General features: G+C 65.8%; 56 protein-coding genes and 1 pseudogene (1 of these 57 only partly in view). 23 read left to right on the top strand and 34 right to left on the bottom strand.

Going from position 1 to position 56256, the window contains the following annotated elements; all coding sequences use genetic code 11:
* Positions 1-224: 224 nt before the first annotated feature.
* Positions 225-371 (bottom strand): chlorophyll a/b-binding protein, encoded by a 147-nt coding sequence (locus tag VB777_RS01975; RefSeq protein ID WP_197158638.1) that lies wholly within the window; start codon positions 369-371, stop codon positions 225-227.
* A gap of 208 nt (positions 372-579) precedes the next feature.
* Between VB777_RS01975 and VB777_RS01980 the strand changes: the two genes are divergently transcribed.
* The gene (locus VB777_RS01980) at positions 580-1329 is read left to right on the top strand and encodes an HAD family hydrolase (protein WP_323246755.1); all 750 of its coding nucleotides are present in this window, start codon (positions 580-582) and stop codon (positions 1327-1329) included.
* Between the two features lie 14 nt (positions 1330-1343).
* Here the strand turns inward: VB777_RS01980 and hrpB are convergent, their stop codons facing one another.
* The 3 genes from hrpB to VB777_RS01995 are packed head-to-tail and all read right to left on the bottom strand — an operon-like array spanning position 1344 to position 4627.
* Positions 1344-3923 (bottom strand): ATP-dependent helicase HrpB, encoded by a 2580-nt coding sequence (gene hrpB / locus VB777_RS01985; RefSeq protein ID WP_323246757.1) that lies wholly within the window; start codon positions 3921-3923, stop codon positions 1344-1346.
* Positions 3924-3927: 4 nt separating this feature from the next.
* Positions 3928-4311, bottom strand: a complete 384-nt coding sequence (locus VB777_RS01990; protein WP_197158641.1) for a hypothetical protein — start codon at positions 4309-4311, stop codon at positions 3928-3930.
* A gap of 43 nt (positions 4312-4354) precedes the next feature.
* Positions 4355-4627 carry a DUF2973 domain-containing protein gene (locus tag VB777_RS01995; protein WP_197158642.1) on the bottom strand — a complete coding sequence of 91 codons (273 nt, stop codon included), beginning with the start codon at positions 4625-4627 and terminating at the stop codon, positions 4355-4357.
* Between the two features lie 275 nt (positions 4628-4902).
* Between VB777_RS01995 and VB777_RS02000 the strand changes: the two genes are divergently transcribed.
* On the top strand, positions 4903-6036 hold the full coding sequence (locus VB777_RS02000; protein WP_416238295.1) for a trypsin-like peptidase domain-containing protein: 1134 nt from the start codon (positions 4903-4905) through the stop codon (positions 6034-6036).
* Positions 6037-6186: 150 nt separating this feature from the next.
* On the opposite strand, the gene VB777_RS02005 is transcribed toward VB777_RS02000, so the two are convergent.
* The 3 genes from VB777_RS02005 to VB777_RS02015 form a co-directional block, all read right to left on the bottom strand.
* A complete protein-coding gene (locus VB777_RS02005) occupies positions 6187-6435 on the bottom strand; it encodes a hypothetical protein (protein ID WP_197158644.1) in 249 nt (82 codons plus the stop codon).
* A 201-nt stretch (positions 6436-6636) separates the two neighbouring features.
* Positions 6637-6858 carry a hypothetical protein gene (locus VB777_RS02010; protein WP_197159387.1) on the bottom strand — a complete coding sequence of 74 codons (222 nt, stop codon included), beginning with the start codon at positions 6856-6858 and terminating at the stop codon, positions 6637-6639.
* A gap of 173 nt (positions 6859-7031) precedes the next feature.
* Positions 7032-8789, bottom strand: coding sequence for an ATP-binding cassette domain-containing protein (locus VB777_RS02015; protein ID WP_322758276.1), 1758 nt, complete (start codon positions 8787-8789; stop codon positions 7032-7034).
* Positions 8790-8948: 159 nt separating this feature from the next.
* Between VB777_RS02015 and VB777_RS02020 the strand changes: the two genes are divergently transcribed.
* Positions 8949-9173: a hypothetical protein gene (locus tag VB777_RS02020; RefSeq protein WP_197158646.1), complete on the top strand. Its 225-nt coding sequence runs from the start codon at positions 8949-8951 to the stop codon at positions 9171-9173.
* On the opposite strand, the gene VB777_RS02025 is transcribed toward VB777_RS02020, so the two are convergent.
* Entirely contained in the window at positions 9151-9378 is a 228-nt protein-coding gene (locus tag VB777_RS02025) for a hypothetical protein (protein ID WP_197158647.1), read from the bottom strand. The genes VB777_RS02020 and VB777_RS02025 overlap by 23 nt on opposite strands.
* 92 nt (positions 9379-9470) lie before the next feature.
* A complete protein-coding gene (locus VB777_RS02030) occupies positions 9471-9716 on the bottom strand; it encodes a hypothetical protein (RefSeq protein WP_231598199.1) in 246 nt (81 codons plus the stop codon).
* A 140-nt stretch (positions 9717-9856) separates the two neighbouring features.
* Here VB777_RS02030 and VB777_RS02035 point away from each other — a divergent pair, with 140 nt between their 5' ends.
* Positions 9857-10174: a ribbon-helix-helix domain-containing protein gene (locus tag VB777_RS02035; protein WP_323246761.1), complete on the top strand. Its 318-nt coding sequence runs from the start codon at positions 9857-9859 to the stop codon at positions 10172-10174.
* A 7-nt stretch (positions 10175-10181) separates the two neighbouring features.
* Here VB777_RS02035 and VB777_RS02040 read toward each other — a convergent pair whose 3' ends face one another.
* From VB777_RS02040 to VB777_RS02075, 8 genes are all read right to left on the bottom strand, one after another.
* A complete protein-coding gene (locus tag VB777_RS02040; RefSeq protein ID WP_323246763.1) occupies positions 10182-11357 on the bottom strand; it encodes an anhydro-N-acetylmuramic acid kinase in 1176 nt (391 codons plus the stop codon).
* 5 nt (positions 11358-11362) lie between these two features.
* Complete coding sequence (locus tag VB777_RS02045) at positions 11363-12067, bottom strand: potassium channel family protein (protein WP_197158650.1); 705 nt, start codon at positions 12065-12067, stop codon at positions 11363-11365.
* 248 nt (positions 12068-12315) lie between these two features.
* Positions 12316-13725 carry a TrkH family potassium uptake protein gene (locus tag VB777_RS02050; RefSeq protein WP_197158651.1) on the bottom strand — a complete coding sequence of 470 codons (1410 nt, stop codon included), beginning with the start codon at positions 13723-13725 and terminating at the stop codon, positions 12316-12318.
* Between the two features lie 34 nt (positions 13726-13759).
* Positions 13760-14395, bottom strand: a complete 636-nt coding sequence (locus VB777_RS02055) for a peroxiredoxin (RefSeq protein ID WP_197158652.1) — start codon at positions 14393-14395, stop codon at positions 13760-13762.
* 68 nt (positions 14396-14463) lie between these two features.
* Positions 14464-16275 carry an SLC13 family permease gene (locus VB777_RS02060; protein ID WP_197158653.1) on the bottom strand — a complete coding sequence of 604 codons (1812 nt, stop codon included), beginning with the start codon at positions 16273-16275 and terminating at the stop codon, positions 14464-14466.
* Positions 16272-17954: a GTPase HflX gene (gene hflX / locus VB777_RS02065; RefSeq protein ID WP_323246767.1), complete on the bottom strand. Its 1683-nt coding sequence runs from the start codon at positions 17952-17954 to the stop codon at positions 16272-16274. Before hflX ends, VB777_RS02060 begins: the two co-directional genes overlap by 4 nt.
* Entirely contained in the window at positions 17951-18613 is a 663-nt protein-coding gene (locus tag VB777_RS02070) for an HAD-IA family hydrolase (protein WP_197158655.1), read from the bottom strand. The genes hflX and VB777_RS02070 overlap by 4 nt, the downstream gene beginning before the upstream one ends.
* A 5-nt stretch (positions 18614-18618) precedes the next feature.
* Positions 18619-19839 (bottom strand): NAD(P)/FAD-dependent oxidoreductase, encoded by a 1221-nt coding sequence (locus tag VB777_RS02075; RefSeq protein WP_231598200.1) that lies wholly within the window; start codon positions 19837-19839, stop codon positions 18619-18621.
* A gap of 178 nt (positions 19840-20017) precedes the next feature.
* Here VB777_RS02075 and VB777_RS02080 point away from each other — a divergent pair, with 178 nt between their 5' ends.
* Positions 20018-20779, top strand: a complete 762-nt coding sequence (locus VB777_RS02080) for a phosphoadenylyl-sulfate reductase (protein ID WP_197171821.1) — start codon at positions 20018-20020, stop codon at positions 20777-20779.
* Positions 20766-21536 (top strand): type III pantothenate kinase, encoded by a 771-nt coding sequence (locus tag VB777_RS02085; RefSeq protein ID WP_197158658.1) that lies wholly within the window; start codon positions 20766-20768, stop codon positions 21534-21536. Before VB777_RS02080 ends, VB777_RS02085 begins: the two co-directional genes overlap by 14 nt.
* On the opposite strand, the gene bcp is transcribed toward VB777_RS02085, so the two are convergent.
* Entirely contained in the window at positions 21506-21973 is a 468-nt protein-coding gene (gene bcp, locus VB777_RS02090) for a thioredoxin-dependent thiol peroxidase (protein ID WP_197158659.1), read from the bottom strand. The two genes, VB777_RS02085 and bcp, sit on opposite strands and share 31 nt — an antisense overlap.
* 61 nt (positions 21974-22034) lie before the next feature.
* Between bcp and VB777_RS02095 the strand changes: the two genes are divergently transcribed.
* Both VB777_RS02095 and VB777_RS02100 read left to right on the top strand, forming a co-directional pair.
* The gene (locus tag VB777_RS02095) at positions 22035-22655 is read left to right on the top strand and encodes a 4'-phosphopantetheinyl transferase family protein (protein WP_323246770.1); all 621 of its coding nucleotides are present in this window, start codon (positions 22035-22037) and stop codon (positions 22653-22655) included.
* A 435-nt stretch (positions 22656-23090) separates the two neighbouring features.
* Positions 23091-23756, top strand: a complete 666-nt coding sequence (locus VB777_RS02100) for an alpha/beta hydrolase (protein ID WP_197158661.1) — start codon at positions 23091-23093, stop codon at positions 23754-23756.
* A gap of 83 nt (positions 23757-23839) precedes the next feature.
* Here the strand turns inward: VB777_RS02100 and VB777_RS02105 are convergent, their stop codons facing one another.
* Entirely contained in the window at positions 23840-26080 is a 2241-nt protein-coding gene (locus VB777_RS02105) for an AAA family ATPase (protein WP_323246772.1), read from the bottom strand.
* Between the two features lie 192 nt (positions 26081-26272).
* Between VB777_RS02105 and VB777_RS02110 the strand changes: the two genes are divergently transcribed.
* Genes VB777_RS02110 through VB777_RS02135 form a run of 6 tightly spaced genes read left to right on the top strand, consistent with a single transcriptional unit; the run spans position 26273 to position 35948 of the window.
* On the top strand, positions 26273-27337 hold the full coding sequence (locus VB777_RS02110; RefSeq protein ID WP_323246775.1) for an efflux RND transporter periplasmic adaptor subunit: 1065 nt from the start codon (positions 26273-26275) through the stop codon (positions 27335-27337).
* A gap of 53 nt (positions 27338-27390) precedes the next feature.
* Positions 27391-30816 carry an efflux RND transporter permease subunit gene (locus VB777_RS02115; protein ID WP_323246776.1) on the top strand — a complete coding sequence of 1142 codons (3426 nt, stop codon included), beginning with the start codon at positions 27391-27393 and terminating at the stop codon, positions 30814-30816.
* Positions 30806-31147 (top strand): hypothetical protein, encoded by a 342-nt coding sequence (locus VB777_RS02120; protein ID WP_323246777.1) that lies wholly within the window; start codon positions 30806-30808, stop codon positions 31145-31147. Before VB777_RS02115 ends, VB777_RS02120 begins: the two co-directional genes overlap by 11 nt.
* Positions 31148-31191: 44 nt before the next feature.
* The gene (locus tag VB777_RS02125) at positions 31192-32298 is read left to right on the top strand and encodes an efflux RND transporter periplasmic adaptor subunit (RefSeq protein WP_323246779.1); all 1107 of its coding nucleotides are present in this window, start codon (positions 31192-31194) and stop codon (positions 32296-32298) included.
* Complete coding sequence (locus VB777_RS02130; protein ID WP_322758281.1) at positions 32295-35633, top strand: efflux RND transporter permease subunit; 3339 nt, start codon at positions 32295-32297, stop codon at positions 35631-35633. Before VB777_RS02125 ends, VB777_RS02130 begins: the two co-directional genes overlap by 4 nt.
* A gap of 33 nt (positions 35634-35666) precedes the next feature.
* On the top strand, positions 35667-35948 hold the full coding sequence (locus VB777_RS02135; protein ID WP_197158668.1) for a hypothetical protein: 282 nt from the start codon (positions 35667-35669) through the stop codon (positions 35946-35948).
* An 82-nt stretch (positions 35949-36030) separates the two neighbouring features.
* On the opposite strand, the gene VB777_RS02140 is transcribed toward VB777_RS02135, so the two are convergent.
* The 3 genes from VB777_RS02140 to VB777_RS02150 form a co-directional block, all read right to left on the bottom strand.
* Complete coding sequence (locus tag VB777_RS02140) at positions 36031-37761, bottom strand: SulP family inorganic anion transporter (protein ID WP_323246781.1); 1731 nt, start codon at positions 37759-37761, stop codon at positions 36031-36033.
* Positions 37762-37801: 40 nt separating this feature from the next.
* Positions 37802-38053 carry a hypothetical protein gene (locus VB777_RS02145; protein ID WP_197158670.1) on the bottom strand — a complete coding sequence of 84 codons (252 nt, stop codon included), beginning with the start codon at positions 38051-38053 and terminating at the stop codon, positions 37802-37804.
* Between the two features lie 212 nt (positions 38054-38265).
* Positions 38266-39906: an alpha-D-glucose phosphate-specific phosphoglucomutase gene (locus VB777_RS02150; RefSeq protein ID WP_322758283.1), complete on the bottom strand. Its 1641-nt coding sequence runs from the start codon at positions 39904-39906 to the stop codon at positions 38266-38268.
* Between the two features lie 125 nt (positions 39907-40031).
* Here VB777_RS02150 and VB777_RS02155 point away from each other — a divergent pair, with 125 nt between their 5' ends.
* Positions 40032-40406: a hypothetical protein gene (locus tag VB777_RS02155; protein WP_197171837.1), complete on the top strand. Its 375-nt coding sequence runs from the start codon at positions 40032-40034 to the stop codon at positions 40404-40406.
* Positions 40407-40439: 33 nt separating this feature from the next.
* On the opposite strand, the gene VB777_RS02160 is transcribed toward VB777_RS02155, so the two are convergent.
* The 10 genes from VB777_RS02160 to sufR all read right to left on the bottom strand — a co-directional run bounded on the left by VB777_RS02160 (position 40440) and on the right by sufR (position 48171).
* Complete coding sequence (locus VB777_RS02160; RefSeq protein ID WP_323246785.1) at positions 40440-40814, bottom strand: hypothetical protein; 375 nt, start codon at positions 40812-40814, stop codon at positions 40440-40442.
* A 185-nt stretch (positions 40815-40999) separates the two neighbouring features.
* Positions 41000-42277 carry an FAD-dependent monooxygenase gene (locus VB777_RS02165; protein ID WP_323246787.1) on the bottom strand — a complete coding sequence of 426 codons (1278 nt, stop codon included), beginning with the start codon at positions 42275-42277 and terminating at the stop codon, positions 41000-41002.
* A 28-nt stretch (positions 42278-42305) separates the two neighbouring features.
* Positions 42306-42566, bottom strand: coding sequence for a hypothetical protein (locus tag VB777_RS02170; RefSeq protein ID WP_322758286.1), 261 nt, complete (start codon positions 42564-42566; stop codon positions 42306-42308).
* Positions 42566-43951, bottom strand: a complete 1386-nt coding sequence (locus VB777_RS02175) for a phospholipase D-like domain-containing protein (RefSeq protein ID WP_323246790.1) — start codon at positions 43949-43951, stop codon at positions 42566-42568. The genes VB777_RS02170 and VB777_RS02175 overlap by 1 nt, the downstream gene beginning before the upstream one ends.
* Before the next feature lie 128 nt (positions 43952-44079).
* Positions 44080-44277, bottom strand: coding sequence for a hypothetical protein (locus VB777_RS02180; RefSeq protein WP_323246792.1), 198 nt, complete (start codon positions 44275-44277; stop codon positions 44080-44082).
* Between the two features lie 20 nt (positions 44278-44297).
* Positions 44298-45365, bottom strand: a complete 1068-nt coding sequence (locus VB777_RS02185) for a DUF4912 domain-containing protein (protein WP_323246794.1) — start codon at positions 45363-45365, stop codon at positions 44298-44300.
* 167 nt (positions 45366-45532) lie between these two features.
* Positions 45533-46294, bottom strand: coding sequence for a phycobilisome rod-core linker polypeptide (locus VB777_RS02190; protein WP_323246796.1), 762 nt, complete (start codon positions 46292-46294; stop codon positions 45533-45535).
* 130 nt (positions 46295-46424) lie between these two features.
* Positions 46425-47024: a phycobiliprotein lyase gene (locus tag VB777_RS02195; RefSeq protein WP_197159071.1), complete on the bottom strand. Its 600-nt coding sequence runs from the start codon at positions 47022-47024 to the stop codon at positions 46425-46427.
* A gap of 37 nt (positions 47025-47061) precedes the next feature.
* On the bottom strand, positions 47062-47487 hold the full coding sequence (locus VB777_RS02200; protein WP_231598203.1) for a hypothetical protein: 426 nt from the start codon (positions 47485-47487) through the stop codon (positions 47062-47064).
* A gap of 3 nt (positions 47488-47490) precedes the next feature.
* The gene (gene sufR / locus VB777_RS02205) at positions 47491-48171 is read right to left on the bottom strand and encodes an iron-sulfur cluster biosynthesis transcriptional regulator SufR (protein WP_322758289.1); all 681 of its coding nucleotides are present in this window, start codon (positions 48169-48171) and stop codon (positions 47491-47493) included.
* A gap of 192 nt (positions 48172-48363) precedes the next feature.
* Between sufR and VB777_RS02210 the strand changes: the two genes are divergently transcribed.
* The 5 genes from VB777_RS02210 to VB777_RS02230 all read left to right on the top strand — a co-directional run bounded on the left by VB777_RS02210 (position 48364) and on the right by VB777_RS02230 (position 53717).
* Positions 48364-48717 (top strand): ferredoxin-thioredoxin reductase catalytic domain-containing protein, encoded by a 354-nt coding sequence (locus VB777_RS02210; protein WP_323246827.1) that lies wholly within the window; start codon positions 48364-48366, stop codon positions 48715-48717.
* A gap of 33 nt (positions 48718-48750) precedes the next feature.
* Entirely contained in the window at positions 48751-50193 is a 1443-nt protein-coding gene (gene sufB / locus VB777_RS02215) for a Fe-S cluster assembly protein SufB (protein ID WP_323246799.1), read from the top strand.
* Between the two features lie 71 nt (positions 50194-50264).
* Positions 50265-51083 carry a Fe-S cluster assembly ATPase SufC gene (sufC, locus tag VB777_RS02220; protein WP_323246801.1) on the top strand — a complete coding sequence of 273 codons (819 nt, stop codon included), beginning with the start codon at positions 50265-50267 and terminating at the stop codon, positions 51081-51083.
* Between the two features lie 20 nt (positions 51084-51103).
* Complete coding sequence (sufD, locus tag VB777_RS02225) at positions 51104-52345, top strand: Fe-S cluster assembly protein SufD (protein WP_323246803.1); 1242 nt, start codon at positions 51104-51106, stop codon at positions 52343-52345.
* Positions 52346-52349: 4 nt separating this feature from the next.
* A complete protein-coding gene (locus tag VB777_RS02230; protein WP_323246805.1) occupies positions 52350-53717 on the top strand; it encodes a SufS family cysteine desulfurase in 1368 nt (455 codons plus the stop codon).
* A gap of 10 nt (positions 53718-53727) precedes the next feature.
* Here VB777_RS02230 and VB777_RS02235 read toward each other — a convergent pair whose 3' ends face one another.
* Positions 53728-54447, bottom strand: coding sequence for a class I SAM-dependent methyltransferase (locus VB777_RS02235; protein WP_323246807.1), 720 nt, complete (start codon positions 54445-54447; stop codon positions 53728-53730).
* 143 nt (positions 54448-54590) lie between these two features.
* Between VB777_RS02235 and VB777_RS02240 the strand changes: the two genes are divergently transcribed.
* Positions 54591-54782, top strand: coding sequence for a hypothetical protein (locus tag VB777_RS02240; RefSeq protein WP_323246809.1), 192 nt, complete (start codon positions 54591-54593; stop codon positions 54780-54782).
* Between the two features lie 176 nt (positions 54783-54958).
* The gene (locus tag VB777_RS02245; protein ID WP_323246811.1) at positions 54959-55195 is read left to right on the top strand and encodes a Nif11-like leader peptide family natural product precursor; all 237 of its coding nucleotides are present in this window, start codon (positions 54959-54961) and stop codon (positions 55193-55195) included.
* 55 nt (positions 55196-55250) lie between these two features.
* Here VB777_RS02245 and VB777_RS02250 read toward each other — a convergent pair whose 3' ends face one another.
* Positions 55251-55973, bottom strand: a complete 723-nt coding sequence (locus VB777_RS02250) for an iron-containing redox enzyme family protein (protein ID WP_323246813.1) — start codon at positions 55971-55973, stop codon at positions 55251-55253.
* 267 nt (positions 55974-56240) lie between these two features.
* Between VB777_RS02250 and VB777_RS02255 the strand changes: the two are divergent.
* A pseudogene (locus VB777_RS02255) lies at positions 56241-56256 on the top strand (response regulator transcription factor) (its annotated part continues 446 nt past the right edge of the window); the annotation flags it as partial.

The raw sequence follows: 56256 nt of genomic DNA on the forward strand, positions 1-56256 counted from the left end.
AGGCCAACGATGCCGAAATCGGGCAGTTTGCGGCTCTGATAGCCGCCGATCCGACTTTTTGAGCCGGAAATCCACTGATGCCTGTGGAAAACTGGCTCGTGGGCTCGTTTTTCAGCAAACTCCTAAGAACCAGGCACTGAGACCGAACTGAGGCGAGATGAAAATCCCGCCGTTTCACCCTGGGTTGGGCGATCCGGCGGGGCTGGAATCGGCTTGAGAAAGCCTCAACCGAGGCCGACCTGGGCCAGGATGCCTTGGCCGGTGAGGAGCTCGGTAGCCAGGCCAATCACAAAACCCATCATGGCGAGGCGGCCATTCCAGGTCTCGGCGAAGTTGACGAAGCCGAAGCGGGGCTGGGAAGCGTCAGACATGGAAGCAATCTCCAGGACTCCTCAACTGTAACGAAAGATGGAGTGGTCTTGACAGTGCTGCTTGCTACAGGTGCTGTGCGGTTTTCCGATTTGACAAGCCTGTGGCTTTCGCCTAGGGCTGCACTCAGTTGTTTCCGAATCCATTCAGCCCTCCCGTGCCGCTCTGCAGCAGCAGATTGCCGCTGCCCTGCCAGCCCAGCCGGATCTGGTGCTGGTGACCGACCTCGATGGCACCCTGCTGGGGGGCGATCCACTCTGGCGCCGTGCTTTTTACCGCTGGCTGGTGGAACGGCGTGAGCGGGTGCTGCACATCTTCTGCACGGGCCGCCAGCTCAGTTCGATCGCCTCCCTGCTGATCGACGATGCCGCCTTCGGGTTGGCTCACCCCCATCTGGTGATCGGTGATGTGGGCTGCACCGTGGCCTGTGGGATCAGCCTGAAGACCGTGCCTGGGATGGTGGATCCGATTGATGCCCGCTGGAAAGGGTTGCCGGAGCGGCTGCTGCCCTTGCTCGAGGCTCTGCCCGGAGTGGCTTCGCAACCGATCAGCACCGAGCGCCGGCTTGCCTACACCCTGGATGGCGAAGCGATCGACTGGCAGCGACTGGTCGCACTCGAAGCCCATGGGGTCGACTGCCTCGTGTCGGACAACCGCTATCTCGATGTCTTGCCGGCCGGTGTCAACAAAGGCTCCACCCTGCTGACCTTGTTGCAATGGCTCGAGATCGATCCCGAACGGGTGGTGACGGCCGGCGATACGCTCAACGACCTGGCGATGTTCGAGACGGGGTTGGCTGGGGTGATGGTGGGCAACGCTGAGCAGGCTCTGCGGGAGAAGGTCTCCTGCCTGCCGCGGACCTACCGGGCCCGCGCGGAAGGTTGCGCCGGCATCGTGGAGGGATTGCGCCACTTCGGTTTCGGCCATTTGCTGGACGACTTCCCAGGCTTCCCCTTGTGAAGCCTGGGAGACGCTCAGCCCTGCGGCGCTGGTCGGGCAGCCTGCTCCCGTGCCAGGCGGGCCTTGGTATGGGCCGTGGCCTGGGCCTGGCGCGGATCTTCCGGCCAGGGATGGCGCGGATAGCGGCCCCGCAGATCGCGCCGCACCTCGGCATAGCCCTGGTCCCAGAACCCACTCAGATCGCGGGTGATCGCGGCTGGTCTCCCGGCTGGCGAGAGCAGGTGCACGGTCACGGGTAGCCGTCCCTGAAGCAGGGTCGGAGTCTGCCGGCAGCCGAACATCTCCTGCAGTTTCACCGCCAGCACCGCCTCCCCGTTTTGGTAGGTGAGATGGATTCGCCGACCGGAGGGCACCGTCAGCTGCTGCGGTAGCCAGTCGTCGAGCAGACGCCGCTGCGTCCAGTCCAGGTCTGCCCAGAGCACCTCGCACAGATCAAGCCGCTGCAGATCCTCCAGGCTGCGGACCCCTTGCAGGTGCCTGCCGAGCCAGTCTTCGAGCGTCTGGCTCAGGGCCTGGTCGCTGCAGTCAGGCCAGGGGGAGCCCAGGTGCTGGTGAGCCAGCAGCAGCCGCTGCTGCAACTGCCGGCTCCTCGCCCCCCAGGGCAGGGCCTCCAGTCCCCGTTGCCGCAGGCCTTCGAGCAACGCCTGTCGGATCCGGTCCTCATCGGCCTCGGGCCAGGGGCTGCGCTCCAGCACCAGGGCTCCGAGGCGCAGGCTGCGTTCGCAGCGCACCCGCTGCGCGGTGTTGTCCCAGCGCACCTCTTCGACGCTGACACCCTGGTCCACAGCCAGTTCCTCCAGCAATGCCGCAGGCAGAGGCACGGCCAGTCGGATCGCCGCGTCCTGTCCCTGGCCGTCCAGGACGGCCACCGCCAGGGCTTCGGCCAGGACCAAAGGGTCGCTGGGATGGAGGGTGGCGCCGCGACCGCTGCGGAGCTGGTAGCGATGCGGGCTTCCAGGGCGGCGCAGGGCGATCCGCTCCGGATAGGCCCAGGTGATCAGGCGCGCCGCTCGCCACTCCAGATCTGCTGGCCCTGGGTCCGCGCCGCTAGGGGGAGCCGCTGCAGCTCTCACCTGTCGTCGCAGTTCGGCGGCGAGCTGGTGCAGCCGCTGCTGAGGGCCTGACCCTCTCCGTCCCTGGCCCTGGGGCCGCATCCAGGCCAGGCGGCGCAGCAGGTCGCTGCCATGCTCCTGGCGATCGAGCGGATCCCGTTCGCTCAGCAGCACCGCCAGATCACAGGCCAGATCCAGATCCCCCGCGCCGCTGGCCTTCAGCAGCAGATGGGCCAGGCGCGGGTGCAGTCCTACGGCGCTGAGGGCACGGCCGTGATCGGAGAGGGCGCCGCTTTGATCGAGGGCTCCGAGCTGCTCCAGCAGCCTTCGCGCCTCCTGCAGGCCAGCCAGCGGTGGTGGTGTGAGCCAGGCCAGGTCTTCCCCCAGCCCCGCTCCCCATTGGGCCAGCTGCAGGGCGATCGGCAGGGGATCGACCTCCAGCAGTTCCGGCGGATCGAAGGCGGGCCGGCGCTGCTGCTCGGCTGGCGACCACAGCCTCAGGCAATGGCCTGGCCCGAGTCGGCCGGCGCGGCCCCGCCGCTGCTCGGCGCTGGCCTGGCTGGCCGGCACGGTGACCAGTCCATCCATGCCCGTGGCAGGATCAAAGCGACTGCGGCGCGACCAGCCCGCATCGATCACCAGCCGTACCCCTTCGATCGTGAGGGAACTCTCGGCAATGCTGGTGGCCAGCACCAGCTTGGCGCCGTCGGGATCGGCGGGGGCGATGGCCTGGCGCTGGGCCTCGAGCGGCAGGGATCCGTGCAGGGGGCAGATGGCGACCTGCTGGCTCCAGGGGCAGCTCTCGAGCAGCCGCTGGGTGCGCTGGATCTCCCGCAGTCCGGGTAGAAAGATGAGCGCGGTTTCACCAGCGTGACGTTGTGGCAGCCACTGCTGCTCCAGGGCCCGCAGCACCTGCCGTTCGATCGCTTCGGATTCACGGGGGCGCTGGTGCTCCACGCTCACCGGATGGCTGCGGCCTTCGCTGGTGAGCACCTGAGCCTGATCGAGCTCGGCGGCGAGCGGCTCGAGATCCAGGGTGGCCGACATCACCAGCACTCGCAGGTCCGGGCGCAGCAGGGCGCGGGCCTGTCGCAACAGGGCCAGGGCCAGGTCGGCGTCGGCCTGGCGCTCGTGGAATTCATCGAAGATCACCAACCCCACGCCCTCCAGGGCCGGATCGCTCTGCAGGCGCCGCAGGAACAGGCCGCTGGTCACGACCTCCAGTCGGGTCCGGCTGGAGCAACGGCTTTCAAGGCGAACCCGGTAGCCGACCTGTTCCCCAACCGCTTCCCCCAGGGAGCTGGCGAGACGTTCGGCGGCGGCGCGGGTCGCGAGGCGGCGGGGCTCCAGCATCACGATTCCCTGCGCGGGCAGGGCGTGCATCAGGGCCAGAGGCACCCGCGTGGTTTTGCCGGCACCGGGCGGTGCCTGCAGCAGCAGGGTGGACCCTGGAGGGCTCAGCGCCGTTTCGATCGCGCCGAGCAGCCCGTCGATCGGCAGGGGGGCTGCAGGTGCTGCAGGGGAAGAGCGGGCCCGCGGCATGGGCTCAGCGCACGTGCCGCACTCCATCCACGGGGTGATAGCCCTCGCCGGTCTTCTCTTCGTAGACGATCGCCGGCAGGCCGGTTTCAAACATGGTCTGCAGGGCTTCCTTGAGATAGGGATTCCAGCCACCTGTCGACACCTTCCCGTGCCACACGGTCCAGTCCCAGGTGCCTTGCAGATCGCGAGGCACACGGCCTTCGCGGTCGCGCCGGGCCACCAGATCCTGGGATTCGATCACGCCCACCCGGACCGGATCCTGCCCATAGGCCGGGGTCATGGTGAGCTCCAGCCGCACGGGATCTTCCTTGACCAGCTTGAGGCGGAAGCGGGGTGGGAGCTTCAGACCCCGGAGCACGGCACCAACGATTCGAGTTCTCTGGTCCACGGTCTGCCTCCGCCGGCATGCACGATCACACCTGCGAGCCTATTCAGTTGTCGACCTCGGTCCCTGGGCGCTCGTTGTCGCCGTTGAAGCGCACCGTGAGCAGATCCTCACGGGTGAGCTGGCCTTCGGCATCCAGCAGTTCCGGATGAATGGTGAGCCGGCCGGTGCGATCGCCACTGGTGGTGCCGGCAGCGCTGCGGTCGCCAGGGCGGGGTACGGCACGAAAACCACGGGCCATCACCTGGAAGGCCTGCCAGAGCAGCAGCAGGAAGCAGGCTCCGTAGAGGTAGGGAAACAGCTTGGTGAAGACGTCCATTCGATCGGATGCGACGAATCGCCGGATCCGATCGCGGATCCATCATCGCTTGCTTGTGGAGGTGTCAGGCGTGGCGTTGGCCAGCATCCAGGCCCAGAGGGTGGTGCAGGCCGCTCCGAAAGCAAGGAATGCCAGCAGCAGGCGCGACGTGTCCATGGATCGATAGAAAACTTCACTGATCGTAGCCGGATCGCCTGGCGGTTTGCACGGCTCGTCTGAGTCGGCCACGTTTCCTACGGTTTGCGTTGATCTGCGCCGTTCGCGGAGTTCGAGTGATGCGCCGCTTTCCCTTGCATTCGCTGGCCTGGCCCGGAGTCACCCTTGCAGCGGTGATGGTGACCCTGCCGCTGCTGCCAACGGCGGCCTTGGCGCAGGGGGCCGCCGCTGCAGCCCTGACGCGCCAGTCGTTCGTGGCGAGCGCCGTGCGTCGCGCCGGCCCTGGCGTCGTGACGATCGACACGGAGCGCACCGTTCTGGTACCGGGTGGCGGTGGTGGGCTGCCCCGTGGGCTGCTGGCCGACCCCTTCTTCCGGCAGTTCTTCGGGGTTCCCCAGGCCGCGCCCCCGTCCCAGCGAACGGAGAGAGGCCAGGGCAGTGGCGTGATCTATCGGGCCGACGGCCTGATCCTCACCAATGCCCACGTTGTTGACAAGAGCGATCGGGTGCTGGTGGGTCTGCAGGACGGCCGTCGGGTCGAGGGCAAGGTCGTTGGTCTGGACAGGGTGACGGATCTGGCCGTGGTGCAGTTGATCGGAGGAGGGCCCTGGCCTGCGGTGGCGCTGGGCAATTCCGATGCCCTTCAGGTGGGCGACTGGGCCATTGCCGTGGGTAATCCCTTCGGGCTGGATAACACCGTGACCCTGGGGATCATCAGCAATCTCAACCGCAATGCCAGCAAGCTCGGCATCACGGATAAGCGGCTGGATCTGATTCAGACCGATGCGGCGATCAATCCCGGCAACTCCGGCGGGCCTCTCCTCAACGCCGATGGAGAAGTGATCGGCATCAACACCCTGGTGCGTTCGGGCCCTGGTGCCGGTCTGGGATTCGCCATCCCGATCAATCGGGCCCGGGAGATTGCCAGCCAGCTGGTGCAGAGTGGTTGGGTGAGCCACCCGATGATCGGTGTGGGCCTGGAAGCTTCACGGCCGGGCCAGGGTGGATCGGCGGCTGGGGGTGTGCGTGTGGTCTCCGTGATGCCGGGAGGTCCAGCCGCTCGGGTGGGGATTCGGCAGGGTGACGTGATCGTGGTGGCCGATGGTCAGCCGGTCACAGAGCCCAGTCAGTTGGTGAGTGTGGTCGAGCGGATCGGCGTAGGTCGGCCTCTGAACCTGAGGATTGATCGCCAGGGGAGGCGGCTCGAACTTGACCTGACCCCTGTTGAACTGGGGAGTCTCTCGGCGCGCTGACAGGGCAGCGTTCTCGGCGTTTGCCTTCTGAGCCTCTCTTGCGCTGTGGGCAGGTTGTGGTTGGGGTCAGGAATGTCGTGGTTTGTGGAGGAGGCGTCGTGGACGGGGCGTCAGGTCCTGAAAGGATGACGCCCACGACCTTCGCCGCGCTCAGAGCACATCGAATCCCTGAGGCTCGCTGGTCTCGGGCATGGTGCTCATGCCGCCGAGGAAGGCGGAGGGCGCGCCGAGTTGTTGGCGCATCACCCACTGGGTGGCCGCCTTCTGGCTTTGCCAGGCCTGGAGCAGCTGCTTGGCCAGACCACGCAGGGCCTGGGGGTCACCCGTGGCGTCGATGGCTCGGGTCATGCGCTCAAGCTCGAACTTCTGCCCAAGGCTGAGGGTGAGGGGTTCCGACATGGCTGAAGCCCCAGGGGGCTCGTGAAACTGGCGCAACGCTACAAAGTGTTTCAGGGCTCCGCGTAGCCGTTGCGACACGGATAAGCAAAACGCGTCAGCAAACCCTTGCGCCATCCCCCTTGACGGCAGTTCTGGGCCTTGGCTGCCGGTGTTCGGGCCAGTGGTGGGCGACCGGTCTTGTGGTACGCCTCGTCTTCTGGCTCAGTGGTGTTCCCGCAGTTCCTCAACGCAGCGGGTGACGCATTCACCATCGTCGAGGGAGCAGGTGGTGATGCACTCGAAATAGACCTCCATGGCATCCCAGGTCTCCTCGTGGTGCTGCGGCGACGGCGTCGCCGCAGCACCAGCCTCGGCTGTCCCGGCATGGGAGGAAGGAATCCCGGTGCGGGAACCAAGTCCCGTGGACCAGAGCTCGACGCTCATGGGCTGCTCTCAACGACGTAAGGTCAGGCTATGCACACATCGCGCTGGACACCAGCGAAATGGGTCGAGTTGCTTACTCGTCTATGAAGTTGTGTTTTCCAGCTCCGCGCTGAGGTTCCTCCGTCGGCCGGCCGGCCGGCCGGCAAGAGCCCGTCTGCCGGCAAAGCCGGCAATCAGCAGGCCGGCTGTCGTTGCTTGCCGCCATCGTTCTTGCTGGCCTGCTTGTTGCGCAGGCGCTCGCGCTGCTTCTCGCGGTTGGCAGCCTGTTTGCGGGTTCTGGCTTCCGTCTCCAGGGCCTGGCGGGCCGCTTCGGCTTCCTCCTGTTTCTTCTGCAGGTAGTAGGCGTAGTCGCCCCGGTAGACCACCAGCTCCCCCTCGCGCAGTTCGACGATCCGGTTGGCGACCCGGGAGATGAAGTAGCGGTCGTGGGAGACCAGCAGGGCCGCGCCCTCGTACTCCTGCAGCGCGTTCTCCAGCATCTGCTTGGCGGGGATGTCGAGGTGGTTGGTGGGCTCGTCCAGCACCAGCAGGTTGCAGGGCTTCAGCAGCATCAGCGCCAGGGCCAGGCGTGCCTTCTCTCCGCCGCTGAGCTTGCCGGCTTCCTTGAACACCGCCTCATTGCTGAGGCAGAAGCTGCCCAGCAGGGAGCGCACCTGGGTCTGGGTCCAGTCCGGTACCGCTTCGAACACGGTGTCGATCACGGTCTTGTCCAGGTCGAGGGCTTCGGCCTGGTTCTGCTCGAAATAGCCGGCGATCACGTTGTGCTCACCCAGCCCGGCCCGGCCCTCATCCGGCGCCTCCAGGCCCATCACCAGCCGCAGCAGGGTCGACTTGCCGGCTCCGTTCGGCCCCACGAAGGCGATCCGATCGCCCCGCTCCACCTCCAGTTCGGCGCCGAGGAACAGGATCTTGTCGCCATAGCTGTGGGTGAGATCGCGGAACTCGGCCACCAGTCGCCCGGAGCGGGGGGCTTCGGGAAAGCGGAAGCGTGGACCGGAGACACTCTCGATCGGGGCTTCGATCCGTTCGACCTTCTCAAGCAGCTTTTCCCGGCTCTTGGCCTGGGTGGAGCGGGTGGCGCTGGCCCGGAAGCGGTCGACATAGGCCTGCTGGCTGGCCAGTTCCTTCTGCTGCCGATCGAAGGCGGCCTGACTGGCCTCGCGCTCCAGCGCCTTCTGCTCCAGATGCTGGCTGTAGTTGCCCAGGTAGGTCCGTGAGACGCCACGTTCGGTCTCCACGATCTGGGTGCAGACCCGATCGAGAAAGGTGCGGTCATGGCTGATCACCACCAGGGCGGCGCTCTGCTCGATCAGGTAGCTCTCCAGCCACTGGATCGTCTCCACATCCAGGTGGTTGGTCGGCTCATCCAGCAGCAGCAGATCCGGTTCCTGCAACAGGATCTTGCCCAGGGCGATGCGCATCTGCCAGCCGCCGGAGTAGTCGCCCACCAGCAGCTCGGCGCCTTCGGGGGTGAAGCCGATCGTGGGCAGCAATTTGTCGATGCGGGCGTCGAGTTCGTAGCCGTGCAGGGCCTCGAAGCGGCTGTGCAGCCGGCCGAGCTCGTGGATCAGCTCATCGAGGTGATCGGGATCGCAGGCGGCCTGCTCGCTGGCCATGGCGTGCTCAACCTGATGCTGGCGGATCAGCACCTGGGCCGCTTCGCCGAAGGCCTGAAACAGCTCTTCGCGCACGGTGCGCTCGGGATCGACATCGAATTCCTGCTGGAGGTAGGCGATGCGCGGCTCCCCCTGTTTCACCACCTGGCCGCCGCTGGCCTCCTCCAGGCCGGCAATGATCCGCATCTGGGTGGATTTGCCGGCACCGTTCACGCCCACCAGGCCGATGCGTTCACCGGCCTTCACCTCCCAGGTGACATCCCGCAGCACTTCACCGGTGGGATAGATCTTGCTGATCCGTTCGAGACGAAGCACGGCGGCGTGGGTATGGGTAAGCAGGAGCCACGGAATCCTGCCGGTTCCGGTGCGTTGCCTGCATCATCCCTGGCCATCCTCCCGACCGGAACCCCTGAGATCCGCCCACCGGATCAGCGTCCGGCAAAGTGGTTTTCAGAACCTCGGCTGCTCGTTGGGATGATCAAGCGCCTCGAGCAGGTGGCCGCTCTGGTGGTGGCGGCAGGTCTGGCGATCGTGAGTTACTGGCTCTTCTTCAGCTGGGCCCAGGGTGGTGGGGCCCAGCGCCGCCCCGGAGAGATCCCTGTCAGTCCGCCAGGTTCGAGCCAGTCCCGATCCCGCGATCCCGGGGTGCCGAGGGGCTCCGTTCCCCTGGCCGGAATCACAGTCCGCCCCGCGCCTTGACCAGCCACTGCTTGGTGTCGCCGTCCTCCAGGCTGGCGATGTGGGCCTTCACCTCCTCAGGGCTCACCGGCAGACCTTCGGCCTCACCGAGCGCCACGATCCTCTGCAGGGCGCCGCTGGGGTCCTGCAGGGCCTGGCGGAACAGGTCCTGGGTGAGTGCCGCATCGGCGCTGATGCGCGCGTAGAGCTGGGGTGCGTTGCTCATCGCTCGGCCACGGATGGCTTGACCCTATGCAGTGGAGGTGCCCCACAGTGTGCCCTGGGACGCGGTTGTTCGCGTTCCGTAGGGAAGGGCACTCAGGACTTGGCCTCGTTGTCAGCGGTTTCGCCCTTGAGGCTGCGGGCTTCCTGGCAGAGCACCTGGCGGAGCTGGGCGTAGTTGGCGGCCAGGCTGCTCTGCCCGTCCTGACGGGCTCCGAATTCCGCCCGTTGCAGCACGTGGTGCAGGTGGGTGAGCAGGTAGGGGCTGATCACGGCTGATACCAGCACATCACCACTGCTTTGGGCGGAGGTGGTGGTGGGGCCGTTGGAGCGAGGCGCCATGGCCGAGGGCCGGGTCTAGCTACAGCATAGGCTTGGATACTACCCAAGGGTGTGTTTGTACACTGGTGGTCATTGGTGCTGTCCAGTGCGGCCTTTGTCCGGGCGTCTCCGCCCGTGAGCCATCCACCCTCCACTGCGCCGTGCCTACCCGACAGACATCCTCCAGTGGCCGCTCAAAGTCGCCGCGGATTCAGGTGGTCTTGCCGGAGGATCTATGCGACCGGCTCACGGCTCTGGCGGAGCGGGATTCCCGCACCGTCAGCAACATGGCGCGGGTGCTGATCCAGCAGGGTGTGGAGCGGATGGAGCGGCAGCAGCTTCTGGCCGGCGACTCCGGTCTGCTGCCGAGCGAGGTCCAGGCCGATCGCTTTCGTGCGGCCCTCTTGCGTCAGGAGCAGAATCGAGGCCAACGGCTTCAGAGAACCCGCCGCTTACGGCTGTTCCGCCCTCGCGCTTGACGCGGGATCAGCCGCAGCGATCAGGTGACAGCCCTGCAGGCCTGGCGCAAGTCCCCAGCACGGCCTCCTGACGGGCGCCGGTCACCGCTGGCAGGGAGCCGGGGTGGCCCTGCTGGTGCCACCAGGCCAGCAACGCGAAGGCCAGGGCTTCCCTCTCCAGATCGCCGATGCCCAGCTCCTGCAGGGGTCGCACGCTCATGCCCCGGCAGCGGCGCCGCAGCTCCCGCATCAGGGTCTGGTTGCGGCCGCCTCCTCCGGCGACAAGCAGTTCGATTGGCCGTGGACCGCGCTGGAGATCCTGGGCCACGGTCGCGGCGCTGAAGGCCGTCAGGGTGGCGAGACTGTCGGCGGCGAAGTCGGTGCTGTCGCGGGTAGCCGCGCTGGTCTGGGCCAGGTCCGCCAGGCGGCGTTGCAGGTCGGCCTGGCCGAACAATTCCCGGCCGGTCGACTTGGGTGGGTGCTGGAGCAGATAGGGCTCCTGCAGCCAGCGCTCCAGCACCGTTGTCTGCACCCTGCCGCGTGCTGCCCAGGCGCCCCCGTCATCGAAGCTCAGCTGTCCCTGGCTGAATTGCTCCACGGCCAGGTCCAGCAGGGTGTTGGCCGGGCCGCAATCCCAGCCGCGTACCGACGCGTGGCGATCGGGACCGTGGCGGGGCGGCAGCAGGGTGAGGTTGGCGATGCCTCCCAGGTTGAGCAGGGCGCGCCAGCCACCGGTGCTGCCCAGCAGTGCCGCATCACAGGGGGGAACCAGCGGCGCCCCCTGCCCCCCCAGGGCCAGATCGGCAGCCCGGAAGTCGTGAACCACCGGTCGCTGCAGCAGGGAAGCCAGCAACGGGCCCTGCAGCAGCTGCAGGCTGGCGCCACGGCGATCGCCCGTAGGGGGGCGGTGCCAGAGCGTCTGACCGTGGCAGCCCACCAGAGCGGCTGTGGCACCGGGATCGGCATGGCGGGCCGCCTCGGCCTGCACCTCGGTCACGGCCTCGCTCAGGTCAAGGAGCTCCGCCGAGGTGCACGAGGCTCCCTGGCCCAACGCCAGCAGCCGCTGGCGGAGGTCGTCGGGATAGGGAACGGAGGCCCGCCCAAGCAACTGCCAGCGGGGACGTTGGGGCGGGCCTGAGAAGGCGGCCAGCACCGCGTCCACGCCATCGGCGCTGGTGCCGCTCATCAGGCCGACCACGCGCATGGCGATCAGGTGGAGGGAAGCGCTTCCAGCGCCGTGCTGGTGCCCATCACCACCAGCAGTTCGCCTTCATTGAGCACATGGGAGGCCGGTGGGTTGACGGTCAGCTGGTTCTGGGGGCCGGCCGCCAGCACGCTGACGTTGTAGTTCTTGCGCAGGTTGATGTCCCGCAGGGAGTGCCCGACAAAGGCGCGGGGCACTTTGATCTCCTCGATGCTGTTGCGGTCGTCCAGCCGCAGGCGTTCCAGCAGGTTCGGACGCACCAGCTCCAGCCCCAGGCGTTCTCCCTGCATCTTCGAGGGAAACACCACCCGGTCGGCGCCGACCCGGCGCAGCATCTTCTCGTGCAGATCGCTGGTGGCCCGCGCGATCACGTGTTTGACGCGGCTGTCGCTGCTGTCCTTGGCGATCAGGGTGGCGGTGATGCTGGCCTCGAGGGGCTCGCTGATCGCCACCACCACCGTGCCGAGATCCAGCACTCCCGAGGCCCGCAGGGCCTCTTCATCAGTGCAGTCCACCACCCGACCCTCAATGCCCGGATCGGCCTGACGCAACTCGTCAATGGCTCGCTGACTGCTGTCAATCGCCAGCACGTCGGCACCAGCGCTGGCGAGCGACTTACAGACGGCACCACCGAAGCGTCCCACCCCGATCACGGCGAAGCTGTCTTCGAAGCGATCCTCGCTTCCCTGCCATTGCCACCACTGGTTCATTCCCGCTGCATCCTCTGGTCGGTGTGGTTGGTGTGGTCGGTGGGGGTGGTGCGTGCGGAAGCTCCGTCAGGTTTCGCTGTCCGCATGGGCTGTCTGGATTGGCCGTCTGGATTGGCTGTCTGCCTGGGGCTTCTGACTTGGCTGCGTGGTCTGGGCTTCTGTTTAGGCCGTCTGTGTCGCCTGTCTGCCTGCACTGGTCGCTGGAGAAGTTTGGATGGGGCCTGGCTGGTCGGTGCTGGTTCGACGGTTCAGATGTAGAGCTCTTCCTTGGGATACTTGACCCGAGTCTGAGGGCGACTGCCATAGAACGCAGAGAGCAGCAGCAGGATTCCCAGTCGGCCGACGTACATGCCCACCATCAAGACCGCCTGGCCCCAGCGATCCAGGTGGACTGTGACATCCACATCCAGCCCCACGGTGCTGAAGGCGGAGACGCAGGTGAACAGTTTTTCAAGGAAGGTGAAGGCCTCGGTCTCGGCGCTGCCGCCACCGCCGATGTTGTCGAGGGCCAGCAGCAGGGCCATCCCGAGAACGAACAGCAGCGAGGCCAGGGTGACCCCGACGGCCCGCAGTACGACCTTGGCTGGAATCTCGCGATTGCGCACCACCACGCCGTCTTCAGCTCGCAGGGTGGAGCGGGTGGCTGCCATCAGGGCCGCAAAGGTGGTGGTTTTGATGCCGCCACCGGTGCCACCGGGACTGGCGCCAATGAACATCAGCCCCATCATCAGCAACAGGCCTGCATCGGAGAGCGTGCTGGTGGTGAGGGGAATCGTGTTGAAGCCAGCGGTGCGTGTGGTGATTGACTGGAACAGACTCACCTGAAGTTTGTCCAGGGTATCGAGCTTCTGCATCAGAAGCCCCTCGGTATCGAGATGCTCAGTCAGGAGAAGGCCGATAGTCCCGACCAGAATCAGACCGATCGTGCTGCGAATCACGAGACGGGTGTGCATGCTCAGGCGATTCAGGCGCCGCAGGCGGAAGCGATTGACCCAGAGATCATTGGTGACTCTCCATCCAAGACCGCCCATCACGATCATGCTGGCGATCACCAGATTCACCACCGGATTGCTGCGGTAGCGCACCAGGCTGTCGCTCCATAATCCGAAACCAGCGTTGTTGTAAGCGCTGATGCAGTGGAACATCGAGGCCCAGAGCCGTTCCCCCAGATTGGGGATGTCATTGAAGCCGAAGCTGAACAGGATCAGGGTGCCGATCCCCATCACGCAGCCGGCTGTGATCAGGATTGACCGGAAGGTCGGCCCGATGCCGCCGACCCCGAATTCATCAAGGGCCCGGCCCTTGTCAAGCCGGTGCCTCAGGCCGGAGTGCCCCTGTACGAACCCCTGCAGAAAGGTGGTGATCGCCATCAGCCCGAGCCCACCGGTGATGATCAGACCCGCTAAAGCCACCTGCCCGATAGGGGTCAACTCGGTTCCGACATCAATGACCGAAAGGCCGGTCACCGTGATCGCGGAGGTCACGGTGAACAGGGCTTCCCAGAGCCCCACCGTTTTGGTGGAGCAGAGCGGTGAGGCCAGGATGAACGTTCCGAAAGCGATCACCAGAAGTCCGGTGATCGCCGTGAACTGGGGAACGCTGAGACGCTGATGCCAGCGGTAGCGATGCCCTGGGGGACGCTTTGGGCGTGGCGCCATGGCAGGAGGGGTTGGCTCTCGGATCAGGATCCGATCACTTGTTGGGCTGCGGGGTCATGCGCAGATAGGGCTTCACTTCCGTGACACCCTTGGGGAACTTGGTGCGGGCTTCTTCGGTGGGAATGGAGGGCACCACCACGCAGTCGTCGCCATCATTCCAGTTCACCGGTGTGGCCACCTGGTGGGAATCGGTGAGTTGAAGTGAATCAATCACGCGCAGGATTTCGTCAAAATTGCGACCCGTGCTGGCGGGATAGGTGATTTGCAGGCGCAACTTCTTGCTGGGATCGATGATGAACACCGACCGCACCGTGAGATTGTTGAGGGAGTTCGGGTGGATCATCCCGTACAGGTCGCTCACCGACTTGTCGGCATCCGCCAGAATCGGATAGTCGACGGTGGTGTTCTGGGTCTCATTGATATCACCGATCCAGCCCTTGTGGCTCTCGGCTGAGTCGACACTCAGGGCAATCGTCTTGACATTGCGCTTCTCCCATTCCGGGCGAAGGCGGGCTACTTCGCCCAGCTCCGTGGTGCAGACCGGGGTGTAGTCGGCGGGGTGGGAGAACAGGACGACCCAGCTGTTGCCGGCAAAGTCGTAGAGATTGATCGTACCCAGCTGGGAATCCTGGGTGAAATCGGGAACGGTGTCGCCGAGCTGCAGAGCCATGATCAGAGAAGTGTGGCAAGGGAAGGCCAGTTGCCGATCGTGGCACAGCAGCGGCTTCTTCGGGACCGCTACAGACTGAACTGACGGCACACCAGCCAGGGAACCAGGAAGGTCATGGTCAGTGTCAGGGGAACGCCGTAGCGAGCCACGTCGAGGAACCGATAGCGGCCCGGTCCGAACACCATCAGATTGGTCTGGTAGCCCACAGGGCTGAGGAAGCTCTGGCTGGCCCCGAACAACACGGTGAAAATAAAGGCCATCGGTGGCTGGCCGAGCCCGTTGGCCAGCTGGGCTCCGATCGGGATCAGCAGGGCCACGGTGGCCGCATTGCTCATCACTTCAGTCAGCAGGGTGGTGAACAGGAACACCACCACAAGAGCCCAGAACACCGACCAGGTGTGTAAGCCACTCAGCAGGGCCGTGGCGATCGCTTCAGCCAGCCCCGTTTTCTCGAGAGCCACGCTGAAACTGGCCAGGGAGCCCAGCAGCAGGATCACGTCCAGACGGATCGAGCGCTGCAGATCGCCGGGCCGGAGGCAGCCCGTCGCCACCATCGCCACTGTGCCGAGCAGCACCGAAGCCACCAGCGGCATCAGCTCAAAGCTGGGCAGAAGGATCACCAGCGCCGCGATCACAATGGCGTAGCGCTTGCGGCTCACGGTGGGGAGATCCTTTTCCAGCTGCTCCAGGACCACCAGGTCGTTGGTGGCCTGCAGGCCGCGGATGGCATCCCGGGGCGCCTGCAGCAGCAGCACGTCGCCTTCCCTCAGCACCGCCTGGCCGAGCTGTTCGCGCAGCACCGCATTGCCACGGCGCAGGGCCAGGACGGTGGCGTTGTAGCGCTGGCGAAACCGAAGATCCCGTAGGCAGTCTCCTGTCAGGGTCGATCCCGAGGGCAGCAACACTTCGACAGTGCGCTGGCTGCCCGGATCAATCCGAGCACCTTCTTCCTCATCCTGACTGGCCGGGGCCAGGCTGATCGTGTGGTCCTGTTGCAGCCGCAGCAGATCGTCGCGGCTGCAACGCAGCAGCAGGCGATCACCCGCCGCAAGGCTGCGATCCGCCAGGGGGGGCAGGAAGCGCTCGTTGCCGCGGTGCAGTTCGAGCACGTCCACGTCAAAGCGGCGCTGCAGGCGGCTCAGGTGCAGCGATTGGTTCACAAGCTCGGAGCCCTCTGGAATCAGAACCTCGGTGAGGTATCCGCTCCTGGCAAAGCTGCCCACCAGATCGTCGTCATCAATACCTCGGTTCGGGAGGAAGCGATCGGCCAGCAGCACCATCATGGTCCCGCCCACCAGCCAGACCCCCAGGCCGATGCCTGTGAATGTGAACAGATCGAAGGCTCCGTAACCGAGCTTCTCACTCACATCGCTGGCCAGCAGGTTCACGGAGCTGCCCAGCAGGCTGAGGGTTCCCCCCAGCACCGTGGCGAAGGAGAGGGGCAGCAGCACCTTGGAGGGGGCGATCCGGTGGCGATGGCACCAGCCTTCGATCACCGGCAGCAGGGTGGCCACGATCGGGGTGTTGGGGATGAAGGCCGACACCGGTCCCACCACCGCCACCATCAGGGTGATCATCCGCTTGGGACTGCGCACCGCATCCGAGCCGATCAGACCCCGCAGGCGATCCAGGGCGCCGGAGCGAAACAGGGCAGCCGAGAGGGCGAACAGACCGATCAGAGTGATCAGAGCGGTGCTTCCGAACCCGGCCACCGCCTCTGCGGGCTTCAGGACTCCCGTGGCGATCAAGAGGCCGGCAGCCAGCAGTCCGGTCACCTCCGGTGCCAGCCAGCCTGTGATGAACAGAACGATCGCCAGGGCAAACACGACCAGGGTGATCAGCGCCTGGGGGTGCAGTGCCGTCTGAAGCAGGGCACTCATGACAGGCGTTCGATCGAGGAATCCGGCCAATCCTGCAATGCCGTCCGCAGCCCCTGGAGGCCCAGCCCTGCCGTGGCTGAGACGAACAGGGCCTGCGGCTCCAGGGCCAGAGCCCTCTCCAGCTCCCCTGCCGGGCAGCGATCGATCTGGTTGGCCACAAGTCGCCGTGGAACGCAGCTGCCGAGCGAATCGAGAATGGCGTTCACCGTGGCGATCTGTTCCGGCCAGCCTGGATCGCTGAGGTCCACCACCAGCAGCAGGCCATCGGCATCGAGGGTCTCCTCGAGGGTGGAGCGGAAGGCTTCGATCAGGGGCGGCGGCAGATCGCGGATGAAGCCCACCGTGTCGGTGACCAGCAGCGCCAGAGGTGGGCCGCTGGCGGGAATCAGGTCGATGCGGCGGGTGGTGGGATCGAGCGTGGCGAACAGCTTGTTCTCTGCCACGACTGCCTGATCGCCCTGGCGGCGGGTGAGGGCATTGAGCAGGGAGCTTTTGCCGGCGTTGGTGTAGCCCACAAGGGCCAGCCGGCGGAGGCCGTGGCGCTGCTGCCGCAGGCGGGCCCGGTGGGCGCTCAGCTGTTTCAGCTTGGCCTGGAGGTGGTCGATGCGGCGGGCGATGGCGCGCCGGTCTTTCTCGAGCTGGGTTTCGCCCGGCCCTCGGGTGCCGATGCCGCCCCCCTGGCGCGAGAGGCTCTGGCCCCGGCCGGTGAGCCGTGGCAGGCGGTAGCGCAGCTGGGCCAGCTCGACCTGCAAACGACCGGCGGCGCTGGCCGCCCGCAGGGCAAAGATGTCGAGGATCAGCTCGCTCCGGTCGCTCACCGGCAGATCCAGCAACCGTTCCAGGTTGCGGCCCTGCACCGGGCTGAGTTCCCGATCGGTCACCACCAGGGTGGCGCCGAGCCGCCGCGCTTCCAGGGCCGCTTCGCTGAGCTTGCCCTCGCCCCAGAGGCTCTGGGGGGACTCCTGCCGGCGGCGCTGGGTCACCAGTCCCACCGGTTCGGCTCCGGCGCTGCGGACCAGCCCCTCCAGCTCGGCGATCTCCCGGCTGGCCTGCTGCTGGTCATTCGGGGTGAGGACCAGCAGCAGAACCCGCTCCTGCCCAGCGGCTGGCGCTCCCCTGGCTGAAGGCCGATCGCCCGGCGCCATGGCAGCAGGGGCGGTGGAGGCGCAGGGCAGGCTGGCGGGATCACGGCCGCACAGATCGCCCAGATCCCCCTCCTCCAGGCCCTGCCAGGGCTGCCCGGCTCCGCTGGGCACGAACAGGCCGGCTGGCCAGTGCCCTCCGGCAGCGGGTTGATCCGGGAAGCGCAGCCACAGCCGCGGCGCCAGATCCAGCCCCACGATGCCTTCCTGGGTACCGGGTTCGAGCTTGCGGCTGCGGCCGCAGCAGGTGAGCAGACGCCAGTCTTCCCCCAGGCGTCGGCTCGATCCCGGCAGCCGCTCCAGCAGCCGGCCTGAGGTTTCCAGGGGGCCCACCCACAGCAGCCGGCCAAGGCCGCGGCCGTCCACCAGCAGGGTCAGCGGGGTTTCCAGCTCGTGGCTCAGCCCCGCCAGGCGCTGCAGCCCCAGCGTGTCGGCCGTTTCGTCCGGGCGATGGCGGCGATGACAGAGGCGCTCCAGCTGCCGCCGCTGGGCGGGGCGCAACCCTTCGGTGCGTCCGACCAGAACACCCTGTTTCAAGACCGATCCAGGCGCAGGCAGCGCACTCCGGCAGCGGCGGCTCCCAGCTCATCCTCCGGGCTGTCCCCCACGTGCCAGGCCTGCCCGGGCTCCAGCTGCAGCTGATGGAGCGCCTGCCGGAATGGCAGCGGCGAGGGTTTGGCGGCCCCGGCACTGCTGGACACCACAACCACTTCCAGCCAGCTGGTCAGGCCCAGCCCCTCCAGCAGGCCCTGGAGACGCTGGTCGAAATTGCTGACCACGGCCAGGCGGATCCCCAGGGTCTGCCAGCGGGCCAGACAGTCCGGCACCTCGGCGTAGACCATCCAGAGGGCTGGATCGGCGAAACGCTCGAACAGGGCGCATGGCAGTTCTGGTGGTGCCACCACGCCGCCCGCCTGGTGCAGGGCCGTTGAGATGCGCTCCCCCCACCACTGCCGTTCAGCGGCCAGCAGCTCGGCGCCCTCCAGCCCCGGAAAGGCCAGGGGTGGAGCCTGCCGGTAGATCGCGCCGAAAACCCGGTCGATGGCGGTCGCCTCCACCGTGAGCCCGTGCTCAGCGGCCACGGCGGCGTAGGTGTGCCCCACCGACTGGCGCAGGGTGATCAGGGTGCCCATCGCATCGAGCAGCAGGGCCCGCGGCCGGGGCCAGGCTGCGGCCGTCTTCAGGTCAGCCTGCATCGCGCTCAGCGTCCATCGGTGAGCCAGCCGGCCGCCACCTTGAGTTGCAGGGGCAGGCCGGGCAGTCGGGTCAGGTAGGCCAGGCGCCGCAACTGGAAGGCCGCGGCGCCCGCCAAGGTGAAACCACCACCGGTGAGGCTGGCTTCGCCGAGCCCGAGGCTGATCATCTCGCCCAGGTCGTTCCAGTGGAAGGAGTCCAGCGGTTCGCCGGCCAGGGAGTGCAGCAGGTTGGCGGCAAGGCAGGGGGCCTGCTGAAAAGCCACCTGGGCATTGGCGGGGAACGGCTCGCCGTCCTCGTCGGCCACATGGGCGCCATCGCCGATCACAAAGACGTCGTGATGCCCCTGCAGCCGCAGGTCAGGCTGGCCGGGCAGGCGGCCCAGGCGGTCGCCTGGCACGGGCGGGTTGAGGGCCGGTGGGCGGGCCTGGAAGCCGGCAGTCCAGATCACCGCTTCCGCCGGCAGACGTTCCTGCCGACCGGCCTCGTTGCCCGGCTCCGGTAGGAGGAGATCCAGGCCGCCGGGATGAATGGCCCGCACCCGGTTGCGGCAGCGCAGGCGCACATCGCGGCGTTGCAGGGCCAGCCGCGCCTGTTCGCGGTTGAAGGAGCGGGCCTGGGGCAGGAGATCCTCCCCCTGTTCGATCAGCTCGATCAGCGTGCTGCCGCCGAGCAGATCAGCCAGCTTGCAGGCCAGCTCCACACCGCTGGGGCCAGCCCCCACGATCGCCAGGCGTTGCAACGGCAGCGCCTGCTGCCGCAATTGCCGCACCAGCCCCTGGAGCCGTTCCACGTCATGAAGCGTGCGGAAGAAGAGGGCGTGCTCGAGGGCGCCTGGCACGTTGAAGGTGGCGGGTTGGCCGCCGCTGGCGATCACCAGGCGGCCATAGCGGAGTTCATGACCGCTGCGGGTTTTGAGCGTGTGCTGTTCGGTGTCGACCTGGTCCACCCGGTCCTGCAGCCAGGCGATGCCGCGGCTGGCCAGCAGGCTGTCGTAGCGGGGGGCGATCTCCCAGCTGCGCATCTCCTCACTGAGCAACTCGTACAGCAGGGGCTGGAAGACGAAGCGCTCGTTGGGTTCGATCAGCAGGATCGGCGGGTGATCGCGGTGCTGGGCCAGGGCCAGGGCGGTGTAGAGGCCACCGAAGCCGCCACCCACGATCACGATGCTGCGATCGATGGATCCTGTGGCCGACGACGTGTCAGGTGCGATGGGATCGGAGCTCACGTCGGACACGCTGGGTCGGGTATGGGGAGGGCTCGGACGGTGGGCCGCTGGCGAGGTTGGGAGCTGTTGATGCGGGCGGGGAGGGAGATGGGTGCAGGATTGGAAAACCTGTGTCCTGATCCAGACGTGCCCGATCGGCACCCTAACCAGCCGTTCCATCGGGGGCGATGATGGAGTCATGGTGACTGCCCCCGCCGCAACCCTCCCCGTTGACATGGCGGGGCGGTCGATCGATCTGGCCGCGGCCCGTGCCGACCTGGATCCGCTCAAGGCCCAGGAGCGTCTCCAATGGGCCTTCGATCGGTTTCAGGACGGTTTTGCGCTGACCACCAGCTTCGGGATCCAGTCGGCGGTGCTGCTGCACATGCTGAGCCGTCTGGATGGCGGTGCCTCCATCCCAGTGATCTGGGTGGACACCGGCTACCTGCCGCCCGAGACCTATCGCTACGCCGATCAGCTCACGGCCCGTCTGGGCCTCAACCTGCACGTGGCGCAGTCGGGGCTGTCGCCGGCCCGGATGGAGGCCTTGCATGGCCGGCTCTGGGAAACCGGCCGTGTCGAAGATCTGGAGCTCTATCACCGCATCCGCAAGGTGGAACCGCTGGACCGTGCCTTCGCTGAGCTGCAGGTGCGCTGCTGGGCCAGCGGTGTGCGGGGTGGCCAGACCGATCACCGCCGCAGCATGCAGGTGCTCGATCCGATCCGCCAGCGCTGGTCGTTGCGGCCCCTGCTGGTCTGGAGCAATCGCGACGTTTACTACTACATGGAGGAGCACGGTCTCCCCCAGCATCCGCTGTTCGAACAGGGCTACACGACCGTGGGCGACTGGCATTCCAGTGCCCCCGACGATGGCAGCACCATTGGCCGGGCCACGCGTTTTGGGGGGCTCAAGCAGGAATGTGGCATCCATCTGCCCGGATTGATGGGTGAGGGCATCTGAGCCGCTGGCAAGCTGGTTGTTGATCGGCAACAGCCGCTGGCACTGGGCCCAGCGACCGCCCGAACCAGGTGCCGCCCTGCGCTTCTGCCACACTACGCCTGAGGCTGGGTTTCCGGCGGGCGGCCTGAGGGCCTGGGCGGCGGTCGGGCCCGTTCCGGCCACTGCAATGGCCGGACTGGCCGGTGCCCCGCGGCTGGATCTGAGCCAGGTTCCGCTGCGGGAGATGCCTGCCTGGCTGGGTGTGGATCGGGCGCTGGCGGGGTGGGGGGCCTGGCGGCAGGATCACAGGCCCGTGCTGGTGGCGGATGCAGGCACGGCCCTGAGCCTCACGTTGGTGGATGGCACCGGCCGCTTTCGAGGCGGCCGCCTTCAGGCCGGTGTCGCCCTGCAGCTGCGGGCGCTGGCGGCAGGAACAGCGCGGTTGCCACGGATGGAGGCATGGCCTCCGATCCCTAGCGACAGCTCCCCAGTTGGCGCTGCTGCAGCCTGGCCCCAGGAGACCGCCGCCGCCATGGCCGAAGGCGTGGTGCGGGGTCTGGCGGCGGCGGTGGTGGCGGCCGCTGCGGAAGCTGTGGCTGTCTGTCCTGGATGCCGCCTCTGGCTCACCGGTGGAGACGGGGCCCAGCTGTTGCCCCTGATCGAGCCGGCCATGCCAGCGGCAGCACCGCTCCAGCTCATCCATGCCCCGAATCTCTGCCTGGAGGCTCTGGTGCAGCTGGAGGACCCTCAGGCCAGACCGAGATCTCCAAGGATCTGATCGGCCATTTCCTCCGCCTTGACCTTGAGGTAGACCAGCTCGATCTTCCCCTCTGGGTCCACCACGAAGGTGTGGCGCATCATGCCCATGTACTCCTTGCCCATGAACTTCTTGAGGCCGTAGCTGCCGTAGGCCTCGGCCACCGGGCAGGGCTCCGCATCGCTGAGCAGGGTGAAGGGAAGGGTGTACTTGTCGATGAACTTGGCATGGCTGGCGGCGCCGTCTTTGCTGATGCCCAGCACCGTGATGCCATTGGCGCTGAAGCTGCTCCACTGGTCGCGGAAATTGCAGGCCTCCTTGGTGCAGCCCGGCGTGTCGTCCTTGGGATAGAAGTAGATCACCACGCGTTGTCCGCGGAAGTCCGCCAGGCTCACGGACTTGCCCTCCTGGTCGGGCAGCGTGAAATCTGGTGCGGGATCACCGATCTGGAGGGCCATGGCAGGGCGGAGTTCGGAGGGGGTGAGCCTAGAAGCGGACCCCCAGCTGTGGCTGGTCTCCATGGTGACGCCGTCGGATGTGCTGGAGCGGCTGAGCCACCAGGAACGGAGCTGGTGCGCGAGTCTGGCGGAACCCCGCCGGAGCTGCTATGCGGCCAGTCGTGCCCTGTTGCGCGCCCAACTGGCGGAGCCCCTGCGCTGTGATCCAGCCGCGGTGCCCCTGCACAGCCCCCCTGGGGAGGCACCGCGTCTGGAGGCCGGGCACGGCTGGACCGGCATCAGTAACAGCGGTGCCGCCCTGCTGACGGCCTGGTCCCCCCGGCCGATCGGTGTCGACATTGAATCCCTGACCCGTCGTCTGGCGGCAGTCCCGTTGATCCAGCGTCACTTCCCTGCAGCGGAGCGTCGACAGCTTCTGGACGGCCCCTGGAGCCAAGATCCCGTAAGCCTGCAGCAGGCCGTGCTGACCAGCTGGGTGCACAAGGAGGCGGCGATCAAGTGGCGCCGCTCCAGCCTGGCTGCAGAATTGCATAATTGGTGCTTTGACCACGCCCGCTGCGAGCTTCGCCAGTTGGTTGATGGGGCCACTCCCCCCAGCTGCAGCGGTCAGCGGGGGGAGTGGCTGTGGGCGGCGGTAGGGGAGGGTGTGACGCGGGCCCACCTGCTGGGGCGGATGCCGTGATGCAAAGCACGTGCATTTTTTTCGTGCCTGTGCTGATATGACTCGCTGGCCAGGCGGCGTTGAAGGCGAATCGACAACATGAGGATCACGCGTCTCCGGGCACTCATGCGCCGCAATTTGCGACCCAGTCTATCGATGTGATCATTTGGTGACAATGCAGCGTCGGCCCCGGCTTGCTTCCCGGGCGGCCTTGCACCGTGTGGAGCTGGGACTGAAGAGATTGTCGTTGCTCTGGTCTCGTTGGAATTCCTTCTGGTATCTGACCTGTCAGCAAGTCCGGAGATATTCGGTTGCGACTGGGCTGCGACGCTGATGGTGTAACGACCGCATTGCTGGTGTCCATCGTTCGGTGACGGGTTGAGGAGCAGGGGCTTGCAGCGTGGGCGTCTTTGCGGTTGAAGGCTAGTTTTGGAACGAAGTCCCCTTTTATGTCCCGTGCTGAAGCGCCTGCTTGCCGGTCTCGCCGTGGGAACGGCCCTCACCACCGTTGCTCTGCCGGCCTCTGCCGCAGTTGACAACGATCTTCCCGTTCGTTGGAACAGCGGCGGTGCCGTCTGGTCCACCAACCTTGATGCCTTCTCGACCTTTATTGATTCCGGTGATGTGACCGATCGCGGTCTTGCCAGCGGTCTGGCCCGCTCCGGCTGGACCTCCGAAGAGGTTCGCACCGGTCTGTCCAAGACGTACAGCGTCGACCTGGTCGGCGTCTCCCGTTTCCTCTATTCCGATAACGGAGTCAAGTTCCTCAAGAACGCCACCCGCAGCTACTTCCCCTACTGGACGATGAACACCTACGCCGTCCAGGCGCTGCGTTCGGCGATCATTGCCGATTCCGTGGATGGTTCGATCTCCTCGGCCGGGATCATGGCGGCCCTGCCTACTGACTTCCGCCTGGCTGATACCTGCAACACCTACGACGGAAAGCAGAACATCTGTGCAGAGGGTCGTTGCCAGGGTGAAGCGCAATGCACCTCCCTGCTGTCCTGGTACGTCTTCCTGCCCGCCTGCATCCAGGCCAACCAGATGGCCGATGCTGTGGCTGCTCCCCGTCAAGCCGCCCCCGCCCCGATGCCCGTTGAGCCCATCCGCGGCCTCTGGTGATCCTGGGCCGTGTTTGGTCCTTTCCGCCTCGGCTTCAGCCGGGGCTTTTTTGTGCCCATCCGCCCCTCCTGTGGCGTGGCTGTTCACGCTCCAGTGCGGCGGGCTAGCAGCAGCCGATGTTCGAGGCGCTGGGGCAGAACGGCATTCGGCAGGCCTTTCAGATCCTGCAGCAGGAGGGCCAGGGCCTCGCCCTCGCCCTGCTCTTGCAGCCAGCGGCAATAGGCGCTGCCGGGAGCAAACCAGCGCTCCAGCAGGGATGGCGTGAGCGGCAGCGGCAGTGACTCCTCCCAGGCTTCGCTGTTGCATTCCCAACCCCGCTGACCCAGACCTGCCAAGGCCCAGCCCTCAGCGGCCAGCTCCTGCCGTAACCACTCCTGCTCCCGTGTCTCCAGGCGTGCCAGAACTTCAGACCCGACACCACCTCGGGCTGCAGATGGCTTGGGTTTCGCCATGGAAGTGCGCAGGCAGCGCAGGGCGCTGGCCGGCCCGATCATCGGTGCGCTGAACAACAGGCGGATCTCGGCCGCTGGGGCCGCCAGCTGGTCCAGCTGCTGCAGCCAGGTGCTCCAGCCGGAGGCCCCGATGTGCCGCAGTGGTTGGCGCGCCACGATCCATTCGAAACGCTCCTCCTTGTGCAGAAGGCCACTGGCGGCCCCGAGCCCTGCAGGGCCGGCCCCGAGCAGACGCGGCCGCTGCAGGCTGTCAAGCAGGGCCAGGTGGCTTTGAATCCTTTCTCTATCGTCGTCTGTGGCTGGGCCGATCACCACACCACCTTCCGGGACCCGCTGCAGGGGATCCAGCGCCCAGAGCAGCGATCGCGCCTCCAGGACAAGCACCCGGTCGGTGCGCTTCAGGCAAGCGTCTTTCCAGAATCGTTGCCGCAGTTGATCGAGCCTGGCGCCTTCGGCACTGGCCTGGCGCTGCAGCCATCGCTCGAGGCGGGGATCCTCCGGGCTGCTGGTGAGCAGCTCCCCGGCCTCCTCGGTGAGTTCCGCCGCCGCTCCCAGCTGGGCCGCCCGCCGCTCCTGCAGCCGCTGGCGCCGCTGCCCCTCCCAGCCCACCGCCCCTGGCTGCCAGAACACCTCGCCCTGCAGGGCGACTGGCAGGTACTGCTGGGCCACCCAGTGCTCGGCGTAGGCATGCGGGTAGCGGTAGCCGACCCCATCACCGAAGGCCTGCCCATCGCGGTTGGCATCGCGCAGATGGGCCGGTACCTGTTGCCTGTTGGCGGTGCGCACCACCTTGATCGCATCGAACACGCCCAGGGTGCTGTTGCTTTTCTCGGTGCCGGCCAGATACAGGGCCGCCTGGGCCAGCGGGTAGAGACCCTCGGGCAGGCCGATCCGTTCGAAGGCCGCGGCGCAGGCCTCCACCACCACGATGGCCATCGGATCGGCCAGGCCCACGTCTTCTCCTGCGGCGATCAGCATGCGGCGGAACAGAAAGCGGGGGTTCTCCCCGGCTTCCACCATCCGAGCCAGCCAGAACAGGGCGGCATCGGGATCGGATCCGCGCAGGGATTTGATGAAGGCGCTGATCGTGTCGAAGTGGGCATCACCCTGCTTGTCGTAAAGCACGGCCCGTTGCTGGATCGACTCCTCCGCGATCGCCAGATCGATGGTGACGGTGCCGTGCCGATCCGGTTCCGTCGTCTCCACCGCCAGCTCCAGGGCATTGAGCAGGCTGCGGGCATCCCCTCCGGCCACGTCGACCAGGTGCGCTGCGGCCTTGGGCAGCAGCCGGATCGCCCGGCCGCCATAGCCCCGCTCCACGTCCGTGAGGGCCCGCTGCAGCAGCGCCTCCAGATCGCCGCTCTCCAGCGGTTGCAGCCGGAACAGCCGCGAGCGGCTCACCAGTGCCTTGTTGACCTCGAAGTAGGGGTTCTCGGTGGTGGCACCGATCAGGGTGACGGTGCCGTTCTCCACCCAGGGCAGCAGTGCGTCCTGCTGGGCACTGTTGAAGCGGTGCACTTCATCGATGAACAGGAGGGTGCGCAGGCCGTGCCGCTCCAGCCGGGCGCGGGCCTCCTCCACCGCCAGCCGCAGGTCCTTCACCCCCGCCAGCACGGCGTTGAGGCTGGTGAAGTGGGCGCGGGTGGTGGCCGCGATGATCCGGGCCAGGGTGGTTTTGCCCGTACCCGGCGGGCCATGCAGGATCAGGTTGCCCACCCGGTCGGCGCTGATGGCCCGGTGCAGCAGCCGGCCGGGCCCCAGAATCGACTGCTGGCCCACGAACTCCTCGAGGCGCCGCGGCCGCAGCCGATCGGCGAGGGGAGCAAGCGCCGCGCGTCGCTGCTCCCCCTGATGGCTGAAGAGGTCACTCACACCGGCTGGTCCTGCTGCTGTGGACGATCCTGGCGCCAGCCACCCCCTCTGGCGGAGAGCTTCCACAGCCTTCAGAATGGCGCCACAGATCAGGGATGGACCTTGTTGGGCTTGGGACGCGCGACGGGATCCCCTTGTCGGACTTTGAGGGCGTCAGGCCGGTTCAACGCCACGGCCTCGAAGACCGCCTCCATGGCCGTTGCCCTGAGCACACTGCTCCTGGCGGCCTGTGGCAAGCCCGCGCCTCCAGCGGCCAAGCCCCTGGTGGTGAGCACCGCTCCGGTTCAGATCGCTCCCTTCAGCGAGCGGGTGGAGACGGTCAGCACCCTTGAGGCCATTGATGAGGTACAGCTGGCCGCCCAGGCCGGCGGCAGGATCCAGCAGCTCGGCATTGGCCAGGGCGACAAGGTCAAGGCCGGCCAGCTGTTGTTGGTGCTCGATCAGGTTCAGCTCCAGGCTGACTTGGCCACCCTGCTGGCGAGGGAGGAAAAGGACAAACTCAATTACCAGCGTTTTGAATATCTTGTGCGTCAGGGTGCTGCCAGTGCAATCCAGCGCGATCAGTTCCGCGCTCAGTACATCGAGTCTCGCGAAGCCGTGCTGGCCAAGCGGGCCGATCTGGCGTTCCGAGATCTGCGCTCGCCGATCGACGGCACGGTGGCAGACGTTCAGGTGAAGGTGGGCGATGTGATCAGTGCCGGCGATCCCTTCACCCGCCTGATTCGCAATGATCGTCTCTTCGCCCGCATCGATGTCCCGGCGATCTTTTCCGATCGGATCCGCCCCGGTCTGCCGGTGACCCTCAAGCAGGCCGGCTCGGATCGGGTGCTGGTGGAGGGCCGGATCGACTCGGTCGACCCCAACGTGCTGGCGGGTTCCCAGGCCCTGCTGGTCAAGGCGGCGTTCGCCAATCCGGGCGGCGGCCTGCGCAACGGTCAGCGGCTGCGGGCCACCGTCGAGCTGGATCGGCGTCAGCTGCCCTCCGTGCCCTTCGCGGCTGTCACCCAGTCGTCTGGTCAGAGCTTCGTCTTCAGGGTCGGCACCCTGGCTGAACTGAAACTGCAGCCGGGCAAGGCGCCGATCGAGCAGTTGGAGGCTCTGCCGCCCAGTGCCCGCTTCGCCCTGCAGACGCCTGTGCAGCTCGGTGGTCTGCAGAACAATCGATATCCCGTGCTTCAAGGCCTGGATTCCGGCCGTCAGGTGATCACCAGCAACCTGCTCAACCTGCGCCACGGCATGCCGATCAAGGTCAACTAAGGCGGTCGCGTTCGCCTCCACGCATCAGTGTCGTCTTCGGATTCGAGTTCACCGTGTCGCCTTCCAACGGTTTTATCGTTCGCCCCGTGCTCACCACGGTCTGCAGCCTGCTGATCGTGATTGCGGGATTGATCTCGATCCCGTTGCTGCCGGTCGAAAACCTGCCTGACATTGCACCACCCACGGTGAACGTGAACGCGAGTTATACGGGGGCCGATGCGATCACGGTGGAGCAGGGCGTCACCACGGTGCTGGAGCAGCAGATCAATGGTGTGGAGAACATGGACTTTATCAGTTCCAACAGCTCTGCCGATGGTCGCAGCCAGATCACGGTGTCGTTTGCCAGTGGCACCGATGGCGATATCAATCAGGTCAACGTTCAAAACCGGGTTTCTCTCGCCAATCCCTCCTTGCCCGAGGAGGTGCGCCAGGCGGGAGTGGTGGTAAACAAGGCTTCCAACTCCATTTTGTTGGTCTATAACTTCGTCAGTGAGGATCCTGCCAAAATCACCTACAGTGTTGAGACAATCAGCGGGCTGCTGGATCAGAATCTCACCGATTCAATCAAGCGGGTGCCTGGGGTCGGAGATCTCACCTATTTCGGCGAACGTAAACTCGCCTTCCGCCTCTGGCTCGATCCCGACAAGCTCACCGCGTTTAGCCTCACCTCTAATGACGTGGTCGCGGCCCTCAGCAGCCAGAACCGCCTGGTGCCCTCCGGAAGTGTGGGCGGCGAACCGGCGCCCAAGGGACAGGAGTTCACGTTCACTGTGCAGCTGCAGGGCCGCTTACTCAGCGTTGAAGATTTTTCGGCCCTGATCGTCAAGACCACCCCTGAGGGTGGAATCGTGCGGCTGCGCGACGTGGGTCGCGCCAGTCTGGGCGGCGAGAACTATGCCCTGCAGGCCACCGATATCCGCGGCGTTCCTTCCGTGGGCCTGGCTGTCTACCAGCTGAGTGGCAGCAACGCCCTCAAGACATCCGAGGGTGTGAAGGCTGTTCTGGACGAGTTTCAGGCCGTGATGCCTGTGGGTCTGAAGATGGAGCAGATCTACGACAACACTGAGTTCATCAATGCCTCGATTCAGGGGGTTGTGGATTCCCTCCGCGATGCCGTGGTTCTGGTGGTGCTGATCCTGTTTCTGTTCCTGCAGGACTGGAAAGCCACCTTGGTGCCGGGTATCGCCATCCCTGTGGCCTTGATCGGTACGTTTGCCCTGGTGAATGCCTTCGGCTTCTCGCTGAATCAGCTCACTCTCTTCGGTTTGGTGCTCGCCACGGGTCTGGTGGTGGATGACGCCATCACCGTGATTGAAGACACCTCCACCAAAAAGGCTTCGGGCCTGACAGCGGCCAGGGCGGCCATGGCCACGATGGATGAGTTGTTCAGCGCGGTGATCGCCACCTCTCTGGTGTTGTTTGCGGTGTTTCTGCCGGTGCTGTTCTTCCCGGGAGCCACCGGCACGATCTATAAGCAATTTGCCGCCACGATCATCTTTTCAGTGGCGATCTCCACCTTCAATGCCCTCACCTTTTCGCCGATGCTCTCGGCGCTCCTGCTCGCTCAGGATTCTGAGCCTCCGGGACGGCGCACCTATGCGATCGCCGGCGGCTCGATCGGATTCATCTATGGCCTGCTGGCTGGAGGCAGTGGTGTCTTGCCCGTGCTCTCGGCTGTGGTGGTGGGACTGTTCGTTGGCTATGTGGCCAAACTTCTCACAGGTCTGCCCCTGCGGTTGCCCTTCACGGTGGGGGCCGCGGCGGTGGGCCTGATCTTCGGCGGGGTGGAGACCCCGTTGACGGTGTTGATCTTCGCGGCGGCGGGCCTGGCCACCGGTTGGTTCACCCCGGTGATCTTTCGCCGTTTCAACGGTCTTTATGCCGGCTTCGAAGACCGCTACAGGGGCCTGCTGGGCTGGGCGCTGAATCGGCGCATTCTGGTGATGGCTGTGCTGGCAGGGGGCATCACCCTCACCGGTGTGGCCTTCAGCGCCATCCCGGGAGGGTTTGTTCCGATCGAGGACCAGGGCTATGCCATCGGCTTTGTGCAGGCCCCCGATGGGGGCTCCCTGCAGGTCACGGATCGGATCAACCGGAAGGTGGCCGAGATCCTGCGAACCGAGAAGGACATCACGGCCGCCTCTGTGTTCAGTGGCGCCAGTCTGGATGGCAATGCCCCGAACAAGGGTCTGTTTTTCTTCGGCACGCGGAACTGGGATGACCGCCAGACCCGCGAGCAGGAGATGGGTGCGATTGTGGGACGGCTCAACCAGAAGATGGCCTCCCAGATTCAGGAGGCACGGGTGTTTGTGGTCGAACCACCGGCGATTCCGGGGTATGGCACCTCTGGAGGCTTTGAATTCCAGCTTCTGGACCGCAGCGGCGGCGCCCTTAACCTCCAGAGCTTCTTCCAGGCGGCGGGCACCTTGATCCGCGAGGCCAATGGCAGCGATCTCTTTCAGCGGGTCTTCACCCTGTTCTCCCCGGAAGCTCCCCAGCTGGCCATTGATGTGGACCGGGATCGCCTGGCATCCCTGGGAATCGACTTCGGCGATGCGATGCGATCGTTCAGTGTCAACTTCGGTGGCAGCTACGTCAACGACACCTTCCAGGAGGGCAAGGTGCGGCGCGTCTTCGTGCAGGCCGACGAAGACAACCGTGCCACGCCGGAGAAGCTCAAGGCTCTCTATGTGCGCAATGCTTCAGGCGACCAGATTCCCCTGTCGGAGTTTTTCACGGTGCGGTCCACCCAGGGCCCCAGTGTGATTCCCCACTTCAATCTCTACCGTTCGATCAAAATTGAGGGCAGCCCGGCTGCCGGCAAGAGTTCAGGCCAGGCGATCAATGGCATGCGTCAGTTGTTCGAGGCGCAGTCGTTGCAGGGCCTGAATTTCGACTGGACCGGCATCTCCCGTGAGGAGGTGAAGGCCGGATCCCTGGCGGTTGTGATCTTTGCCCTGGGAATCCTGGTGGTCTACATGGTTCTTGCTGCCCAATACGAGAGCTATACCGATCCCCTGATCATCCTGATGACGGTGCCCACCGCCATGCTGGGTGCCCTCACCTTCCTCGCCCTGCGCGGCGAAGTGCTCAACATCTATGCCCAGGTCGGCCTGGTGATGTTGATCGGCCTGGCGGCCAAGAACGGCATCCTGATCGTCGATCTCGCCAATCAGCGCATGGCCGAGGGGGCCACGGCCCTCGATGCCGCCCGCGACGCGGCCCAGTCGCGTCTGCGGCCGATCATCATGACCGCCATTTCATCGCTGTTCGGCTTCCTGCCCCTGGTGCTCGCCAGTGGCGCCGGGGCCCGTAGTCAGGCGTCTCTCGGCACGGTGGTGTTCGGTGGATTGCTGGTGGCCACGGTGCTGTCGCTGCTCGTGGTTCCCGTATTTTATGTGGTGGTGAAGACGCTGCTGGCTGGTGGCTCCACCCCATCGCAACCCGCGCCCACCCTTCCCGGTTCCGATGGCGCTTGATCCCCAGGCCATGGCGTCCTCTTCTCCTCCTGACAACGATCGCAGGCCTGCCGCAGCGCCGGCCAAGCGCCCTTCCTTTCAGGGCAAGCGGGTGGTGGTGGCCCTGCTGATCGGCATGGTGATCGGCTGGGCCGTGGGGTTGTTCATGGAATCGATCGTGCAGCATTCCCCCACCTCGATCGACCCAGGCGATCTGGTCTGGCTGCGGCGCCTGCTGGCGGCAGCCGGAGCCCTGAGCGGGCTGGCGATCGAAGCGATGCGGCAGTTGCAGGCCGCCAATCCCGATCCGATTTACCATCAGAATCGCCAGGGTCTGCGGCGCAGATGGTGATTGGACTTGATCCCACCTATCATCCGCCCAGCCTCCCGGATTCTGTGAAGTCGCTCGTTGCCCTCAGGTTCGGAGCCGGGCTGGTGGTCCTGGCGTTGCCCCTGCAGGCGTGCAGCCCACCGAAGCCACCGCCACCGCAGGCGCCCCTGGTGATGATCGAGCAGCCCACGCCACGCACCTTCAACGACCAGGCCACCTACCAGAGCACCCTTGAGGCGATCCGGGATCTGCAGCTGGCGGCTGAGATTGATGGTCGGATTATTGCCATGCCGATGCGGGAGGGGCAGAGCGTCAGCCAGGGCCAGCCCCTGTTCCGGCTGGATCAGGTGCAGCAGCGAGCCGAGGTGAATGCGGCGGCCTCGGAGGCCCGCAAGGATCTGGTGAACGCCCAGCGCTTCATCTTCCTGAACGAGCAGGGGGCTGTTTCCACCCTGCAGCGTGACGCTTTCGTCACCCAGGCCCTCACCAGCCGGGACAAGCTGATCGGTCAGCAGGCCACCCTGGCCTACAAGGATGTCGTCGCTCCGATCGCAGGCCAGGTCGGCAACATCAACGTCAAGCTGGGCGACTTTGTGCGGGCCGGCACCGTGGTGACCACGGTGATCGATAACTCCGTTCTCTGGGTGCGTCTTGATGTGCCGGCCTCCCAGGCCTGGCGGGTGCGCCGAGGACTGCCTGTGATCCTGCAACTACCGGATCAACAGGGGCAGCTGGCCCGGGGCTCTCTCACCTTCGTGGCCCCCTCGGTGGACAAGACCAGCCAGACCCTGCTGACCAAGGCCACGTTCGACAACCGCGATGGCCTGCTGCGCAACGGGCAGCGGGTGAGTGCCACGCTGGTATTCGCCCAGGAGCCCCTGCTCTCGATTCCCGAAAGCGCGGTTCTGCTGCAGGCAGGCAAGACGTTCGTGTTCCTGGCTCTGCCGGCGGCCGAGGCCAGCCGTCGCCTTGGCCGCCCCCTGGCGAGCCAGCCCCCATCGGGAGGCCTGGTCGCCGTTCAGGTGCCGGTCCAGGTTGGGGCGCTGCAGCAGGGACGCTTTGCTCTTCTGGATGGGTTGCAGAGCAGTGATCGCTTCATCCTCGGCAACCTGGCGCAGTTGCGCTCCGGCTCCGTTGTGCGTACGACCTCTGCGGGGTCCGCTCGTCCATGAGCCTTTCGGACACCTTCATCCGCCGCCCGGTGCTCAGCACCGTGTGCAGCATCCTGATTCTGATGGCTGGCATCATCAGCCTGCCGCTGCTGCCGATTGAGAACCTGCCCAACATCGCGCCACCCACCATTGCGGTGACAGCCAACCTGCCGGGTGCCGATGCCCTCACGGTGGAAAGTGCCGTGACCGGACCTCTGGAGGAGCAGATCAACGGGGCGCCGGGGATGGATTACATCACCTCCAACAGCACCGGCCAGGGGGTGAGCCAGATCAATGTCTATTTCAAGCCGAACACAAACGCCGATATTGATCAGGTCAATGTGCTCAACCGGGTGCAGACGGCCACGGCCCAGCTGCCTGAGCAGGTCAATGCCCAGGGCATCACGGTGCAGCAGACGGCGTCAAGTTACCTGCTGGTCTATAACCTCACCTCCACCAAAGGCCAGTTCGACCGCAACTATCTCAACGGTCTGTTTCAGCTCAACCTCCTCTACCCCCTCAGCCGTGCCGACGGGGTGGGCCAGGTCAATGTCTTTGGAGCCAGCGATCCTGCCTTTCGCCTCTGGGTCGATCCCCTCAAGCTGGCTCGCTTCAATCTCAGCATCAATGATGTGATTGATGCCCTCAGCTCACAGAACCAGGTGGTGATCGCCGGCAGCATCGGCGGCCCCCCTTCGGTTCCGGCCAATCGCCTCACCTACCCGTTGCTGGTCAACGGCAACCTGGAAACGGTCCAGGAGTTTGAGAATCTCATCCTGGCCAAAGGCCCGGGCGGGAGCCAGACAGCTGAGGGATCGGATGGCGGCCTGATTCGCCTGTCTGATGTGGGCCGTGCCGAATATGCGTTTCAGAACTTCTATCAGTCAGCGATCAACGCCAAGACCGGTTATCCCTGTGTTGGGTTTGGCGTGATTCAGCTGCCCGGTAGCAATGCGATCTCAACCGCCAAATCGGTGGATACTGTTCTGAAGCAGTTTGAAAGTACCCTGCCTCCAGGTGTGCGGCTTGAAAAGGTCTTTGATCAGACTGACTTCATCAATGGCTCCATCGAAGCGGCGCTGGATGCCCTGCGCGACGCCGTTGTGCTGGTGCTGTTGATCATCTTCCTTTTCCTTCAGGACTGGAAGGCCACGGCCGTGCCTGCCCTGGCCCTGCCGATCGCCCTGCTCGGCGCCCTTGTCTTCGTCAAGGCGTTCGGATTCTCGATCAACGAACTCACCCTGCTGGGGATCATTCTCGCCACCGGCCTGGTGGTGGACGACGCCATCGTGGTGGTGGAAGCAGTCTCGGCCCGTATCGAGGCGGGCGACCCGCCGTTCAAGGCGGCATCGAATGCGATGAAGGAACTCACCGGAGCCATCCTGGCCACCGCCCTGGTGCTGCTGGCTGTGTTCATTCCGGTCACCTTCTTTCCTGGGGCGACTGGCGTGATCTACCGCCAGTTTGCCCTCACGATCGTGTTTTCGATCCTGGTGTCCACCTTCAATGCGATCACTGGCAAGCCATTGCAGTCGGCGTTGCTGCTGGGAGGCGGCAAGACCAATCCCACAGGATTGAAGTGGACCCTGATTGGAGCCGCCATCGGTGGCCTTTACGGCTACATGGTGAATGGCTGGGTCACAATGCTGCTCTTCGGATTGCTGGGTGCCTTGATCGGCACCTTCCTGCAGCCGATCTTCAAGGCTTTCAACGCCTTCTTTGAGCGCCTGGCTGCCGGCTATGCCCGGTTGCTTGACCAGGTGATCCGCCTGCGGCGTCTGGTGGTTGCTGTTCTGCTCGGTGGCGTGGTGCTCACGGGCATTGCCTTCACGGCCGTTCCCACCGGTTTTGTGCCGACGGAAGACCAGGGCTACGGGCTCGGCATCATCCAGCTTCCGCCGCAGGCTTCGATCGAAGCCACCATGGAAGTTGCTGATAAGGCCAGAAAAATCATCGCCGAAGAACCGGAAGTTGTCTCTGGTGAGTTGATTGGTGGAACCGGATTCAATGGTGGAGCCTTTAACCAGGCCATCTTCTTCTTCGGTCTCAAGCCGATTGAGGAACGCACCTCTCCGCAGCAGTCGGCGCAGGCGATCATCCGTCGCTTCAACCAGAAGTTCCGTGAGATTCCCGGCGCCGTGGTTCTCTCCCAGTCTCCCGCCGCGGTGCCTGGGTTCAGCGCCCAGGGGGGATTCTCGTTTCAGTTCAACGACCTCAGTAATGGTGGCTATACGCCCACCGATCTCTCCAAGCTGTCTGATCAGCTGATCGTCAAGGCGCGGGCCACGGGGGATTTCTTCAATATCTATACTCAGTTCGTCAGTGATGCACCGGTCTGGCGGTTGGATGTGGATCGCGATCGGATGGCCTCGCTCGATATCAACTATGGCGATGCCATGGCCACTCTGGGGGCCCTGGCGGGAGGCCGCTTCGTCAATCCCACCTATGAAGATGGCCAATACCGGCAGGTGTATGTGCAGGCCGAAGGAGAGAGCAGGAGTGTGGTGGAGGATCTGGCCAATCTCTATGTGACCAACGGCAAGGGTCAGCAGATCCCTCTCTCCAATGTGATTCAGGCCCGGCTGGACAGCGCTCCGCCGATTGTCAGTCACTTCAACCTGTATCGAACCGTGCTGATCCAAGGGGCCGAGGCGATCGGCAAGAGCAGTGGTCAGGCGATCGACAGCCTGTCGCAGGCATTCAGCCAGCTTGATTTCAGCAACATCGGTATGGATTGGTCAGCCTTGTCCCGCTCCGAGGTGCAGGCCGGTTCTCTGGCGATCCTGGTCTTCGCCCTTGGCATTGTGGTGGTCTATCTGGTGCTCTCCGCCCAGTACGGCAGCTACATCGATCCGCTGATCATCCTGATGACCGTGCCACTGGCGATGCTGGGGGCCCTGGCCTTCCTGGTGATGCGCGGGCAGGTGAACAACGTCTATGCCCAGGTTGGGCTGGTCACCCTGATCGGCCTCGCTGCCAAGAACGGCATCCTGATCGTTGATCTGGCCAACCAGCGCCTCGAGCGGGGCGAATCGATCCCGGCGGCGGCCAGCGGCGCGGCTCGATCCCGCCTTCGCCCGATCCTGATGACGGCCATGGCGGCTCTGGCGGGCTTTTTCCCCCTGGTGATCGCCGATGGTGCCGGTGCTCTGAGTCAACGCTCCCTGGGATCGGTGATCTTTGGTGGCCTGCTGGTGGCCACTGTGCTCAGCCTGTTCGTGGTGCCCTCGTTCTATGTCCTGATGAAGAACCTCGAGCGCGACTGGTTTCCCGCCAGCGCCGACACCTCCGATCCTCTGGCCGACGATCCCGTACCCGCCGTGCAGCCCCCGGTTCCGCCTCAACCGTCGCCCTGAGCGGCTCTTTCCCAGGTTCGCTGCCTCTGTGCCATGCCTCTCCCCCCTCCTCCTGGCTACCGCCGCGGCCGTCAGCGGCGCGTTGATCGCCGCCGCATCGCCCTGGCCGGCACTCTGATGGCCTCGGCGGCCACTGTTCTGGCGCTGCTGGCCCACCGCGCCATGCGCACCCCTGGCAGCCTGCTCACCCCGATCCCGTTGGTGAAGTTGGCGGTGGTGGTCAGCGTGGCCGGCGCCTGCGGCAGCTGGGGTGAAACGATGCGACAGCTGGCTCTGGTGGCCAAGGACGATCCGGACTCAGATCTCGGGGGGTGAGTGGGCGATGGCCCTGGCGGCTGAAGCCAGGTGCTGGTGGCACGGGGCTCACTCTCCGGCCAGCTGGTGGCTCGCTCGTTGGTCACTCATGACGGCTGCTACCGGCTGGTTCAGCGCCGGATGTCTGGACGTCATCTCTGACTCCGGCCGAGGCGCAGGCGGGCGGTCTGGAGCGCAGAAACTCCTGCCGGGCGCTGCTCAGGGTGGGGAAGATGTGATCGGCACCGATCGCGTCCAGCAAGCCCGCCCGCACCAACTGGCCGTAAAGATCCTGTTTCACCCGCGCCAGGCCCAGCACGATCTGCCGATGGCGGAGTTCCTGGATCAGCTCGATCAGCATGTCTGCCGCTGAGATGTCGATCTCCACGATCGCTTCGGCATTGACCACGAACCAGGCCACCGGTGTGGTTTCGGCCTCGATCGCGGCCAGGGCTCTGCGGCGGAAATGGTCGGCATTGGCGAAGCAGAGGGGCGCGTCGTAGCGGTAGATCACCAGTCCGGGCAGTGTCCGTGCTCCCGCCCAGTCGTGGATGTCGTGCAGACCCGCCAGCTGGGGCACCTCCCCCAGCACCGCATCGTTGGGCCGCACCAGCCGGCTGAACAGATCGATCACCGACAGCGCCACCGCCACGGCCACACCTGTGAGCAGGTCGGTGAGCAGCACCCCCGCCAGGGTGGCCAGAGCCAGCTGCCATTCGCTGCTGCGAAAGCTGCGCAGCCGCCGAAATTCGCCCAGATCAATCAGCCGCAGCGCCGCGTAGATCACGATGGACCCCAGGGCCGCCTTGGGGAACAGCGCCAGCACCGGCCGCAGGGCCAGCAGCACCAGGATCACCACCAGGAAGGCCACCAGGGAAAACACCTGGCTGCGGCTGCCGGCGGTGTCGCCGATGGCGGTGCGGCTGCCGCTGCTGCTCACCGGGAAGCCCTGCAGCAGCCCGTTGCCCAGGTTCACAGCCCCCAGGGCCAACAGTTCCCGGTTGGCATCGATCCGGTAGCCGTTGCGAGCTGCGAAGGCCCGGGCAGTGAGCACGTTGTCGGAGTAGCCCACCAGGGCGATGCCTGCCGCGGTGGGCAGCAGGGACCTGAGTGTGGGGAGCGTCTCCCCCAGGGGCAGGCTCAACTGGGGCAGCCCCGCCGGAATCGGGCCGATCACCGCCACGCCCTGACGGTCCAACTGGAGAGCCGCCACCACCGCCGTGGCCAGAAGCACCGCCAACAGGGGAGCGGGCAGGCTGGGCCAGCGCCGTTGCAGCACCACCAGGAAGGTCAGCACCGCCGCCGCCAGCGCCAGGGTGGGCCCGTGCACCTCCACGTGCCGTTGCACAAGCTCCTGGATCTGCCCACCGATCGAATCGGCCGCCAGGGTGAGCCCGCAGATCCTGCCCAGCTGACTGGTGATCATGATCACCGCCACCCCGGCCATGTAGCCCACCAGGATCGGCTTGGAGAGCAGATCGGCCAGGAATCCGAGCCGGCCCCAGGCTCCGAGGCAGCAGAGCCCACCCACCACCAGGGCCAGCAGAGAGGCCAGCCCGGCGTAGTGGCCTGGATCGCCAGCAGCGAGCGGACCGATGGCGGCGGCGGTCATCACGGCCGTGGTGGATTCCGGCCCCACCGACAGCTGGGGCGAGGAGCCCAGGAGTGCATAGAGCAGCAGCGGCGGCAGGATGGCCCAAAGCCCGCTGATCGGGGGCAGTCCCGCCAGCTCGGCGTAGGCCATGCACTGGGGAATCAGATAGGCCGCCACGGTGATGCCTGCCACCAGATCGGCCTTCCACCACTCCGGCCTCCCCTGGTGGAGCGGCTGCATCCCTGGCGGAGGCCAGGAGGGCCTCATGGGCTGGCGCCGTTCATTTCACCGGATACCTTGTCGCGGCCTTGTCCCTGCAGGTGGTGCGGGCCTGGTCGATGTTGCTGCCGGCTTCAACCTGCTCCAGGAAGCAGGTGCAGGTGAACTCCCCCATGCCAGCGGGTGGTGTCTTGCCGGCGGCGGCCATGGCGGCGTTGAAGCCCGCCATGCAGAGTGCCTTCACCTGATTCCCATCAACAGCCCCGGCAGGTGCGGCCTGGCCGATCCCCATCAGCAGCACGGCCAGCCCCATCACTCGGACGCGTGGCCATCCGGAGTGTTCGCCTGAGGGAGACAGGCGGCTTGTGGCGGCAGACGGGCGAACTGCCGCGGCAGACGGGGGAACAGTGGGTGAGGTCATGCCGAGCAATTGGACCGTTACTCCTGAGGCTAGGAGCAGGGACGAGCCTGGTCAGAGTGAGCGGGAGATCACGGATCAGGTGAGCACCGATCAGATGACCATGATCAGGTGATCACGGTGGGCCGTGCCATGCCGGTGTGCCGGTGGATCTCGGCCAGCTGGTCGGTGGCCTGGATCAGATCGCCCAGCGCCTTCTGGGGATCCAGGGTGAGGGCACCACCGGGATGCACGTAGCTCTCCAGGTACACCCGCAGCGTGGCGCCCTGGGTGCCTGTGCCGGAGAGGCGCAGCACCACGCGGCTGCCGTCGTCCAGCAGGATGCGCAGACCCTGCCCCGCACTGGTGGAACCATCGACAGGATCGGTGTAGGAGAAGTCGTCGCAGGTGGCGATCGCCCGACCCGCGAAGCGCTCACCCTTCAGGCTGGGGAGCATGGCCTTCACCCGGCTGTAGAGCTCTGCGGCGGCGCTGGAGGCGATCGCTTCATAGTCGTGGCGGGAGTAGTAATGGCGCCCGAAGCGGGCCCAGTGCTCCGTCATCACTTCGGCCACGGAACACTGGCGGCAGGCCAGGATCTGCAGCCAGAACAGCACCGCCCAGAGGCCATCCTTCTCGCGGATGTGGTTGCTGCCGGTGCCGAAGCTCTCCTCCCCGCAGAGGGTGATGCGGCCGGCATCCAGCAGGTTGCCGAAGAACTTCCATCCCGTGGGCGTTTCGAAGCAGGCGATACCCAGCTCCCTGGCCACCACATCCGCCGCGGCACTGGTGGGCATGGAGCGGGCCACGCCGCTGAGCCCGTCGGCGTAGCCCGGCGCCAGGGTGGCGTTGGCGGTGAGCACGGCCAGGCTGTCGCTCGGGTTCACGAAGCAACCGGCCCCCAGGATCATGTTGCGGTCGCCGTCGCCGTCGCAGGCGGCCCCGAAGCGGTAGGCATCGCCGTCCAGGAGCAGGGCGGCCAGCTCGTGGGCATAGGTGAGGTTCGGATCGGGGTGACCGCCGCCGAAATCCTCAAGCGGGATGCCGTTCCGCACCGTTCCGGCCGGGGCCCCCAGCAGCCCCTCGAACAGACGGCTGGCGTAAGGGCCGGTCACGGCGTGCATGGCATCGAACGCCATCGGGAAATTGCCGCGCAGCAGGGCTCCGATGCGATCGAAGTCGAACAGGCCCTGCATCAGCGCCACGTAGTCTTCGACCCCGTCGATCACCTCCACCTCGAGGCTGCCGACCCTGTGGCGACCGGGTTGGTCGAGGGGGATCGGATCGGCGTCCTGGATCCGGTAGCCATCGAGCCCCAGGGTGCAGGCATAGATCGCATCGGTGACCGACTCCGGCGCCGGCCCGCCGTTGGCGCCGTTCACCTTCACCCCGAAATCCCCCTCCGGACCGCCGGGGTTGTGGCTGGCCGAGAGGATGATGCCGCCGATGGCCTGATGGCGGCGGATCAGATGGGAGGCGGCCGGCGTGGAGAGGATGCCGCCGGTTGTGGTGATCAGCCGCGCCACGCCGTGGGCCGCTGCCATGCGGACGATCACCTGGATGGCCTGGCGGTTGCCGTAGCGGCCGTCGCCACCCACCACCAGGGTGCCGCCATCGACGCCCGGCAGTACCCGCAGGATCGCCTCGAGGAAACTTTCGAGGTAGTGCGGTGTCTCGAACTGGCGGCTGCTCTTGCGCAGGCCGGAGGTGCCGGGCTTCTGGTCGTCGAAGGGCCGCTCAAGCACCACTTGACGCACACCGCTGGTCATCACGTAAGCCGCAACAGACCCAAGCTACGCCTGGCCCCAGAACGGGCTGGCTCCGGCAACCGTCGCTAGCGTTTCTTCATGGCCGGGTCGCACTCTGCCTGCGCTCCTTTTGCCCCAGCTCGCCCGTGCTGCTTCCCTCGTCCCGCCCTGCCGGTCTGGCCCTGGTGCTGGCGGCCATTCTCGTGCCCCTGGCCCGTCCTGGCCAGGCGGCACCCATGGGGCTCGGCCCGGTCGATTCCTATCCCGCTGCGGTCCAGCAGACCCGCAAGGCTGCGGAGGCTGTGCTCAGCCATGCCGGCGCTGAAAGCTGCCTGCGGGGCAAGCTCACCAACGCCCTGCTCAAACTCAGCGCCAGCTGCTCGGCCGCTGGTCGTCAGGGCGGAGCCTGCGAGCTGGCTGACCGGGCCATCGTGGTGACGCCCTGGTCGGTGCCCTTCATGGAGAGCACATCCCGCGCTCTGCTGGATGCGGCAGAGGCTCCAGTGCCCTCTGCCCCTTGAACCGTTTCGGCGCTGAATCGGTTCACGAACGGTTCACTGCTGAAACGGTGACGAAGGTTTGTCGGTGGTCGGAGTCGGTTTGGCCTGGGCGCGGCAGATCACCATCAGGTCGCCTGCCGCCCTGTTGAGCGCTTCTCGTCTGACGTAGCTGTTGACCGCCGTGACCTCGGAGCCCTCCCGAATCTCCCAGAGCACGTCTTTGCAGGAGGCCGAAAGGCGCGGGTGATCGATCAGGCGGTCGGCCTGGTCCCGCGCCGGGGTGCAGGTGGCATCGTTGTTCTCACGGCCACAGTCCTGGGCGGCCAGCTGCAGTTGACGGAACTCGGCGTTGCTGGGGTAAGGGGGCAGATCTTTCCCCAGGGCCGCAGGCAACGGCAGGCAGAGCAGCAAGGGACTCAGCTGCAGCAACCTCAGCCCAATCCCTGATCGCTGGATCGCAGACTGCCCAGGCTGTGGTGCTCTGGTGCGGGTGGTTGCTTCCCAGGGCAGATCCAGCTGCGGCTCCACTGGCCTGGCACGGGAAGGGCCAGAGTTGGGGGCAGGGCTGTCAGCCATCACTCCGCTCGGACAGGCTGTTGCATCATGACGGGCCCTCACGATTCCAGCAGGCGCGGGCTCTCCAGCAGGTTCAGGGTGGTCACTCCCTGCCGCAGTGGTCGTTGCTGGTCGATCCAGTGATGGCGCAGAGCCGGAGCCAGCCACGGAGCCCCCGCCAGCAGCAACGCCCTCAGCCAGGGCTGGCCCTGCAGCAGCATCCCCCGTTCGGCCTCCTGGCGTTGCAGGGTCTGCAGGGTCCGGATCTCCGGCAGACGTTCGGCTGCGATCGCGGCCAGGGCGGCATCAAGCTGGGAAGCCGCTGGCTGGGCACCCTCCGCCAGAAGCGGAATCAGATGGTTCGCGGCAGCCAGAGCATCGCGCAAGGCCATGTTGATCCCCTGAGCCCGCACCGGACTCATCGGATGGGCGGCATCGCCCAGCATCAGCAGGCCAGGCCGATGCCAGCGGGGAGCCAGGCCCACGCGGACGGCCAGGGGCACCGGTGCCGTCGCGTGCACACTGCCGTTGCGCATCCAGGCCCTCAGCTCCGGCGGGCTCTGGCGGGCCCAGCACTCCGGCCAGGGGCTCTCCGCTGGCGTTGGCGTCGTCTGAACCGGGCCTGTCGCCACGGCGCGACGGGGACGAACCCAGGCCAGTTGCGCCACGCCGGTGGCCCCGTTGAACAGGCTGAAGATCCCGGCGGGGCCTACCACGGTGGTGAACCAGTCTCCCTGGGGCAGTGGCGGAGCGGCAGAGGTCGTGGAGGCCGCTGGCAGCCGGAACCAGAGCAGATCGAGGGGGCTGCTCTGCTCCTGCAGCTCCAGGCCGGCCAGGCGTCGCAGCAATGAGCTGCGCCCATCGCAGGCCAGGACCAGATCGGCCCGCAGCTCCTGGCCGTCCGCCAGCCGGATCCCCGAGATACGGCCGTTCTGCTCCACCAGCCCAGTGGCAGCGGTGCCTCGCAGAACCTGACAGCCTGGATAGCCCGCCGCCCGCTCCAACAGGCGCTCCAGCAGGGCCGGTTGGCTCACCAGGGTGCAGGCAGGGCCAGGGGCCAGGGGTTCCGCGGCCCGAAACAACTCCCGGCCGTCCAGCACGAAACGCCAGCCGGCCAGGGGCCGCTGGGGCAGTCCGTCCAGCAGGTCGGCACCGCCGATCTGTTCAAGGGCGGCCAGACCGCTGGGCATCAGGGCTTCGCCGCGGAAGACCCGATCCAGATTCCGGCTGGTTTCGATCAGGGTGAGCGGGATGCCCTGCTGGCTCAGCAGAAGGGCGAGGGCGGCACCGGTGGGCCCGCCCCCCACGATCAGAACCCGCGCCGGCTCGCGTCTCACCCCGTCGATGGCTGGGGACGGGGGCGGTTCAGGTGAAGGAGTTGTAATTGAGACCGTCGTGGGGTTTGTGCGTGGTGCCGCCGCTAAGACCGGTCTTTCGCGCCAGCAGATAGTCGACCAACTCCTGCTGCAGGGCCAGCAGTTCCTTGGTACACCCGCGGAAGGCGGCTCTATGGCGGATCTCATCATGCCGGGTGTGGAGATCCCGCAGCATCAGATTGATCGCATCAATGGTGGCTGACGGGTTGGGATCAGTGGCGCTTCTGTTGGAGGTCGCTGGCTGCTCCACTACGGCTCCGGCTCTTCGCGGTCTTCTGGGATCGTAGTCGCGTGCCCTTGACCGCACGTGCGCCGCAGCCGCTCGATACGTCGCTCCAGCCCGGCCGTGATTCCCAGCTCGGCGCCGCTCCAGAGGCGATCGATCTCCTGGGTGAAGTGGCGGGCCAGGACAGGCGAGTCGATCACCAGCAGGGTTTCGTCGTTCTGGTGGGCGGCGGATGGACTCCAGTTGAAGCTGCCGCTGATCACCCGTTTCCCATCGATCACGGCGATCTTGTGGTGCAGTTTGTCGCCCCCGGCCAGCTGGGGGATGCCTACGCCTGCCAGCGGTTCCGTCCACTGACGATTGCCAGCCTCGATCTTGCAGCGCCGATCCGGCAGGGCCACCCCCAGCAGATCGAGCACCTCGCTGAAGGAGCGATTGGCGAAGCCGGGGTCGGCCAGCACCCGCATGGCCACACCGTTCTGATGCTGCTGCGCCAGCACGTTCGTGAGGTTCTGGGCCGAAAACACGAACAGGGCCAGATCGATGCGCCGCTGGGCCTGGGCGAGAAGCTGGCCCAGCCAGATCAGGCCGTTGTCGGGATCGCTGCGGCGATGGGGCGCAAACAGCACCTGCACCGGTGTGCCCTGCACGATCACCCGCTGTGGGGCACCGCCCCCCTTGCCGATCCCGAATCGGCTGTCGGCCTGGCCGCCGGGGCCGTCCCCCCACAGACGTTCGAATTCCGCCAGGAACACGGCCGCCAGCTCCCTGCTCTCGAAGCGCAGCAGATGGTTGACGTTGCCGCGGGTGCGTCGATCGTCCGGGTCGCCGTGGATGCCGGATGGGGTGAAGTTGGCCGAGCCGGTCATCACCACCCGGCCATCGACCACCAGGAATTTGTGGTGCATCAGGCCGCTGCCGGCGCTGCCGTCGGCGGTGTCGTCCAGCATCGGGACTCCGGCACGCTGCAGGATCAGCAGGGCATCGCCCCAGCCCAGCGCCTTCAGCTGGGCCTGTCGATGGCGCAGATGGGGGACCAGATCGACAGGATGCTGCTCGCTCCAGGGGGTGCTGTAGGTGTTTTCAAGCACCAGCCTGACCCTCACGCCCCTCTGGTGTTTGCGGGCCAGGGCCGCGGCCACCTTCGGCAGGGACAGCTCCTGCACGGCCACAGCGATCTCGCTGCGGGCCTCCTCAATGGCGCTCAGCAGCATCGCTTCGAGGTCGTCGCCCTGTCGCCAGCGGCCGTCGATCGGGCTGCGGTAGTGGCCGGCGGCGCGGTGGTTGAAGCCCACATCGATGCCAGCTGGCAGGGGCAGGCGGGGCGGAGGCTGGCCCTGCAGGCGGGCGGTGGAGCTGCAGCTTGCCAGCAGCAGGCCCAGGCCCCCAACCAACAGAAGGGACCTCACCTGATGGCCGGCGCACCTGGGTTGAGGGTGGACGGAGGGCGGTGGGACCAGGTGGGCCATACAGGGAAGACGCTGGCTTCAGCGTTCCCCGGGTCGGTCAACAGCAGGGTTGCTGTGCTGCTTGGGACTCAGTGCCCGGGCATTTCGGAGGTGCGCAGCATCAGAGCGAACCAGAGGCAGCCAATGGCCACAGCGGCTCCAACCGCTGCCTGAAGGCTCACGTGCACGATCAGCAGGGGAATCAGCAAGGCGAAGCTGACCGCACCCAGCACGGGCGTGATGGCCACGAAAATGCGCAGGCCGCGGCGGGGGGAAGAGGAGGTCATCGGGGAGGACACGGCTGGTGTCAGAACCACTCGGGGGCGGCCTGGCTGGACGGATTGCTGTTGTCTTCCGGGGTCAACCGGCGGAAGTCGAGGGTGATGTTGCGTTTCTGCTCCCCATCTGCGGCCACGGCCTCGATCGGATAGACCTGCTGGCCGTCGCGGAAGGGCACCTGCACCCGGAAGGTGCCATCGGCGGAGAGGGGTACTTCCTCGCCGCCGATGGTGAGGCGGGCGGCTGGATCGGTGGCGCCATAGACGATCAGCTCAGCGTCTGCGACCAGCCAGAACGAACGCTGCCGGGGGGCTACCCCGCCTGCGCCGGAGGACTGGCGTCCGCTGGCCCAGATGCCCGCGCCTGAGGCGTGCTGTCCCTGGTGTTCGCTGCCGCTCTCCTGGAGCTCATGGAAGGCTTCGGAGCCACGGCCCAGTTTGCGCCAACGAGCTGTAGCCGTCTGATAAAGCCTCTCGTGCAGGCCGGAATCGCTGCTCTCCACGGGTGTCGGCAGCGAAGTGGGAGCTGCTTCGAGGGTGAAGGGAACGAACTGATCGAGGATCTGCTCACTCGGATGCAAGGCGGGAACCCGGGCCACCGAGGAGAAGGCCAGAGAGATCCATCCGCCGGAGCTGCCTTTGCGGTACCCGAGCTCCACCCGGTAATCACGATCACTGAGCGGCACCGGTAGGTACCACTCGGTGGCATGGCTGTCGACCACCACTTCCTGCAGGGTGTGGGGATGGGCTGAGCCTCCAGCCAGGCCGGTCACATCCGCGACCCGCAGACAGAGCTGGCTGGCACCGGCCTGAAGGGCGTGAGCCAGGTCGGCTTCCGAGATCTCCCAGAACACGTAGGCCCATTGGGGATCACGCGGCAGGAAGACCACGCGGGTCTCTGCATCCGGCTGTGGAGCCGGTTTCATCTCGGCTTCAATCGCCTGCAAGGACAGGCTGCCCTCTTCATGGCGCGAGCTGATCGCGTTGAGCAGCTCCTCCTTGGATTTACGGCTGTAGAGGCTGACCCCCAGATCGCTGGCCACCTGACGGAGCTGTCTCAGGGTCAGTCGCGCCAAAGTGGTCAGAGACTGGCTCACAGCATCCGGGTACGTTTGAGAAACAGTTTGAAGCACTTTCTCCGCGATTTGCCGGACTGGCCCTGAGGGGTCAGGATCCACTGACCAGGGGCAGGACCAACAAAAAAGCGGTGCCGAAGCACCGCCTTCTGATCCGGATGACCCAGTGGCGCTGAAGCTGTGAAACCTCAGCGACCGATGCTGCGATAGGGGACCTTGGAGAGATAATCCATGCCGGTGTTGCCGGCGGCGGCGCCACGGGTGCGCATGGCAGGCAGCGTCCGCACCCAGGGGAGGTAATCCTCGGGGAAACCGCCACGGCGTTGGCGGGCACGCTCGGGGTAGGCCTTGGCGGTACCGGTGTAGACGATCTGGGGGAAGCCCAGAATGCCGCGGTGGTAGGCCTCGTAGCGGGGTGAGGTGATGTTGAAGGGGGTTTCGCCGACGCTGCGCGAACCAACCACGCGGTTGCGGTGGTAAGGAACCGTGTCGTAGCCGAAGTTGTCCAGGTATTCCTGGCTGTCGAGGATGTCATCCACCATCCCCCGGACCCCACGGGTCATCAGCACGGCCGACCAGGCGATTTCCTCGGATTTGCCGTAGGTCTGGCGACCCAGCAGCTTTTCCACCAGGTGGCGAGCCACGCGGTAGTTGCTGTTGAGGTTGTAAAAGCTGCGGGTGAAGGTGTCCGACAGGCACAGGGAGCGGATGAAATCACGCACCGTGATCTGGCCATCGCGCAACTGGCTCTCAAGGGTGCGGTCGCGGTCCACCTTGAAAGCGTGGAAGAAGATCTGCCGATAGGCGGCCTCAATCACGAAGTTCTGGTCTTCGCGATCCATGGCCTTGTCCATGGACACGGCCTTGGGATCCTCGTCTGAACCCACCCGGAGGGCATCCACGCGGGAGTTCTGCGTCGTGGGTGCGTACTTCAGGAGAGGAAGGGCCACTCGTGCTCAGGCATCCGTCTCGGGGATCGTAGAAGTGCGGCCCCGTCACGACTCATCGCCCCCTGGCAGGGCTCACAGTCCGTAACGTTCGACACCGGGTTCACCAGCCCAGACTTCACCAGCCCAGACTTCACCAGCCCAGTGGAGAGAGCAGGCGTCCGTCCTCCGGCGCTTCAGCTGGGGTGGGCCCGGCGGTCGCCTCAAGCACCCGGGTCTCCACGCAGAAGGACGCGGTGTTGGAGAGTCCCTCGACGGTGCTGGTGCGCAGCCGCACATCGGGCCCCGCGAAGCTGAACCGCTCCAGGCTGCTCATGGTTTCGTAGTCCGTGCTGAGCAGCAGTCCGTCGCGATCGTCCATCTGGAAATGCCCGGCCACCGGGGCCGTTTCGGCATAGCCACGATCGCGCAGCAGCAGGCCGGTCCTGCCCTTCTCGTCGGTCGGAATCAGCCCGAAGACACTCTCGCCTTCATGGGCTTCCCCGGCCTTGTCCCAGGCCATCGACCCGCTCCAGCGCACCCGACAGCCGCCCGCCAGCCCGTTCGGATCCTGGCCGTGCAGGGTCGCCACCGCCACCAGCAGGGGGTCAGTGGCGGAGAGTTCCACCACCTCGATGTAGGAGCCGCCCGCTTCGGCGCGGCGATGGAGCAGGTGGTGGCTGCTGCGCTGTGACCGCCAGCGGCCGCAGCTGAGGCGGAAGAAGCTGATGGCGTCGCTGATCGATCCGCTCACGGGACCTCGGGTTGCTGCAGCGATGATGGCAAGGCGCTCAGCCCGCAGGCGGTCGCGCATCTGTCTGCGGCGGGTCAGTCTGCGGCGCATCTGTCGACAGGCGAGCCGTGGCCTGCTCGCAGCTCCAGCGGATCAGATCCTCCAGGGTCAGCGCCAGCGGCGTGCAGGCTCTCTGGCGGGCCAGGTCCTCCAATTGCTGCCCCAGTTGCCCCAACTGGTCCAGGAACGCTTCGGCGAAGTCAGCATCGGCGGCAAGCAGCGGCTGACTCCAGACCCAGAGCTGCACCTGTTCGGGTCTCGGCAGGGGGCCGTGCTGCGCGCCGGCAATGGACTGGAACGTCCGCAGGCCGTGGGCCAGCAGGCGGAGGTGATGGCGGTCGAGCGCCGGCAGCAGGGTGGTTTCGATCGCCTCGAGCTCCTCGATCAGGAGCGGGCCGCGGGGCGCGGGATCCGTTGGGCTCACGGCTCAGGGATTGGCTGAGGCGGCCGCCACATCGCTCGGATCAGGCCTGGGGGTGAGGCGGAAGCCACAGGAATGACCCTCCGCCAGGCGCCAGTGCACCCGCTCGACGCTGCAATCGGGAAAGGTGTGACGGATCATCTGCAACTCCTGATCACAGACGCAGGGGAACTGTTCGGCGATCCGCATCACCGAACAGTGGTATTCGCTGAAGACCCAGCTGTCGTCGTCCGCCACGCACTCGGCCACGTAGCCCTCACGCCGCCTCAGTTCCACCAGGCGATCCAGGCGCTGCGGCAGGCTGCCAACACCGATCTGGAGCTGGTAATCGCCGGCCTTGTCGATCGCCTGGCGGTTGAGCAGATCTTTGATGGTATCGGGCGGCAGGCTGCTGGCCATCGAGCTCAGCAGGCTGAGGGTGAACTGCTCACTGCCGTTCGGGAACTGGTTATGGCCGCTGGCGGTGAGGCTCCAGTGATTGCAGGGACGGCCAGGGCCATCCTGCGAGGGACTGGAAACGACCAGGCCTTCCTCCTCCAGGCTGCGCAGATGGCGGCGCATCACCTGAACGGAGACCGCCAGCTTCTGGGCCAGGGTCGCGGCAGTGGCATGTCCATGGCGCAGCAACAGCGTGAGCGCCGCCTCGCGGGTGCTGGCCTGGTTGGATACCGGGGCTGGGGCGGTCATGGCTCGCCACTGACCGTCACACCATGCCACGCACGACAGGTGGATGGGGGGCGCGCCGCGGCAGTCGTGGGGTCACAATGAACCTTCACCCCAAGGCTCGGACCCCTGCCCTAGGCTCGGGCAGATACGAAACCAGATGGTTTCGTATCTGAGTGATCCGTCCTGGGCTGGGTGCCCTCTACCTCCTGCTTCATGTCCGACGCCGCTGCCGCCCCCTCCGCTGAGAGCCTTGAGGTGATCCGCAAGTTCGCGGAAACCTATGCCCAGCGCACGGGGACCTATTTCTGCAGCGATCCGGGGGTGACGGCCGTGGTGCTGGAGGGTCTGGCCCGCCACAAGGATGATCTGGGCGGTGCGCTCTGCCCTTGCCGTCACTACGAGGACAAGCAGGCGGAGGTCTCCCAGGCTTTCTGGAACTGCCCCTGCGTGCCGATGCGCGAGCGCAAGGAGTGCCACTGCATGCTGTTCCTCACCGAGGACAACCCCTTCCGCGGCGACAGCCAGACGATCAGCATCGAAGAGATTCGCAGTCATACCGCCGGCTGATCACTACTGAACTCCCGTCCGCCGCATCCATCCATGAGCAGCACCGCCACCGTTGGGGATCTGGTTTCGCAGCCGTATAAGTACGGCTTCGTCACCGATATCGAGACCGACAAGATCCCCAAGGGGCTCAGTGAAGATGTGGTGCGCCTGATTTCGGCCAAAAAACAGGAGCCAGACTTCCTGCTGCAGTTTCGTCTGCGCGCCTACCGGCAGTGGCTGGAGATGGCTTCTCCCGACTGGGCAGCACTGGGTTTCTCGCCGATCGACTACCAGGACATCATCTATTACGCGGCACCACGGCAGCAGGAGAAAAAGGCCAGCCTGGATGAGGTGGATCCCAAGCTTCTCGAAACCTTCGACAAGCTTGGCATCCCCTTGAGCGAGCAGAAACGGCTTTCGAATGTGGCCGTCGATGCGGTGTTCGACAGTGTCTCGATCGCCACCACCTACCGCGAGAAGCTGGCCGAGCATGGTGTGATCTTCTGCTCGATCAGCGAGGCGGTCAAGGAATTCCCCGAACTGATCGAGCAGTACCTCGGCACGGTGGTGCCCAGCAACGACAACTACTTCGCGGCCCTGAACTCAGCGGTGTTCAGCGATGGCTCGTTCGTGTTCATCCCCAAGGGGGTGGAGTGCCCAATGGAGCTCTCCACCTATTTCCGCATCAATTCCGGCGACACCGGCCAGTTCGAGCGCACCTTGATCGTGGCGGAAGAGGGGGCTTCGGTGAGCTACCTCGAGGGCTGCACGGCGCCGATGTTTGACACCAATCAGCTGCACGCCGCGGTTGTGGAGCTGGTCACTTTGGAGGATGCTGCGATCAAGTATTCCACCGTGCAGAACTGGTATGCCGGTGATGAGAATGGCAAAGGTGGGATCTATAACTTCGTCACCAAGCGCGGCCAGTGCCGTGGTGCGCGCAGCAAGATCAGCTGGACCCAGGTGGAAACAGGCTCAGCGATCACCTGGAAATACCCCAGTTGTGTGCTTCAGGGTGCTGATTCAGTGGGCGAGTTTTATTCCGTCGCCCTGACCAACAACTGTCAGCAGGCCGACACTGGCACCAAGATGATTCATGTTGGGCCCCGCACCCGCTCCACGATTGTCAGCAAGGGCATCAGTGCCGGGCACTCCTCCAACAGCTATCGCGGTCTTGTGCAGGTGGGTCCCAAGGCTGTGGGGGCCAAGAACTATAGCCAGTGCGATTCGATGCTGATCGGCGATCAGGCCGCCGCCAACACCTACCCCTACATCCGATCGCAGCAACCTGATGCCGCGATCGAGCATGAAGCCAGCACCTGCCGCATCTCGGAAGACCAGCTCTTCTATCTCCAGAGCCGTGGGATCGGTTTTGAAGAGGCGGTGTCGATGATGGTGAGCGGCTTCTGTCGTGATGTGTTCAACCAGCTGCCGATGGAGTTCGCGGCGGAAGCCGACAAGCTCCTCGCCCTGAAACTCGAAGGATCGGTGGGTTGATCTCCTTCAGCTGCTGTCATCCCTAGATAACATTTTCTCCTTTCTGTCTTCCCTCTGCCTTCCCTGTTGCTGTGATCCGTTCCGACGCCCCCATTCTGCTTGAGATCTGTGATCTCCATGCCTGCGTCGAGCACAAGGCGATCCTCAAGGGCGTGAACCTCACCATTCGTGCCGGCGAGATCCATGCGGTGATGGGTCGCAACGGCAGTGGTAAGAGCACCCTGTCCAAGGTGCTGGCCGGCCATCCCGCCTATCAGGTCACCGCGGGCACGGTGCGTTACAGGGGCGAGAATCTGCTGGATCTGCCTCCGGAGCAGCGGGCCAGAATCGGTCTGTTTCTTGGGTTTCAGTACCCGATTGAGATTCCCGGGGTGAGCAACCTCGAGTTCCTGCGGGTGGCGACCAATGCCCGCCGGCTGGAGATGGGCGACGAGGAGCTCGATACCTTTGCCTTTGAGGATGTCGTGCGCGACAAGCTGGCCGTGGTCCAGATGGATCCAGCCTTTCTGGAGCGTTCCGTGAATGAGGGCTTCAGCGGTGGCGAGAAGAAGCGCAACGAGATCCTGCAGATGGCCCTGCTCGATCCACTGGTGGCGATCCTCGATGAAACCGATTCCGGCCTCGACATCGACGCCCTGCGGATTGTGGCTGGTGGTGTGAACCATCTCGCCACGGCCGAGAACGCCACCCTGCTGATCACCCATTACCAGCGCTTGCTGGATGTGATCACTCCCGATTATGTGCACGTCATGGCCGCGGGCCGCATCCTTCGTACCGGTGGCAAGGAGCTTGCCCTTGAACTTGAGGAGAGGGGATACGACTGGGTCGATCAGGAGCTGGCGGTCCTTGAGGCCGCAGCCCAGGGGCGTACACCGGTGGAGGTGGGCTGATGGTGACGTTGCCTGTTTCCATGCCATCCACGGCCGTGCGCTCCTCCTCGACCCTCGAGGCCTGGACGGGTGATCTCATCGCCTCTCTGCCCTCTGCGACCGGTCCGCTGGCACCGTTGCAGGAGCAGGCCCGTGCGGCACTGTCGGAGCTTCCTGCCCCCCATCGCCGCCAGGAAAACTGGCGCTTCACCGATCCGGCCCTGTTGGCGGCCACCTCACCGCGATTGCTGCGGCCTGAGCAGGCTGCTGGCACGGCGTCGGCTCATCTGTGCCTCCGTTTGGATGGCAGCGCCGACCCTCTGGATGGGGTGGCGCTGCCCGCGGGGCTCGAACCGATCGCCGGGGCAGAACTGCATCAGCGCCTCGGCGCGGTGCTTGAGGCGACCGGTTGCGCCCACCACTGGCTGACCCAGCTCAACCAGGCGGCAGCCCAGCAGGTGCTGGCTCTCCGCGTTTCCGGGGTCGTGGCATCGCCACTGGAGCTGCTGCTTCCCGCTGGCGCCAGCGATGGGCTGCTGCCCCTGAGGGTGTTGCTGCTGCTGGAGGACGGGGCCGAACTGGAACTGCTGCAGGTGCATACCGCCAGTGGTGCCAGCGCCACCAGCCTGGTGCTGGAAGCCCATCTGGGTCGTGGCGCCCGTCTGCGTCATGGGCTGCTGGCTCAGGGACATGCCCAGGCGTCGCTGGTGGCTCAGTGCGCCTACGTGCAGGAGAGTGGCAGTGACCTCAGCGTCGTGAGCGGCTGTGCCGGTTGGGGCCTGCTGCGCCTCGAGCCGCGGGTGAACCAGCGCGATGGTGCGGCCCACACCAGCCTGCGGGGCCTGCAACGGGTGATCGATCGCCAGATCGCAGACACCCACAGCCAGGTGACCTTTTCAGGACCCGACGGCCAGCTTGAGCAGGTCCACAAAGCCGTGGCCGATGGCCAGGCCCGTAGCGTGTTCAACGGAGCCGTGCGGGTGCCTCGCCAGGCGCAGCGCACCAATGCCTCCCAGATCAGCCGCAATCTGCTGCTGTCCGATCGGGCGCGCATCGACACCAAGCCCGAGCTCGAGATCGTGGCGGACGACGTGCGCTGTGCCCATGGCGCCACCGTGAGTCGCCTGCAGCAGGACGAACTGTTCTATCTGCAGAGCCGTGGCATCGCGGCCGACCAGGCGGCCCGTCTGCTGCAACGGGCCTTCTGTGAGGAGGTGCTGCGGGAGCTGCCGGCCATCGCCGCCGCCTGGCGCCCGATCGATCGTCTGCTGGGGGAGGCCTGAGCTGATGACCCCAGCTGCTGATGCTCTGCTGACGCCCGACGCTGCCGTCTCGCCGGCGGCGCGTGACACCGCCCCATCCATCTCCACACCGCCGGAGCCTCAGGATTCCGCCGCGGCGCCACAGTCCTATGAAGACCTGGCCAGCCTCACCCGTCCTGATTTCCCGCTGCTCGCCCAGACGGCCTGCCTCGGCGAGCCCCTGATCTATCTCGATCATGCCGCCACCAGCCAGAAGCCCCGCCAGGTGCTGGAGGCTCTGCAGCACTACTACTCCCACGACAACGCCAATGTGCACCGGGGCGCCCATCAGCTGAGTGCGCGAGCCACCGAAGGTTTTGAAGGAGCCCGTGGCAAGGTGGCTGCCTTCGTGGGGGCGGCCAGTGCCCGCGAGATCGTCTACACCCGCAACGCCAGCGAGGCCATCAACCTGGTGGCGCGCTCCTGGGGTGAGGCCAACCTGCGCTCCGGCGATGAAGTGCTGCTCTCGGTGATGGAGCACCACAGCAACCTGGTTCCCTGGCAGCTCCTGGCGGCCCGCACCGGGTGCGTGCTCCGCCATGTGGGCCTCACCGAAACGGGCGAGCTGGACCTCGCCGACCTGCGCCGCCAGATCAACGAGCGCACCCGCCTGGTCAGCCTGGTTCAGGTCAGCAACACCCTCGGTTGCCTCAACCCGGTCGCGGAGGTCGCCCCCCTGGCCCACGCCGCCGGTGCGCTGCTGCTGGTGGATGCCTGCCAGAGCCTGCCCCACCTACCCGTGAATGTGGCCCAGCTGGGCTGCGATTTCCTGGTGGGCTCGTCCCACAAGCTCTGCGGCCCCACCGGCATGGGCTTCCTCTGGGCGCGCGAGGAGTTGCTCGAGGCCATACCTCCCTTTCTGGGGGGCGGCGAAATGATTCAGGACGTCTACCTCGACCACAGCACCTGGGCGGAGCTGCCCCATAAGTTTGAAGCCGGCACCCCCGCCATCGGTGAGGCGATCGGCATGGGTGCCGCTCTGGATTACCTCCAGGGCCTGGGGCTGGAGCGCATCCACGCCTGGGAGCAGCGGCTCACCCGCCAGTTGTTCCAGCGCCTGCAGGCGATCGAAGGGGTGCGGATCCTCGGACCCACCCCGGAGCAGCAGCCTGATCGGGGGGCGCTGGCCGCCTTCACCGTCGATGGCCTGCATGCCAATGACATCGCGGCCCTGCTTGATTCTGCCGGCATCTGCATCCGCAGCGGCCATCACTGCACCCAGCCGCTGCATCGCCTGTATGGCATTCCCGGTTCAGCCCGGGCCAGCCTCAGTTTCACCACCACTCCCGAGGAGATCGACCGCTTCGCCGATGAGTTGAGCGGCACGATCGGTTTTCTGCGGGAGCACAGCTGAGCCCCAGGCTTCAGATCGGCTCCAGCTGGGCCAGTCCTTCAGCCCGCTGTGGGCCGTTCCAGAGCCAGGTCCAGCGCCAGCCTGCTGCTTCGGCCTGTCGCACGATCACGGCACGATCGGCTGGGTGGTCCAGCTGATCGATGTGGTCGATCACCTGGGTGCGGGCCTCGGCGGGCAACACCGACCATTGGCTGTGGATCCGGTGTCTGTAACGCCCCAGGTAGTCCTGACGGGATTCGCCTGGATCGCGGAAGACATCAGCCCAGAGAAAGAGTCCGCCGGGGGCGAGGCGCTGGCGGGCCTGGCGCAGAAACTCCGCTTTTTCGCTGTCTGAGAGATGGTGGAGCGCAAAGGCCGTGTGGATCAGATCCACGGGTTCGTCGTTGCTGGCTGCCCAGACACGCAGATCGGCCGCCTGCCAGCGGCTGGGATAGGGAACGGCTCCCAGGGCCTGGCGGGCCAGGGGTAAGACCTGGGCGGTGAGATCGATCCCCTCGTAGCCCCCCAGGGGGAGTTGCCGCCAGACAGGCGCGAGTGCGCTCAGATCGCCGCAGCCCAGATCCACGGCAAGGGGCGGCCGGGTGCCGGGGGCACGTGCCTCAAGCCAGGAGCGCAGGGCCAGTGCGGTCGCTGCGGTGAGGTCAGCGTGTCCCATCAGATCGTGCTGCACCACGGCCCGGTAGGTGCTCCAGTTCTGTTCGAACAGGTCCATCGGCACAGCAGAGTGCATGGTCACAGTCTTGTCGACAGGGCCCCGACCGCACCCTGCCTGGCCAGCCGCGTCCCCAAGCTTCGGAGATTGTCCCCTGTTGGGGGCATCGCAGCCTGGCCTGCTTGCCGAAACTGGAGCCAACGAGAGCCAGGAAGCCCGCCATGGCAGAACCCACCATGACGATCAACACCAGCAGCTGTCTGGGGCGCACCTGTCTGAAGTGGGAAGCCGATGGCGACCTCACCGCCCTGGATCTGAACCTGGTGCTGGAACGTCTGGCTCAGGTGGATGCTGATGTGGCGGCCCTGCTCCAGGGCTCTCTGGATCGCGAAGCATGGCCATCGATGATCTGATCACCGGGTCTCTAGTCGACGAAGTCTCTGGCGGCAAGTTGCTGAGACTCTTCGGCCAGAGGGCGGGCCGGGCCAACGGGGTTGTGCGCTGGTAACGAACTACCCGCTGCCCCGCGCTGCGATGGGCATCTTGAATCAGCACTCCTAGGCTGGTATCACTCTGAGATGGAGGCCCCATGGCCACCTGCGATCGATCGACCCCGGCTCCGGCGGTTCCCGCGGCGGATGCCCTGCACCACCTGAAGGATCTGCTGCAACACGACCCAGCCTTCGCTAACGACCTGCGCTCCACCGACTCCACCGAGGCGGCAGCACGCCTGGCAGCCGAGCACGGCGTTGAAGTGACCCCGGCAGCCCTCTGGCGCAACCGCGGCACCCTTGTGGGCAGTGGCGTGCCCACCTGGCGCGGCTGAAGCCGCGGCCTGGATCTGGCCCCTCGGTTGCAGTCCGAGGGGCCATGGAGTCGGGCTACACAGGCCCGCCACCACCCCGAAGAACACGCTCGTACAGCCAGTCCCAGAACGAATTCCGCAGGGCGAGGGCCATGTGCATGCCCTTGGACAGGTCGGCCTGGCCGCCTGGGGTCATGGCAAACTCGATGGCGATGGCGTTGATCCTGGCCTGGCGCTGATCGTGGATCGCTGTACGCAGCGGGAAGAACACAGTGTCACGGGGCTCAAGCGTGCCCAATCGGCCGATTGCATCCAGGAAGGGCTGGTAGATCGCCGGCACGATGCTTTCGCTACCCAGACCCAGGGCGCCCAGGGCTTCGGCTGGAGACCCGCTGCTCAACAGGCTGAGCAGAAGATCTCTCCAAGCGACCACATAAACGTGATCGATGCTGGGATCAGTGCCAATCATCCCCAGAGCCTGCCGGAAACGCTGGAATAGTTCGGGGTGCGGGACCCCCACGATCCAGTCGGCTTCAATGCCGCAGCGGTGCAATCCCGCGAGCTCCTCAGGCTCATAGTGGCCCGATTCCTGAAGGAGGTTGGCCAGCAGGGGATTGCGGTGGTCCGGGTTCTCCAGTCGTGAAATCAGCGCCGTCAGATAACGGGGGAAGTGGGCCGAGTAGCCGTAGTAATGCCGGGCAAAATCACCCAGAGCAAATCTCAGGTCAGGCAGCGTTCCCGCCGAGAGGGCTGTGAGGTAAGGATGCCTTGTCGCCCGGTGCATCAGGGCCTGGCTCACCAGATCGTCGACATACTGAGCTGCAATGTGTTGATCCTGAGAATCTTCAGGATCAACATGGGGAGAGGAATTGAGTTCGTTGCTTGGGCTGTTCTCCACTTGCCTGTCGTTTTGTCTGTCGTTCCGGATCGCGTTGCCACCACCGGTTTTCTGTAGGGCGCGGGCCTCGTCAGGACCCAGCAGCCCCGGCTCCTGGCTGGCTGAACGATGACGGCACTGGTTGTGCAGTCGCCTCCTCCATCAGTCCCCTGTGACCGCCAGTTCATCACCGATTATCTGGAAA

The sequence above is a fragment of the Synechococcus sp. CCY9202 genome, from assembly GCF_034931685.1.
In the GTDB taxonomy this organism is placed as follows: domain Bacteria; phylum Cyanobacteriota; class Cyanobacteriia; order PCC-6307; family Cyanobiaceae; genus CBW1002.

Bases quoted from the DNA above. Each gene is read 5' to 3' on its own strand.
- VB777_RS01975 (WP_197158638.1), bottom strand. From the start codon at position 371: ATGTCTGACGCTTCCCAGCCCCGCTTCGGCTTCGTCAACTTCGCCGAG.
- hrpB (WP_323246757.1), bottom strand. From the start codon at position 3,923: ATGCCGCGGGCCCGCTCTTCCCCTGCAGCACCTGCAGCCCCCCTGCCG.
- VB777_RS01995 (WP_197158642.1), bottom strand. From the start codon at position 4,627: ATGGACGTCTTCACCAAGCTGTTTCCCTACCTCTACGGAGCCTGCTTC.
- VB777_RS02000 (WP_416238295.1), top strand. From the start codon at position 4,903: ATGCGCCGCTTTCCCTTGCATTCGCTGGCCTGGCCCGGAGTCACCCTT.
- VB777_RS02005 (WP_197158644.1), bottom strand. From the start codon at position 6,435: ATGTCGGAACCCCTCACCCTCAGCCTTGGGCAGAAGTTCGAGCTTGAG.
- VB777_RS02010 (WP_197159387.1), bottom strand. From the start codon at position 6,858: ATGAGCGTCGAGCTCTGGTCCACGGGACTTGGTTCCCGCACCGGGATT.
- VB777_RS02020 (WP_197158646.1), top strand. From the start codon at position 8,949: ATGATCAAGCGCCTCGAGCAGGTGGCCGCTCTGGTGGTGGCGGCAGGT.
- VB777_RS02025 (WP_197158647.1), bottom strand. From the start codon at position 9,378: ATGAGCAACGCACCCCAGCTCTACGCGCGCATCAGCGCCGATGCGGCA.
- VB777_RS02030 (WP_231598199.1), bottom strand. From the start codon at position 9,716: ATGGCGCCTCGCTCCAACGGCCCCACCACCACCTCCGCCCAAAGCAGT.
- VB777_RS02040 (WP_323246763.1), bottom strand. From the start codon at position 11,357: ATGCGCGTGGTCGGCCTGATGAGCGGCACCAGCGCCGATGGCGTGGAC.
- VB777_RS02045 (WP_197158650.1), bottom strand. From the start codon at position 12,067: ATGAACCAGTGGTGGCAATGGCAGGGAAGCGAGGATCGCTTCGAAGAC.
- VB777_RS02050 (WP_197158651.1), bottom strand. From the start codon at position 13,725: ATGGCGCCACGCCCAAAGCGTCCCCCAGGGCATCGCTACCGCTGGCAT.
- VB777_RS02055 (WP_197158652.1), bottom strand. From the start codon at position 14,395: ATGGCTCTGCAGCTCGGCGACACCGTTCCCGATTTCACCCAGGATTCC.
- VB777_RS02060 (WP_197158653.1), bottom strand. From the start codon at position 16,275: ATGAGTGCCCTGCTTCAGACGGCACTGCACCCCCAGGCGCTGATCACC.
- VB777_RS02070 (WP_197158655.1), bottom strand. From the start codon at position 18,613: ATGCAGGCTGACCTGAAGACGGCCGCAGCCTGGCCCCGGCCGCGGGCC.
- VB777_RS02080 (WP_197171821.1), top strand. From the start codon at position 20,018: ATGGTGACTGCCCCCGCCGCAACCCTCCCCGTTGACATGGCGGGGCGG.
- bcp (WP_197158659.1), bottom strand. From the start codon at position 21,973: ATGGCCCTCCAGATCGGTGATCCCGCACCAGATTTCACGCTGCCCGAC.
- VB777_RS02095 (WP_323246770.1), top strand. From the start codon at position 22,035: ATGGTGACGCCGTCGGATGTGCTGGAGCGGCTGAGCCACCAGGAACGG.
- VB777_RS02110 (WP_323246775.1), top strand. From the start codon at position 26,273: ATGGCCGTTGCCCTGAGCACACTGCTCCTGGCGGCCTGTGGCAAGCCC.
- VB777_RS02120 (WP_323246777.1), top strand. From the start codon at position 30,806: ATGGCGCTTGATCCCCAGGCCATGGCGTCCTCTTCTCCTCCTGACAAC.
- VB777_RS02130 (WP_322758281.1), top strand. From the start codon at position 32,295: ATGAGCCTTTCGGACACCTTCATCCGCCGCCCGGTGCTCAGCACCGTG.
- VB777_RS02135 (WP_197158668.1), top strand. From the start codon at position 35,667: ATGCCTCTCCCCCCTCCTCCTGGCTACCGCCGCGGCCGTCAGCGGCGC.
- VB777_RS02140 (WP_323246781.1), bottom strand. From the start codon at position 37,761: ATGCAGCCGCTCCACCAGGGGAGGCCGGAGTGGTGGAAGGCCGATCTG.
- VB777_RS02145 (WP_197158670.1), bottom strand. From the start codon at position 38,053: ATGGGGCTGGCCGTGCTGCTGATGGGGATCGGCCAGGCCGCACCTGCC.
- VB777_RS02150 (WP_322758283.1), bottom strand. From the start codon at position 39,906: ATGACCAGCGGTGTGCGTCAAGTGGTGCTTGAGCGGCCCTTCGACGAC.
- VB777_RS02180 (WP_323246792.1), bottom strand. From the start codon at position 44,277: ATGACCTCCTCTTCCCCCCGCCGCGGCCTGCGCATTTTCGTGGCCATC.
- sufR (WP_322758289.1), bottom strand. From the start codon at position 48,171: ATGACCGCCCCAGCCCCGGTATCCAACCAGGCCAGCACCCGCGAGGCG.
- VB777_RS02210 (WP_323246827.1), top strand. From the start codon at position 48,364: ATGTCCGACGCCGCTGCCGCCCCCTCCGCTGAGAGCCTTGAGGTGATC.
- sufB (WP_323246799.1), top strand. From the start codon at position 48,751: ATGAGCAGCACCGCCACCGTTGGGGATCTGGTTTCGCAGCCGTATAAG.
- sufD (WP_323246803.1), top strand. From the start codon at position 51,104: ATGCCATCCACGGCCGTGCGCTCCTCCTCGACCCTCGAGGCCTGGACG.
- VB777_RS02230 (WP_323246805.1), top strand. From the start codon at position 52,350: ATGACCCCAGCTGCTGATGCTCTGCTGACGCCCGACGCTGCCGTCTCG.
- VB777_RS02235 (WP_323246807.1), bottom strand. From the start codon at position 54,447: ATGCACTCTGCTGTGCCGATGGACCTGTTCGAACAGAACTGGAGCACC.
- VB777_RS02240 (WP_323246809.1), top strand. From the start codon at position 54,591: ATGGCAGAACCCACCATGACGATCAACACCAGCAGCTGTCTGGGGCGC.
- VB777_RS02245 (WP_323246811.1), top strand. From the start codon at position 54,959: ATGGCCACCTGCGATCGATCGACCCCGGCTCCGGCGGTTCCCGCGGCG.